52 protein-coding genes, 1 tRNA gene and 1 pseudogene (2 of these 54 cut by a window edge) are annotated in these 57,671 nt (G+C 41.2%); 25 read left to right on the forward strand and 29 right to left on the reverse strand.

Annotated features, from left to right (window positions below; genetic code table 11):
* A protein-coding gene (locus V7L12_RS03225) for a homoserine dehydrogenase (RefSeq protein ID WP_335082090.1) crosses the window boundary here: on the forward strand, nt 1-507 show its 3' end. Its footprint begins 780 nt before the window's first position; only the last 507 of its 1,287 coding nucleotides appear in the window; its start codon lies off the left edge, out of view; its stop codon occupies nt 505-507.
* Between the two features lie 437 nt (nt 508-944).
* Here the strand turns inward: V7L12_RS03225 and V7L12_RS03230 are convergent, their stop codons facing one another.
* From V7L12_RS03230 to V7L12_RS03260, 7 genes are all read right to left on the reverse strand, one after another.
* On the reverse strand, nt 945-2,366 hold the full coding sequence (locus tag V7L12_RS03230; protein ID WP_335082092.1) for a HEPN domain-containing protein: 1,422 nt from the start codon (nt 2,364-2,366) through the stop codon (nt 945-947).
* 373 nt (nt 2,367-2,739) lie between these two features.
* A tRNA-Lys gene (locus V7L12_RS03235) sits at nt 2,740-2,811 on the reverse strand.
* Between the two features lie 63 nt (nt 2,812-2,874).
* Nucleotides 2,875-5,124: a GAF domain-containing protein gene (locus V7L12_RS03240; RefSeq protein ID WP_335082094.1), complete on the reverse strand. Its 2,250-nt coding sequence runs from the start codon at nt 5,122-5,124 to the stop codon at nt 2,875-2,877.
* A 325-nt stretch (nt 5,125-5,449) separates the two neighbouring features.
* Nucleotides 5,450-6,013 carry a hypothetical protein gene (locus V7L12_RS03245; protein WP_335082096.1) on the reverse strand — a complete coding sequence of 188 codons (564 nt, stop codon included), beginning with the start codon at nt 6,011-6,013 and terminating at the stop codon, nt 5,450-5,452.
* Nucleotides 6,013-7,251: a glycoside hydrolase family 10 protein gene (locus V7L12_RS03250; RefSeq protein WP_335082098.1), complete on the reverse strand. Its 1,239-nt coding sequence runs from the start codon at nt 7,249-7,251 to the stop codon at nt 6,013-6,015. Before V7L12_RS03250 ends, V7L12_RS03245 begins: the two co-directional genes overlap by 1 nt.
* 234 nt (nt 7,252-7,485) lie before the next feature.
* A complete protein-coding gene (glcD, locus tag V7L12_RS03255; RefSeq protein ID WP_335082100.1) occupies nt 7,486-8,958 on the reverse strand; it encodes a glycolate oxidase subunit GlcD in 1,473 nt (490 codons plus the stop codon).
* A gap of 327 nt (nt 8,959-9,285) precedes the next feature.
* Nucleotides 9,286-11,049 (reverse strand): WG repeat-containing protein, encoded by a 1,764-nt coding sequence (locus V7L12_RS03260; protein WP_335082102.1) that lies wholly within the window; start codon nt 11,047-11,049, stop codon nt 9,286-9,288.
* 132 nt (nt 11,050-11,181) lie between these two features.
* Between V7L12_RS03260 and V7L12_RS03265 the strand changes: the two are divergent.
* Nucleotides 11,182-11,907 (forward strand): annotated as a pseudogene (locus tag V7L12_RS03265) (Uma2 family endonuclease).
* A 60-nt stretch (nt 11,908-11,967) separates the two neighbouring features.
* Here the strand turns inward: V7L12_RS03265 and miaA are convergent.
* Nucleotides 11,968-12,870 carry a tRNA (adenosine(37)-N6)-dimethylallyltransferase MiaA gene (gene miaA, locus V7L12_RS03270; protein WP_335082104.1) on the reverse strand — a complete coding sequence of 301 codons (903 nt, stop codon included), beginning with the start codon at nt 12,868-12,870 and terminating at the stop codon, nt 11,968-11,970.
* 274 nt (nt 12,871-13,144) lie between these two features.
* Between miaA and gyrB the strand changes: the two genes are divergently transcribed.
* Nucleotides 13,145-15,082, forward strand: coding sequence for a DNA topoisomerase (ATP-hydrolyzing) subunit B (gene gyrB / locus V7L12_RS03275; protein ID WP_335082106.1), 1,938 nt, complete (start codon nt 13,145-13,147; stop codon nt 15,080-15,082).
* Between the two features lie 297 nt (nt 15,083-15,379).
* On the forward strand, nt 15,380-16,009 hold the full coding sequence (locus tag V7L12_RS03280) for a fasciclin domain-containing protein (RefSeq protein ID WP_335082108.1): 630 nt from the start codon (nt 15,380-15,382) through the stop codon (nt 16,007-16,009).
* A 430-nt stretch (nt 16,010-16,439) separates the two neighbouring features.
* Here the strand turns inward: V7L12_RS03280 and V7L12_RS03285 are convergent, their stop codons facing one another.
* Nucleotides 16,440-16,634 carry a hypothetical protein gene (locus V7L12_RS03285; protein ID WP_335082110.1) on the reverse strand — a complete coding sequence of 65 codons (195 nt, stop codon included), beginning with the start codon at nt 16,632-16,634 and terminating at the stop codon, nt 16,440-16,442.
* A gap of 891 nt (nt 16,635-17,525) precedes the next feature.
* Between V7L12_RS03285 and rpoD the strand changes: the two genes are divergently transcribed.
* The gene (gene rpoD, locus V7L12_RS03290; RefSeq protein ID WP_104904896.1) at nt 17,526-18,695 is read left to right on the forward strand and encodes an RNA polymerase sigma factor RpoD; all 1,170 of its coding nucleotides are present in this window, start codon (nt 17,526-17,528) and stop codon (nt 18,693-18,695) included.
* A gap of 141 nt (nt 18,696-18,836) precedes the next feature.
* Here the strand turns inward: rpoD and V7L12_RS03295 are convergent, their stop codons facing one another.
* From V7L12_RS03295 to gyrA, 3 genes are all read right to left on the reverse strand, one after another.
* Nucleotides 18,837-19,022, reverse strand: a complete 186-nt coding sequence (locus V7L12_RS03295) for a chlorophyll a/b-binding protein (protein ID WP_109009401.1) — start codon at nt 19,020-19,022, stop codon at nt 18,837-18,839.
* Between the two features lie 307 nt (nt 19,023-19,329).
* Entirely contained in the window at nt 19,330-19,647 is a 318-nt protein-coding gene (locus V7L12_RS03300; RefSeq protein ID WP_335082112.1) for a GNAT family N-acetyltransferase, read from the reverse strand.
* A gap of 156 nt (nt 19,648-19,803) precedes the next feature.
* Nucleotides 19,804-22,311, reverse strand: a complete 2,508-nt coding sequence (gene gyrA, locus V7L12_RS03305; RefSeq protein WP_335082114.1) for a DNA gyrase subunit A — start codon at nt 22,309-22,311, stop codon at nt 19,804-19,806.
* 284 nt (nt 22,312-22,595) lie between these two features.
* On the opposite strand from gyrA, the gene V7L12_RS03310 reads away from it, so the two are divergent.
* Entirely contained in the window at nt 22,596-22,994 is a 399-nt protein-coding gene (locus tag V7L12_RS03310) for a response regulator (protein ID WP_069073372.1), read from the forward strand.
* A gap of 243 nt (nt 22,995-23,237) precedes the next feature.
* On the opposite strand, the gene V7L12_RS03315 is transcribed toward V7L12_RS03310, so the two are convergent.
* The gene (locus V7L12_RS03315; protein WP_335082116.1) at nt 23,238-24,131 is read right to left on the reverse strand and encodes a tetratricopeptide repeat protein; all 894 of its coding nucleotides are present in this window, start codon (nt 24,129-24,131) and stop codon (nt 23,238-23,240) included.
* A gap of 583 nt (nt 24,132-24,714) precedes the next feature.
* On the opposite strand from V7L12_RS03315, the gene V7L12_RS03320 reads away from it, so the two are divergent.
* Together V7L12_RS03320 and V7L12_RS03325 are read left to right on the forward strand one after the other, a co-directional pair.
* Entirely contained in the window at nt 24,715-25,266 is a 552-nt protein-coding gene (locus tag V7L12_RS03320) for a hypothetical protein (RefSeq protein WP_335082118.1), read from the forward strand.
* 100 nt (nt 25,267-25,366) lie between these two features.
* A complete protein-coding gene (locus V7L12_RS03325) occupies nt 25,367-26,950 on the forward strand; it encodes an efflux RND transporter periplasmic adaptor subunit (RefSeq protein WP_335082120.1) in 1,584 nt (527 codons plus the stop codon).
* A gap of 13 nt (nt 26,951-26,963) precedes the next feature.
* Here V7L12_RS03325 and V7L12_RS03330 read toward each other — a convergent pair whose 3' ends face one another.
* The gene (locus V7L12_RS03330) at nt 26,964-27,347 is read right to left on the reverse strand and encodes a hypothetical protein (RefSeq protein WP_335082122.1); all 384 of its coding nucleotides are present in this window, start codon (nt 27,345-27,347) and stop codon (nt 26,964-26,966) included.
* Between the two features lie 74 nt (nt 27,348-27,421).
* On the opposite strand from V7L12_RS03330, the gene V7L12_RS03335 reads away from it, so the two are divergent.
* The 3 genes from V7L12_RS03335 (at nt 27,422) to V7L12_RS03345 (ending at nt 30,940) form a co-directional block, all read left to right on the forward strand.
* The gene (locus tag V7L12_RS03335; RefSeq protein ID WP_442947864.1) at nt 27,422-28,702 is read left to right on the forward strand and encodes an ABC transporter permease; all 1,281 of its coding nucleotides are present in this window, start codon (nt 27,422-27,424) and stop codon (nt 28,700-28,702) included.
* 37 nt (nt 28,703-28,739) lie between these two features.
* Nucleotides 28,740-29,411: an ABC transporter ATP-binding protein gene (locus V7L12_RS03340; RefSeq protein WP_334822335.1), complete on the forward strand. Its 672-nt coding sequence runs from the start codon at nt 28,740-28,742 to the stop codon at nt 29,409-29,411.
* Between the two features lie 116 nt (nt 29,412-29,527).
* Nucleotides 29,528-30,940: a TolC family protein gene (locus tag V7L12_RS03345; RefSeq protein ID WP_335082124.1), complete on the forward strand. Its 1,413-nt coding sequence runs from the start codon at nt 29,528-29,530 to the stop codon at nt 30,938-30,940.
* 57 nt (nt 30,941-30,997) lie between these two features.
* Here V7L12_RS03345 and V7L12_RS03350 read toward each other — a convergent pair whose 3' ends face one another.
* Complete coding sequence (locus tag V7L12_RS03350; RefSeq protein WP_335082126.1) at nt 30,998-31,225, reverse strand: hypothetical protein; 228 nt, start codon at nt 31,223-31,225, stop codon at nt 30,998-31,000.
* Between the two features lie 435 nt (nt 31,226-31,660).
* Here V7L12_RS03350 and V7L12_RS03355 point away from each other — a divergent pair, with 435 nt between their 5' ends.
* The gene (locus V7L12_RS03355) at nt 31,661-31,846 is read left to right on the forward strand and encodes a hypothetical protein (protein ID WP_335082128.1); all 186 of its coding nucleotides are present in this window, start codon (nt 31,661-31,663) and stop codon (nt 31,844-31,846) included.
* Nucleotides 31,847-31,933: 87 nt separating this feature from the next.
* Nucleotides 31,934-33,520 (forward strand): GMC family oxidoreductase, encoded by a 1,587-nt coding sequence (locus tag V7L12_RS03360; protein WP_335082130.1) that lies wholly within the window; start codon nt 31,934-31,936, stop codon nt 33,518-33,520.
* Nucleotides 33,521-33,707: 187 nt separating this feature from the next.
* Here the strand turns inward: V7L12_RS03360 and V7L12_RS03365 are convergent, their stop codons facing one another.
* Nucleotides 33,708-35,972 carry a cation:proton antiporter domain-containing protein gene (locus V7L12_RS03365; protein WP_335082132.1) on the reverse strand — a complete coding sequence of 755 codons (2,265 nt, stop codon included), beginning with the start codon at nt 35,970-35,972 and terminating at the stop codon, nt 33,708-33,710.
* A 175-nt stretch (nt 35,973-36,147) separates the two neighbouring features.
* Nucleotides 36,148-36,966, reverse strand: a complete 819-nt coding sequence (locus tag V7L12_RS03370; RefSeq protein WP_335082134.1) for a class I SAM-dependent methyltransferase — start codon at nt 36,964-36,966, stop codon at nt 36,148-36,150.
* Nucleotides 36,967-36,972: 6 nt separating this feature from the next.
* On the opposite strand from V7L12_RS03370, the gene V7L12_RS03375 reads away from it, so the two are divergent.
* On the forward strand, nt 36,973-37,734 hold the full coding sequence (locus V7L12_RS03375; protein ID WP_335082136.1) for a class I SAM-dependent methyltransferase: 762 nt from the start codon (nt 36,973-36,975) through the stop codon (nt 37,732-37,734).
* A 525-nt stretch (nt 37,735-38,259) separates the two neighbouring features.
* Here the strand turns inward: V7L12_RS03375 and V7L12_RS03380 are convergent.
* Both V7L12_RS03380 and V7L12_RS03385 read right to left on the reverse strand, forming a co-directional pair.
* Nucleotides 38,260-38,556: a hypothetical protein gene (locus tag V7L12_RS03380; protein WP_334815497.1), complete on the reverse strand. Its 297-nt coding sequence runs from the start codon at nt 38,554-38,556 to the stop codon at nt 38,260-38,262.
* A gap of 28 nt (nt 38,557-38,584) precedes the next feature.
* Nucleotides 38,585-39,052: a VOC family protein gene (locus V7L12_RS03385; RefSeq protein ID WP_335082138.1), complete on the reverse strand. Its 468-nt coding sequence runs from the start codon at nt 39,050-39,052 to the stop codon at nt 38,585-38,587.
* A 77-nt stretch (nt 39,053-39,129) separates the two neighbouring features.
* Here V7L12_RS03385 and V7L12_RS03390 point away from each other — a divergent pair, with 77 nt between their 5' ends.
* Both V7L12_RS03390 and V7L12_RS03395 read left to right on the forward strand, forming a co-directional pair.
* Nucleotides 39,130-39,603: a DUF4385 domain-containing protein gene (locus V7L12_RS03390; RefSeq protein ID WP_334815493.1), complete on the forward strand. Its 474-nt coding sequence runs from the start codon at nt 39,130-39,132 to the stop codon at nt 39,601-39,603.
* 264 nt (nt 39,604-39,867) lie between these two features.
* Nucleotides 39,868-40,215, forward strand: coding sequence for a hypothetical protein (locus V7L12_RS03395; RefSeq protein WP_335082140.1), 348 nt, complete (start codon nt 39,868-39,870; stop codon nt 40,213-40,215).
* Between the two features lie 90 nt (nt 40,216-40,305).
* Here the strand turns inward: V7L12_RS03395 and V7L12_RS03400 are convergent, their stop codons facing one another.
* Nucleotides 40,306-40,503 carry a hypothetical protein gene (locus V7L12_RS03400; protein ID WP_335082142.1) on the reverse strand — a complete coding sequence of 66 codons (198 nt, stop codon included), beginning with the start codon at nt 40,501-40,503 and terminating at the stop codon, nt 40,306-40,308.
* A 161-nt stretch (nt 40,504-40,664) separates the two neighbouring features.
* On the opposite strand from V7L12_RS03400, the gene V7L12_RS03405 reads away from it, so the two are divergent.
* Nucleotides 40,665-40,847 carry a DUF433 domain-containing protein gene (locus V7L12_RS03405; RefSeq protein ID WP_335082301.1) on the forward strand — a complete coding sequence of 61 codons (183 nt, stop codon included), beginning with the start codon at nt 40,665-40,667 and terminating at the stop codon, nt 40,845-40,847.
* Between the two features lie 42 nt (nt 40,848-40,889).
* On the opposite strand, the gene V7L12_RS03410 is transcribed toward V7L12_RS03405, so the two are convergent.
* The 3 genes from V7L12_RS03410 to V7L12_RS03420 all read right to left on the reverse strand — a co-directional run bounded on the left by V7L12_RS03410 (nt 40,890) and on the right by V7L12_RS03420 (nt 42,661).
* Complete coding sequence (locus tag V7L12_RS03410; protein ID WP_335082144.1) at nt 40,890-41,909, reverse strand: aldo/keto reductase; 1,020 nt, start codon at nt 41,907-41,909, stop codon at nt 40,890-40,892.
* Nucleotides 41,910-42,045: 136 nt separating this feature from the next.
* Nucleotides 42,046-42,381 (reverse strand): cytochrome c6 PetJ, encoded by a 336-nt coding sequence (gene petJ / locus V7L12_RS03415; protein WP_335082146.1) that lies wholly within the window; start codon nt 42,379-42,381, stop codon nt 42,046-42,048.
* A gap of 55 nt (nt 42,382-42,436) precedes the next feature.
* On the reverse strand, nt 42,437-42,661 hold the full coding sequence (locus V7L12_RS03420) for a hypothetical protein (protein WP_334931092.1): 225 nt from the start codon (nt 42,659-42,661) through the stop codon (nt 42,437-42,439).
* A gap of 191 nt (nt 42,662-42,852) precedes the next feature.
* Between V7L12_RS03420 and V7L12_RS03425 the strand changes: the two genes are divergently transcribed.
* On the forward strand, nt 42,853-43,653 hold the full coding sequence (locus tag V7L12_RS03425) for a histidine kinase (RefSeq protein WP_335082148.1): 801 nt from the start codon (nt 42,853-42,855) through the stop codon (nt 43,651-43,653).
* Nucleotides 43,654-43,948: 295 nt separating this feature from the next.
* Here the strand turns inward: V7L12_RS03425 and V7L12_RS03430 are convergent, their stop codons facing one another.
* From V7L12_RS03430 to V7L12_RS03445, 4 genes are all read right to left on the reverse strand, one after another.
* Nucleotides 43,949-44,137 carry a YqaE/Pmp3 family membrane protein gene (locus tag V7L12_RS03430; protein WP_334815479.1) on the reverse strand — a complete coding sequence of 63 codons (189 nt, stop codon included), beginning with the start codon at nt 44,135-44,137 and terminating at the stop codon, nt 43,949-43,951.
* A gap of 125 nt (nt 44,138-44,262) precedes the next feature.
* Nucleotides 44,263-44,664: a phage holin family protein gene (locus V7L12_RS03435; RefSeq protein ID WP_334815477.1), complete on the reverse strand. Its 402-nt coding sequence runs from the start codon at nt 44,662-44,664 to the stop codon at nt 44,263-44,265.
* A gap of 345 nt (nt 44,665-45,009) precedes the next feature.
* On the reverse strand, nt 45,010-45,351 hold the full coding sequence (locus V7L12_RS03440; RefSeq protein WP_335082150.1) for a 2Fe-2S iron-sulfur cluster-binding protein: 342 nt from the start codon (nt 45,349-45,351) through the stop codon (nt 45,010-45,012).
* 13 nt (nt 45,352-45,364) lie between these two features.
* The gene (locus tag V7L12_RS03445) at nt 45,365-47,524 is read right to left on the reverse strand and encodes a Tex family protein (protein WP_335082152.1); all 2,160 of its coding nucleotides are present in this window, start codon (nt 47,522-47,524) and stop codon (nt 45,365-45,367) included.
* A 535-nt stretch (nt 47,525-48,059) separates the two neighbouring features.
* Here V7L12_RS03445 and V7L12_RS03450 point away from each other — a divergent pair.
* From V7L12_RS03450 to V7L12_RS03480, 7 genes are all read left to right on the forward strand, one after another.
* On the forward strand, nt 48,060-48,278 hold the full coding sequence (locus V7L12_RS03450; RefSeq protein ID WP_334815471.1) for a hypothetical protein: 219 nt from the start codon (nt 48,060-48,062) through the stop codon (nt 48,276-48,278).
* 1,835 nt (nt 48,279-50,113) lie between these two features.
* On the forward strand, nt 50,114-50,494 hold the full coding sequence (locus V7L12_RS03455; protein WP_335082154.1) for an EamA family transporter: 381 nt from the start codon (nt 50,114-50,116) through the stop codon (nt 50,492-50,494).
* Nucleotides 50,495-50,515: 21 nt separating this feature from the next.
* The gene (locus V7L12_RS03460) at nt 50,516-50,872 is read left to right on the forward strand and encodes an EamA family transporter (protein WP_335082156.1); all 357 of its coding nucleotides are present in this window, start codon (nt 50,516-50,518) and stop codon (nt 50,870-50,872) included.
* 90 nt (nt 50,873-50,962) lie between these two features.
* On the forward strand, nt 50,963-52,267 hold the full coding sequence (locus V7L12_RS03465) for an NAD(P)/FAD-dependent oxidoreductase (protein WP_335082158.1): 1,305 nt from the start codon (nt 50,963-50,965) through the stop codon (nt 52,265-52,267).
* Between the two features lie 45 nt (nt 52,268-52,312).
* A complete protein-coding gene (locus V7L12_RS03470) occupies nt 52,313-53,137 on the forward strand; it encodes a glycosyltransferase family 2 protein (RefSeq protein ID WP_335082160.1) in 825 nt (274 codons plus the stop codon).
* 311 nt (nt 53,138-53,448) lie between these two features.
* Nucleotides 53,449-54,921 (forward strand): TldD/PmbA family protein, encoded by a 1,473-nt coding sequence (locus V7L12_RS03475; protein ID WP_335082162.1) that lies wholly within the window; start codon nt 53,449-53,451, stop codon nt 54,919-54,921.
* Nucleotides 54,922-55,064: 143 nt separating this feature from the next.
* Nucleotides 55,065-56,405 (forward strand): TldD/PmbA family protein, encoded by a 1,341-nt coding sequence (locus tag V7L12_RS03480; RefSeq protein ID WP_335082164.1) that lies wholly within the window; start codon nt 55,065-55,067, stop codon nt 56,403-56,405.
* A 65-nt stretch (nt 56,406-56,470) separates the two neighbouring features.
* Here the strand turns inward: V7L12_RS03480 and V7L12_RS03485 are convergent, their stop codons facing one another.
* Both V7L12_RS03485 and V7L12_RS03490 read right to left on the reverse strand, forming a co-directional pair.
* Nucleotides 56,471-56,911: a pentapeptide repeat-containing protein gene (locus V7L12_RS03485; RefSeq protein WP_104907237.1), complete on the reverse strand. Its 441-nt coding sequence runs from the start codon at nt 56,909-56,911 to the stop codon at nt 56,471-56,473.
* Nucleotides 56,912-57,083: 172 nt separating this feature from the next.
* On the reverse strand, nt 57,084-57,671 hold the 3' portion of the coding sequence (locus V7L12_RS03490) for an aspartate carbamoyltransferase catalytic subunit (RefSeq protein WP_335082166.1). 471 nt of this gene lie beyond the right edge of the window; only the last 588 of its 1,059 coding nucleotides appear in the window; the start codon falls outside the window, past its right edge; its stop codon occupies nt 57,084-57,086.

Raw genomic sequence — 57,671 nt, forward strand, 5'->3', positions numbered from 1 at the left:
AGAGTTCATCCTACTTTAGTACCTCAAGCCCACCCTTTGGCTAGCATCAACGGCGTTTACAATGCGATTCTTATCGAAGGAGAACCTATCGGGCAAGTAATGTTTTTTGGCCCAGGTGCTGGTGCTGGTGCAACCGCCAGTGCTGTCACGTCAGATATTTTGAATTTAGTTGCTGTCCTCAAAACTAATACAGCAGTTACAAATCCATTATTAGCTTGTGGGCATCAGGAATACTGCCAAATTGCGCCGATGGCAGACTTGATAACTCGATTTTACGCCCGTTTCCTTACGAATGACCAACCTGGAGTTATCGGGAAATTGGGTACTTGCTTTGGTAACTATGGCGTTAGCTTAGAGTCAATTGTCCAAACAGGCTTTCAAGGGGAACTAGCAGAGATTGTGGTTGTTACCCATAATGTGCCAGAAGGCAACTTTCGGCAAGCTTTGGCAGAAATTCGGAATTTCTCTGCGATCGAAAGCATTCCCAGCTTACTGCGTGTACTTTGAGATTAGTTGGGAGTCAATACTGTTTGGGTAAGGTAAGAGACGCGATCAATCGCCGTCTCTACAATGATCAGTCTTTCGTCTTGACAGCGATTTTTCGCATCTTTGGCGATCGATAATTTTCATCAAAAAACCTTAACCGAACCGTATTGAGTCGGGAGTGAGGCTCGTCAAGTCGCTCTTGCTCCAATTTATAATTACTCCAAAGGATTGCAATCTCCATCTTATACAGACCAAGCTGTGAGTAAAACTAGGTTAACTATACAAGCTAAACTAAAAAATAAACTTACACCCCAGCGCGAGGCTATACCTAGTGTTAGGTGCGGCGGCGAGTTTGGCTATGTTATCGCCTGTGGCTAGGAATGGTGTAGAACTAGAATTTTATAAAAAGCTAGAAATTGATGCTAATAGTCTCGATTAGGAGAAGTAATTCTGAAAAGTTATTCATTACGTTTTTTTTCTATTAAATTTTTTAAATATTTATATTCATTTCCACGAGAAATTTTTTCCTGACAAAATTCTGCTGTACATCCTAGTTGAACTAATAGAAAAGTTTTTATAGTAAAATTAAGTACTTGATTGATTCTAAAAATATCATGTTTTCTCAACAAATCAGCTTCAGAAGGGTCATTATAATGTGTTAGATAGTTTCTAATTTTCTTAACATGTTTTACAAAATTATTGACATCAATAATTAGAGGGTCAACAGTTTTTTTTGTTAAACTAATTGTTTCATTTAGTCTATCTAAAAGTGTTGGCTCATGAGTAAATAATAATTTATCTATTAACCAGTCTTTATATTCTATAGGAGCGCTTTCAATTATTGCATTTAAACGTAATTTATGTGATTCTGTATAAAAGCTAGATTTATCAAGTATTCTCCTATGAAATGATTCCAATGCTTGGACAAGTGATAAAAATTCATTTTCTGCATACAAATTAGAGTTATAAATAGTACTAAAATATAAATTAATTATGTCATGACAATCATTATAAAAATTGAACCATTTTTGCATAATTAAACTGAAATCTTGTTCAATGTCTTCTAATCTTAACAAGAAATCGAATTCGTTTACACTTTTTTTCTCTATATAATTAGAAGTAGAAAAAATAATTTCTATCTTTGTAGGTGAATCATCCAATGAAACATACAATTTCTCTATAAAATTAGGTTGATTAGAAATTAAAGTTATAAAGTTTTTTAAAGGGCTGATATACTCGCTAAATATCTCATCTATTGTAGATAGCTGTTTTAATTTAACCTCAATTAATACAGATTTGTTGATATTAATTATGTGTTTTTTATTTTCACTATATATACATTGTTTAATGTATATATCTCCTTTGGTTATGGAGGCTTTTATATCATTTGAAATAGCAAAACGTTTAGTATATATAGTATAGTTAGGTTTTACCTTATCAGCTACATCTTCAACATTAAAATCATGTATTAGAGGTGATAAATCTTTTAAATAAGTAAAATCAAATTCAGCTTTTTTAAACCTTATTTCTTCTTCAATATTAAAATGGTGTCCAATAAGCGCTAATTTAACACCTAATACTTGAGTTGTAAAACCTGGAAAAGAGATTTGATAGTTTTTTTGATAGCAATCATATAAAGTTATTAATTTATTATTAACAATACCAAGAATTATTGGATATTTTTCTTCTTGGTAAAATGATGCAACATTAAAATTGTTAAAACTACCTATAAGCTCAAGAGAAAATCCGGTTTTATTAGAAAATTTTAAGTTGCCTACAACTTGGTCTTCAGGATTAGAAGGTAGCCACCAAAAACCTGAATACTCAAAACTGTTCATTTTTAGATATATATGCAATGGTGTTGTAAATTTAACTTGCATGGCAGTGTACGTCAATACCATGCAAAAATAAATCTTTCAGAGATAATTTGTAAACTTAAGTAAAGTACTTGTCTTGTAATGGTTTCAGGAATTTGAGTCAATAAAGCACTTATTTGCTGAAACTCAGACCTAGTAACGAGTTGAATATCCTTAAGATTTTCTTTACGAATCTATATTAAAAATCTATTTTCTAGCAAGTTCTTAGGAATTATTAGAGACAGATTTTATAAATAACTTATAATCAAAAAATTATATTACTAAGTCTAACCTATAATTTTTCTGTATTCCAGCTATGTGTTACAATTCTGTCTCGTAGGATAAATTAGGTTTATCCCTTGAGAGAAAACTGAGAGAAAATTTGGATAGCTGGAAGTGGGTGACGAGGGATTTGAACCCGCAACCAATAGATTAAGAGTCTACTGCTCTACCGTTGAGCTAGTCACCCACACGAATAACAATCATAGCATAACTTCCGACAATTTAGTTAGTGCCGCACCCAAAAAACTAATTAAAAGGAGAATTTGACGGTGAAGGTGGTTTGACCTGCTGCACTCTCTACATAAATTGAGCCGCCTAAATGTCTGACCATTTTCTGCACTAATGCCAATTCCAGGCCTGTGCCGCTATGTTTCCAAGGATCGTGTTTGGAAAGGTGATAAAAAGGTTCAAAAATCCGTGAGAGTTCATTGCTGGTAAGCTCTATTCCCGAATTGGTAATATTAAGCTCGACTGTATCCCCTATCAACTGAGCAGAGACTGTGATCGATTCCCCGGCTGGGGTGTATTTGCAGGCATGGTTGAGCAGTTCGGTGACAATCCGCTCCAAATCAGTGATATCTGTCTCTAAAGGCGGTAGCGCACGATCTACAGTCAGGTTTAACTGCTGTCGCTGGCAGTTGGTGAGGTCTCGAAAAGACTCGATAATGGGGTGAAGCCAGCTTTGAAAGTCAATGGCAATCAAGGTTGGGGGATCGGGTTCGGCTTCGAGATATGTGAGTGTGAGTAAGTCGTTAATTAACTTGCTTTCTCGCCCACACTCGTTATGCAGAATCTGCAAGAGTTGCGGCACTATTTCTATCTCTGATATTTCTGCTGGTGTGAGCACACTTTCGAGAGTTTGGACTGCAAGGCTAATGCTTGTTATTGGTGTCCGTAGTTCTTGGGATAGAGTTCTGAGAAATTGGTTTTTGAGCTGATTGCATTTTTCTAATTCTTTTACCTGTGCCTGGTTTTGTTTGTAAAGCTGGGCTTGACGAATGGCGATCGCACATTCATTTGCTACCTGCTGCATTAGCTCAATTTCAAATTCGTCAAAAGCCTCTTGTGATGGCCTTGTCAACCAAATATTTCCCAAAATCCCTTGAGGATCAAAAATGGGACAAGCCATCTGGGACATAACTAGCAACTTTGGTTCCCATCCCGGTACAATTTCCAAAAATTGCAATGGTTGTTTTTGCAACAGCGGCTGATAAACTTCCAGATGGTCTGCAATCTGTTTAGTTAATCCTTGACACTGCGGTAAGTTAATGCCGTATTCGTAAGTAATAGTAACTAGAGTTTGGCAGGTACTGTAGAGTTCAATTTGGCAACGCTCAAGGTTTAGTAACTTTGCTAATTCCTGGGTAAGTGTCTGCAACACCTGAGTTTGATCCAGACTATCGCGGATTTGTTCTGTCATACGTCGCACCAAGGCTTCAAAGTTTCGCACCTGCTGCAACTGACTGATGTGCTTATGCTTCTGTAACTCCATCTTGGCTTTGAGATCCTGGAGTTGCTGATAAAGTTCTGCCTGTTGGACTGCAATGCCGATTTGAGTTGCCAACTGCTTGAGTAAGTCAGTTTCCGTTTGCTGCCATTGACGCGATTCACAGCAATGCTGGGCAATCAATAGCCCCCACATATCTTGCTCTTGGAAAATCGGCACAACGAGATTGGCTCTTATCTGCAAAGATGTAAGGAAATCTATATGGCAAGGATGCAAGCCGGCTGCATAAATATCTTCGACAACTTGAATGCAATCTCGTCCGTAGTGTTGTGGATGTTTGCCAGTGAAGCAGGGATCGGTGATGTTTTTTCCCAATAGGGGATCGCTGGCAGCTACAGTTGATTCCGCAATGATTACTCCACTACCATCAGCCTCGAAACGATAAATTAACACGCGATCGCAATTCAAAAACTGCCGCAGTTCAATTGTTGTCTGATGCAGAATTGTCTCTAATTCTACAGATTGGTGAATCCGTCCAGCGATCGCTTCTAGCAGTTGCTCTCGTTCCACCTGGAGTCCAACTGCTTGTTCTGCTTGCTTAACAGGGGTAATATTACTACTAGTACCAATCAGTCGATAAACCCTGGAGTTAGCATCCTTTAATGGGGTGAGAGTCGTACTCCACCAAGTGGGAACTCCCTGGAATTGCAAACATTGTTCGTAAGAAATAGTTGTGCCGAATTGCACGCAGTCAGCATAATGTTGACGTACCTTTGCAGCATCAATAGCAGAGAGAATATCCTCTGGTTTTTTGCCCCGGAGATCGTCTGAGCGAATCCCTATCCACCGCTCATGAGTAGGATTAAGGGCCACATATCGAAAATCTCCATCCTCCAAAACATCTACTACAAATATTGATGCCTGCACAGAATCGTACATACTTAGTAGAAACTGCTCGCTACTACTTTTTTCATCTACTTCTGTGCCAAAAAGAATTTGAGGTGGTGATAATTTTGTCAACTCCGTAGTTGATTCCACTGGATTTATATTCATGCGAGAGTCCCACTCTTGTATTACTGACTCTTCTAGGCGCTCTCTTGTCGTTACGCTTGTAGTAGATGCACTTTAGCGCCTATAGCAAAGTATTGTCAGTCGTTGCTCATCGAAATTTTGATCTTTCTCTACTTCTTGTCAGAAATCTAGGAAAGCTAATAAAAGTCAGCTTAACAAAATCCTGCTTTTTGAAGGCGAAAATACATTTGCAGGTGAGGGCAAACTTACTGCAATTTATTTTTAACAGTTTTTTAAGATATTTGCATATATCCAAGTGCAAACCTAAGTATATATCAATTAAATTTATAATTCTTAATAAGGGTAGTTACAATCGCAATTTGTGAGCATTGATTCCTGTGAGGATACCAACCAGCAGCCAAGTGATGCCTAATCCGATGACTTCGCCTAAAAATAACTGGCTTAAGTAGCGACAGATTGTTCCCACAGCAGAACCTACGGGGACAGCAACAGCCCAACTTGCCGCACAGACAAATATCCATCGCCACGCTACAGGCTGGGGAATTGCTAACGATTGTGCCAATCCAATCCCCAAGCCGCCAAGGGCACCATAAACCGTCCCTGACAAAATTCTCAGGGGAAGAATCTGAGTGCTAGGTACTATCCAACCCACTGCACCAATACCGATCGCGGTGATGATACTCCAACCTAAAAGACTTGACAAAATCCACTTGATACAAAATATAGGTTTTTTGAGAAGACAACCTTGAGGAAGTGCGATCGCAAATCCGCCAATAGCAGCCTCTACCACCCCAACATCTGGCTTTTCACCGACTTCAATTAAGAGTAAACTCAATAAAAATCCGCCAAAAGTAGCTAAAGTCCACAGCAATGTAAAGCCAAATCTAGTATTTTTAGGCGCGAATGGCATCAAAGTTTCTTTGTTTGTAATAATCTGACAGTTTTTGCATTAAACATCTCAAAAAAACCTTTGCGTCGCTGTTGGGGTGATTCTGGTACGATGTAACCCCACAGACTCTCCCAGTAGAAAAAGGAGATACCATCAAAATTGCGATCGCGCACTACCTGAACCTGTTCTCTAACTTGTGCCATTTTCACCGGATTTCTGAAGGTTCCTGTTGATATCCCAATACCTACAGGAATTATACTTTGAGCCAATTTTATAGATGGAAGTTCTAGTTGAGCGATAAAAGACTTTTTGTCATTTCGATATACCTGCAAAATTAACTCATTAACTAAACCTTTTTTTACCCAATTTTCCCAATCTTGCAAATAGTATTTGTAGGCAAAAGCTTGATTGTTAGGAGATAAAGATATTCTAACTTTGGGTTTAACCGCCTTGACAGCTTGGTAGATTTCTGCCATAAAATCAGTAATTTTATCTGCCCGCCACCGCATCCATTCTGAGTTGAAAGGATCAGTTGGGGGACTTTTGCCTTGATGCTCTTGCTGGTAGAGTTCTATAGTGAAGCGATCGTACCCGAACTGTACAGGCATCCCAAAATGGTCGTCAAGCTGAATACCATCTACATCGTAATTCCTCACTACTTCCAAAATTAGCTCTTGAATAAACTCTTGCACTTGCGGATGTAAAGGATTCAACCAGGCCAGCTTAGTTACTAAAATATTGTCGATTTCTTCTGGGGGGGCATCTTGAGTAGACTTTATACCTTCTTGCCCAATTGTCAACCAGTCAGGATAACGCCTTGCTAATTGTGAATAATGCGGTGTCATAAATCCGTATTCAAACCAGGGAATGACTCTCAAATCTTTATTTTTACCAAGTGTTACTATCTTTGTTAAAACATCCTGTCCACCATGCATGAAGTTAAGCAAAGGTTGAGTTTCTGAGCCTGTAGTTCTTTTGGCTACTGCACTTTTATAAAAAGTATGTCCTCGGTTCCAAACTACAGGATAAATTGTATTAAAGTTGAGAGCCGATAATTGATTTATAGCACGGTTAATACCCCAAGGGAGAAATAGTACACCACTACCAACATTAGTTAGCCAAACGCCGCGAATTTCTGTAGTTAAAGGACTTGTTTTTTGGGAATAAACTGGCAGTGAAGAGGGTAAAAAAACTGTTAAAGCGACTACTAATCCCAAACACAGCAAGCAAGAAACACAACGTCGAGCAAACCGATTCATTTGTAAGCGTTACCTAGTGTGATCGGAATATATATAACTACAAAATAAAGTTGTAATCCTCCGGATGATGTAAAGAAATGATGATTAAGAACTCAGAATTCAGAATTCAGTAGTCAGAATATTTGAAATAATACGGAGCCAGTTTTGGTAATGAATATACTTAACGACACCAAAACCTAATAAATTAGGAATCCAAACTCTAATTCTTACTCCTGACTCCTGAATTCTTTCTTATTAAAATCTTTCCACACCTTCAAATTGCTTGATAGCCGATGCATTTGCTGCTTCTCCACAAGTTCGTGGTGTGGGGAATATCTTGTCAGGATTTGCTAAACCTTTAGGATTAAAAACTTGCCGCACCCATTGCATAGTCTCTAAATCAACTTGGCTAAACATCTGTGGCATATAGCACTTTTTCTCTGCACCGATGCCATGTTCACCAGAAATACTACCACCAACTTGGACACAAAGTTTGAGAATTTTCCCACCCATTTCTTCTACTTGCTCTAATGCTCCATGCACAGAATTATCATAAAGAATTAGCGGATGAAGATTGCCATCGCCAGCATGAAATACATTAGCAACCCGATAACCGTATTGTTTACTTAATGCCTCAATCTCATGTAAAACATAAGGCAACTGAGTCCGGGGAATTACACCATCTTGTACATAATAATCTGGGCTTAAATGTCCAGCCGCAGCAAAAGCGGCTTTGCGTCCTTTCCATAATTTCAATCTGGTTTCTGGATCAGTAGCAGAAGTGACATTTCGCGCCCCATTTTTTTTACAAATTTCGGTAACTCGCTGCTTATTCCCTGCAACTTCCACTTCTAAACCGTCAATTTCTATTAGTAAAATAGCAGTAGCATCGCGGGGATAACAATTAGTTGCTACAACATCTTCAACTGCATTAACGCTGAAGTTATCCATCATTTCCATACCACCAGGAATAATTCCGGCGCTGATGATGTCAGAAACAGTTGCTCCAGCAGCTTCAATGCTAGTAAAATCTGCCAACAGCACACAAATTGATTCTGCACTTTTGAGAATTCGCAAAGTAATTTCTGTGGCAATTCCTAAAGTGCCTTCAGAACCAACAAATACACCTGTTAAATCATAACCAGGCATTTCTGGGATTTGTCCCCCTAAATCGATAATTTCACCTTCCGGCGTAACAATTTTTAATCCTAAAACGTGGTTAGTGGTGACACCGTATTTGAGACAATGTACGCCACCAGAGTTTTCCGCAATATTGCCGCCAATAGAGCAGATAATTTGACTAGAAGGGTCAGGAGCGTAGTAAAATCCAGCACCACTGACTGCTTGTGTTACCCAACTATTAATCACCCCTGGTTGTACAACTGTCCGTTGATTTTCCAAATCAATGCTGAGGATTTGCCGCATTAAGGAAGTAACAATTAAAACAGAATCTTCTACTGGTAAAGCGCCACCAGATAAACCAGTGCCAGAACCGCGTGCGATGAAGGGGATAGAGTATTGGTTGCATATTTTCACAATTTGGGCAACTTGTTCTGTAGTTCTGGGTAACACCACCACAGCCGGACGTTGGCGATAGCCAGTTAAACCATCGCATTCATAGGTAATGAGTTCTTCTCGGCGTTGCACCACACCATTTTTGCCAAGGACAGCCTCGAATGCTTTGAGAATGGGTTTCCAGTTGCGTTGTTTTTTATCTTGGGTAAGCATAGTTTCTTAAAGTTCAAGGTAGATGTTGCAGGCTGGTTAGTATAGCTGTAATTACTATTGTTGCAAGAATAGCAGTCAAAAGTGCGTAAGTGCGATCGCATGATTTGAGTACGGAAGGTGCGATGTCTCTTAACAAAGATATTTTTTCTAAGTTTAAATACTCGTTCTATCCCTAGCTTTCTTCCATCTTAATGTGCGCTCTGCACAAAAGCTGCTGGTGAAAAGCTGCTCCCTGAATATGGGAGTAAGAACACAGATTCTATGGACTGAGATAGCGATATTACTTATCTTCAGCCTACACCTAAGTAGCACTTATAGTTTCATAGATTAGTAAATCAATTTTCCTATTTTGTCAATGTAGTGGTCTTGCTTACCAACCTTGACTTCTGCCAGCCCCTCTGAAAATTCATCAGCACTATCAAACTGAGGTTGGATGACCAACTGCCCAATCTTGTCAATGTAACCCCACTTGTGCCCAATATTCACTGCTGCTAGCCCTTCGGAAAATTTTAAAGCCACATCAAACATCGGTTCAATGGCTACTCCCCCACTCTTGTCAATATAGGCAAACTTGTAGTCAAATTTATAGCCCATATTTACTGCTGCAAGACCTTCGGAGAAAATTCCTTGTAATGCTAGTAGATGCTCTTCAAACTGAGGTGGAATAACTAGTTGTCCAACTTTATTGATATAGCCCCACTTGTCATTGATTTTGACCATTGCCAACCCTTCGTGAAAATCCCAAGACTCATCAAATTGGGGTTCAATGACTAATTGACCGCTTTTGTCGATATAGCCCCATTTCTCATTGATTTTGACATTTGCTATTCCTTCAGAAAAACTTCCAGTTTCATCAAATTGGGGTTGAATCACTAATTCACCACTTTTGTCAATATAGCCCCACTTGTCATTAATTTTGACATCTGCTAATCCTTCAGAGAATCCTAAAGTTTCATCAAAGTTGGGTGAGATAACTAGTTGCCCACTTTTGTCTATATAGCCACATTTTCCAGCTATCCAGACTTCTGCCAGTCCTTCATAAAAGTGCCCAGCAAATTTAAATTGCGGTGAGATAACTAGCTCCCCGTTCTTGTTGACATAACCATAGCTAAACTCGCTGCCAATCTTTACTAACGCTAACCCTGGATAAAATTGCCAAGCTTTATCAAATTGGGGTTGAATGACTACCTTTCCTGTCTTATTAATATAGCCATACTTTTCGCCAATCTTAATTGGTTTTGGTAAGGTATCAGGAGATAGTGCAAGCTTTAAACCAGAGTGGTTTAAAGCTTGTATTGCCTCAGTGGCATCTTTATAACGTTGGTGGAAATCACGTCGCACCATTTTTGTCAAAAAGTCCGCTAGCCCATCACTAACTTGAGTACAGTCGCGCCATATTAATTCCAGAGTCTTAGATTTTGGTAGTTGTTGTGGGGGTAATCCAGTTAAAGCTTGGATTGCTGTAACTCCCAAAGCATAGATATCACTACATAGTTGAGGATGCCCTTCCCATTGCTCATTTGGCATATAACCACGAGTACCAATGGCCATCGTGGTGCTAATATCTCCTTGACTATTAATTCCTGAAGTACTGATTTCTTTAATTGCCCCAAAGTCAATCAGGACAAGTTTATTATCTGAATACCGCCGCATCAAATTCAATGGCTTGATATCTCGATGAATCACATTCTGTTCGTGGACAAAAGCTAGCACCTCTAAAATGTCTTGTAAAAGCTGAATCACATCAGCTTCACTCCACGGTTTTCCTGAAGTGATTTCATTACTGAGATCATGCCCATCAATGTATTCTTGGATTAGATAAAATTCTTTATATTCATCTAAAAAGTCATAGAGTTGGGGAATTTGGAGGTGTTCCTTACCTAATGTGAATAGAATTGCTGCTTCTTTCTTAAACCTTTCTACAGTATCTATATCTGGAGTTTGGGGTTTGGTCAACCGCTTGATAACGCACTTATACTTAGGAGTAACAGGTAAATCCTGCGGGTATTCAGCTAGATAGGTTTCCCCAAACCCACCCGCTCCTAGTTTTTGGATAATTTTGTAACGCTGTCGCAGTATGTATCCAATCATTATGCTAATGCTACAGACCTTTATCTGTAGATTTTGACACAACCTATCCGTTATTATAGGTAAACGACTACTTACCTTCCTACCCTGAATCAACTAGCCTAGAAATAAAGCTCTCAAATAATCGATAAAATCATGGTTCAGGAAGTTTTAATCAATGATGATGATTACTATGTGCCAGATGCTAACCAGCTAGTCACTGAAGATGACATTTTAGATAATTTTGCTACTTCCAAACAGAAACGCCTTTTAATTGGCTCCCTTTACAGTACTCTACAGCAGCAGACTTTTTTAGCAGCAGCTAATGTCGGTATTTACCATACGGACGGTCAACCTGCAATTGTACCCGACGTTTTTCTCAGCTTGGATGTGCAAGTACCTCAAAATTGGTGGGAAAAACAAAATCGTTGTTATATGGTTTAGCGTTTTGGCAAACCACCGGAAGTTGTCCTTGAAATTGTCTCTAATAAAGAAGGTGATGAACTGGGCAGAAAACTGAAAATTTATGAACAAATGCGGGCCAGTTACTACATCGTATATGACCAAAATCAGCAATTAGGAGAAAAAGTCCTGCGCGTTTATGAGCTTAGAGGAAGGCGCTACTTTTAAACTTCAGAAAATTGGTTAGAACAAGTTGGTTTAGGCGTAACTTTGTGGGAAGGTAAATTTGAAGGCAGACAAGATAATTGGTTACGCTGGTGCTATCAAGATGGTAATGTTTTATCGACTGGAGATGAACGCGCCGAACAGGAACGAGAACGTGCCGAACAGGAACGAGAACGTGCCGAACAAGCAGAACAACGCACCCAATTGCTAGCAGATAGGCTACGGGCTATGGGCGTAGATCCCGATACTCTATAGGACACTTGCTGTAAAGACGTAAAGTTTTTTTGTGTCTTTGCATGAGCAAAAAAATTCTCACTAATTGGTGCGACTTATAAATTCATTTATACGATGCCAAACCTTCTCTAATAAATCAGGATCATTCGCATCAAACCATTCAATTTGTGGATATGCACGAAACCAAGTACGTTGTCGCTTGGCAAATTGCCGCGTATGCAAAACTGTTAATTCTTTCGCTTCATCCAAGGAAATATCCCTAGCCAAATATTGCTTGATTTCTTGATAGCCCAAAGTATTCAATAAAGACAAATCAGCGCCATATTTTTGACAAAGATTCTCCACCTCAGCAACCAAACCATTTGCTATCATTTGTTCAGTACGCTGTTGAATCCGATCATCCAATTTTTCAACATCGCAATCTAAACCAATTTGCAGAATCGGATAATTTGGTGGATTCTCCCCTTGCTGTTCTGAAATTGGATATCCAGTTACGTAAAATACCTCTAATGCTCGTAAAGTCCGCACTAAATCATTGCCATGAATCTTTTGTGCAGCAACAGGATCAACTTGTTGTAAAATTGCGTAGAGTTGATTTTGACCAAGAGATTCAAGCTGCGATCGCAATTCCTTGTGTGGTGAAACTCTCGGAATTTTCATCCCTCTAACAATAGAACGGATGTATAAACCAGTGCCACCAACTAGAAACAGTGGTGTAACACCAACAGAAGTAATTAAAGCTTGTGTTTGTTCCTGGTAGTCTGCTACTGTCATCGTGTCTGTTGGATCGCAGATATCTATTAGATAGTGCGGCACAAATTTTTGTTCAGCCACAGTTGGTTTCGCCGTCCCAATATCAAACTCACGGTAAACTTGACGAGAATCAGCACTGAGAATTACAGAACCCAACCGCATTGCCAAAGCCAAAGCCAAACCCGATTTACCAGTTGCCGTCGCCCCACAAATCACAATTAATTTAGTCATTAGTCATTAGTCATTAATCATTTGTTATGGGGTATTGGGAAAGAGGAGGCAGAAGGCAGAAGTTTTTGGATTTTGAATTTTGAATTGATTTCTCCCCCTGCTTCCCCTGCCCCTCTGCTCCCCTGCCACTCTTGCACGGTACTGCAACCCCAGTATAAACTTCTCTTGAAAATGCCCTACAGACGCCAGCAAGGCTTTTGTGTTACAATTTTGGAGTGTTTTTACTTTTATTTGCCTTTAGGCGATTTTAACCCCACGCATCAGGAGAGTTTACATGACGAGCAGTTACAGTGCCGATCAGATTCAAGTTCTGGAAGGTCTGGAAGCCGTCCGCAAAAGACCAGGAATGTACATCGGTACCACTGGGCCGCGAGGACTCCACCATTTAGTTTACGAGGTGGTGGACAATTCAATCGATGAGGCTTTGGCGGGTCATTGCACTCATATAGAAGTGGATATCAACGCTGATGGTTCCGTGACTGTAACAGATGATGGTCGCGGTATTCCCGTCGATACTCACTCGCGCACCGGGAAATCGGCTTTGGAAACCGTAATGACGGTACTGCACGCCGGTGGTAAGTTTGGCGGCGGTGGCTACAAAGTTTCTGGAGGATTGCACGGGGTTGGTATTTCTGTTGTTAATGCCCTATCTGAAGTTGTAGAAGTTACGGTTTGGCGAGATAAAAAGGTTCATCTTCAGCGCTATGAACGCGGTGTCCCAGTTAGCGATCTGCAAGTCAAACCTTACAAAGAAGCTAGAACTGGAACTTCTGTTACTTTTAAGCCAGATACCCAAATATTCACTACTAGCATTGAGTTTGATTATATTACTTTATCAGGTCGCCTACGGGAATTGGCGTATCTGAATGCAGGTGTCAAAATTACCTTTACCGACCATCGTTTAGAACTACTAAAAAGCGATACGCCCAAGGTAGAAACCTACGAGTACAAGGGTGGGATCAAAGAGTATATTGCGTACATGAACCGTGAGAAGCAACCGCTGCATGAAGAAATTATCTATGTTCAGGGAGAACGGAACAATGTACAAGTAGAAGTTTCATTGCAATGGTGTACTGATGCTTACACGGATAATGTACTAGGTTTTGCTAACAATATTCGCACGGTAGATGGTGGTACCCACTTAGAAGGGTTAAAAGCAGTTCTAACGCGGACATTAAATGCGATCGCTCGCAAGCGCAATAAAATTAAAGAAAATGAACCTAACCTCAGTGGCGAACACGTCCGCGAAGGTTTAACTGCGGTAATCTCCGTTAAAGTTCCAGATCCAGAATTTGAAGGACAAACCAAAACCAAACTTGGTAACACCGAAGTTCGCGGAATTGTCGATTCTTTGGTGGGAGAAGTCCTCACTGAGTATCTAGAATTTCATCCTGCTATAGCAGACTCAATTTTAGATAAAGCTATCCAAGCTTTCAAAGCCGCAGAAGCAGCCCGTCATGCACGGGAATTAGTTCGCCGCAAATCCGTACTAGAATCTTCGCCATTACCTGGTAAATTGGCGGATTGTAGTTCTCGCGATCCCAGCGAATCTGAGATATTCATCGTGGAAGGGGACTCAGCAGGTGGGAGTGCAAAACAAGGACGCGATCGCCGTACTCAAGCAATCTTGCCTCTACGTGGTAAAATTCTTAACATTGAAAAAACCGACGACGCTAAAATCTATAAAAATAACGAAGTTCAATCGTTAATTACAGCACTTGGTTTAGGTGTTAAAGGTGATGAATTTGATTCCACCCAACTGCGTTATCACCGCATAGTCATTATGACGGATGCTGACGTAGATGGAGCGCACATTCGGACTTTGTTGTTAACATTCTTCTATCGATATCAGCGAGCGCTGATCGAACAGGGCTTTATTTATATTGCTTGTCCCCCACTATTTAAAGTCGAACGGGGACGTAATCATGAATATTGCTATAGCGATCGCGAAAAAAATCAAGCGATCGCCAAATTTCCGGCTAATGCCAACTACACCATCCAACGCTTCAAAGGTTTGGGTGAAATGATGCCACAACAACTCTGGGACACCACAATGAACCCAGAAACCCGTAAAATGAAGCAAGTCGAAATTGAGGATGCCGCAGAAGCCGATCGCATCTTCACAATTTTAATGGGCGATCGCGTCGCACCCAGACGAGAATTCATTGAAACCTATGGCTCTAAACTCAACTTCACCGATCTAGATATCTAAATACCAGCAGTCCTAAATCATTCCTAAAAAACAAGATCCCTGATTTCTCAAACAAATCGGGGATCTTTAGCTTTCAAGTATTGCTTGACATTACTGCAACAGATTTTGGTAAAGACTTTATATCCAAAACCTTATAAAAACTACCTCTTTTGATTGATGACAAATTATGTATTTTACAAAGAAAATTTGGACTAATATTTTTTTACTACAAACTATGTCGTTAGATGAGTGACTATATCCATAAATTCATAAACTATTGTTAATAATTCCCTATTTAATTGGATTCTACACAAAGCTATGAAAACGAGCAAAGGCATAGTAGGAAAAGCATTGTTCAATATTATTGGCATAGGTAGTTTAGTTGCTCTGTCTGCCTGCGCTCAACCTGTTGCAGAAACTCCTACAGCAACTGTCCCTCCAACAACTGTCCCGCCCGTCACGCCAACTCCTACTGCCACTATTGCCACCCAAAATTTAGCAGAATTGGCAAAGTCAGCAGCTAGTCAAGGACAGTTTAAAACTCTCATCCAAGCAGTGCAAGCTGCCGGATTAAGTGAACAATTGGCTACACCAGGTCCTTATACAGTATTTGCACCTACTGACGCCGCTTTCTCTGCTCTACCAAAAGCTACTCTAGACCAACTCTTACAACCAGCAAACAAACAACAACTAGTCAAGCTTCTGTCCTACCACGTCATACCTGGAGGAATTACCTCCCAGCAATTGACATCTGGAGAAGTTAAAACAGTTGAGGGTAGTCCCGTTAAAATCACAGTTGATCGTGCCAGTAACTCAATCACAGTCAACAACGCTAAGGTGACTCAGCCAGATATCCCAGCTAGCAACGGCATCGTTCATGTAGTTGACCAGGTACTTGTGCCACCTAATTTCCCTGCAAGTCTAAACACCACCCCAACACCACGCTAGTTCTGCAAAGTTCATAGTCTCCAGTTTTCCACTTTGAAAGCCACTGTGATTTTTGAACTAGTAGCTAACAATCAATTAAAAATTTAAGTTGACTTGTCACACAAGTGATTAGTCAATACTACGAAAAATACAAATATTTCAATTTTCTCGCTTAGATAACCATATAATTTACTGATTGTCAATATTGTCCAAACAATCAATGCTCGATTGTTAGCAAAACTACCAACTTGATTGGAAAGTTAGTCCAGATAATACTCTTTGCTCTGACTCGCTGATTAATTTGAACCACCAGCGAGAAACACATTTGTTATGATTTAAGAAAATAACTGAATATCATCTATCCAACAGCAATTAATAAGTATTTTGAGGATTTATCATCATAAGATGACAGAAACTTACCGAAATAAAAGTATTGAAATTTACAATTGCTTTACGCAAAAAAGCTTTGTAACCAAATCATCAGGTAATCTGCTGGGTTCTCAGTGTTCGAGGTAATAGCTGTTGGAAGTACACACCATAAGTCTGAAAACTTGTTAATATCTTCATGTAGTGCCGTGGCGATCGCTATTGTATCGTATGTACTTTTGCCTAAGAATAAGACGATATTGGCAAGTTCGCAGGACAAATTGTTTTTGAATTGATTAAAATATCCTTGTATACAATAAAAAAAGTTTGTCAAGTTTCATAGGGCTGAAATCGCCACAGTGCGCTAACGTGTGAATAAGACCGAATTAGTAAATCTAAATTGATCTGCGATCGGGTTGATTCTGCCACTGCCTCAACTCCTCAGTTAAGGTAGTTAGTACGCAGAAGGTCAACTGCTTTCAGGCAAGCACACCACCGTTGTTGTATTTACCCAAGGACAATACCCGTTTTAGTCTAAGGGATGCTTAATTTATGAAGGAAATGTAAAAATGGGTAGGTTAAGACGAATAGTCTGAGTTAACATAAAAGGCACTCTTTCTCAGTAATTAATGTTGTGTAAAATACATGAAATTCGGCAGGAGCAAGCGTACTTACTTCGTAATGTAATAAGAGCGTCACTGCAATTCCGAAAAGTGGAGAAAAAATTTCCGGGTATAAATCCCGTTTTCAATGTCTTTTTGGTGAAAGTAGCTAAAAGTTGCTTAATGAATTCATGATTAATACACAAAAAGAGTGCAATTTCTGTGAAACAGGCTACAATCGAAAGAGTCTTTATACGAAAATCTGCCAACAGTCTGAACTCATTTGTATAGAGGGGCAATTTTTTTGATAAAGGCAAGTATTTTTTTTGACCAGTTAGTTGAAAGCAATATGTGATAGCAACACATATAACATTTACTAAAGTGAGCAAGTCACCTTTAGTATTTGCTTAAACTAAAGTAAAAACCCTCCTACCGGAGGTGTAAAACGTCCGAAAATATCTCTGGCAAATCTGCCAAAAAGCTTATTTTCGGTTGGCAATTGGCTCGTTTAAAAGAGCCGTAAACACATCTTGAGTAATTGATTCTGCAAGGAGCATGAGGAACGCGGCATGAACCAGGCTAACAACGTACTCGAAAGCATATATCAGCCTGACCTAGAAATAATGAATCAGCCTGAGCTCGAGTTAGAAGAACTCTTAATAGACGATGAAGAGGACTTGCTGATCGTAGATGAAGGTGACGAGGAATTTTTAGAGCCTCAGTCTGATGAGGACGACGCAAAGTCTGGAAAAGCCGCTAAATCGCGTCGTCGGACACAAAGCAAGAAAAAGCATTACACCGAAGATTCAATTCGGCTTTACTTGCAAGAAATTGGTAGAATTCGTCTGTTGCGGGCAGACGAAGAAATTGAATTGGCGCGGAAAATAGCCGATTTGCTGGAATTAGAGAGAGTACGCGAAAGACTCTGTGAGCAATTAGATCGCGATCCTCGAGATAGTGAATGGGCAGAAGCAGTACAACTGCCACTACCAGCCTTTCGTTATCGCCTCCATGTTGGTCGTCGGGCGAAAGACAAGATGGTGCAATCTAACCTCCGTCTTGTAGTTTCAATTGCTAAGAAGTACATGAATCGTGGTTTGTCGTTCCAGGACTTAATTCAGGAAGGCAGTCTCGGTTTGATTCGTGCCGCTGAAAAGTTTGACCACGAAAAAGGTTATAAGTTCTCCACCTATGCTACATGGTGGATTCGTCAAGCAATTACCCGCGCGATCGCAGATCAATCCCGCACAATTCGTCTTCCAGTTCACCTTTACGAAACCATCTCTCGGATTAAGAAAACTACCAAGTTACTATCCCAAGAAATGGGTCGCAAACCCACCGAAGAAGAAATCGCTACTCGCATGGAAATGACCATTGAGAAGTTGCGGTTCATTGCTAAATCGGCTCAGTTACCAATTTCACTAGAAACGCCTATTGGTAAAGAAGAAGATTCTCGATTGGGCGATTTTATAGAATCCGATGGTGAGACGCCAGAAGACCAAGTTTCCAAAAATCTTCTGCGCGAAGACCTTGAAAAGGTCCTCGACAGTCTCAGCCCACGCGAACGCGATGTTCTCAGACTGCGTTACGGCTTGGATGATGGTCGGATGAAAACCCTTGAGGAAATCGGACAGATTTTCAACGTCACCCGCGAACGGATTCGTCAAATTGAGGCGAAAGCACTCCGCAAGTTACGCCATCCAAATCGTAACAGTGTTCTCAAAGAGTATATTCGGTAGTAATTAGTCAATAGTCATTAGTCATTAGTCAATAAACAAAGCACAACTGACAAATGACAAATGACAGACGAAAAATAAAAACCTGGTAGTGAATTAGCACTCCAGGTTTTTTTATTTATAGGTCATCTTAAATATTAAAACTTATAGAATGCCCCAAAAATGTAGAAAGCCTTGACCAGAAAAAAGCTCAACCAAAACGGCTGCTAAAAAGCCAATCATTGCCAAGCGACCGTTCCAAATTTCTGCTTGTGGGGTAAAGCCCCAACGCCAAGCGTTGCGATCTTCAATTACGGGAGTAGTGACTTTTGTTGTGGTTGCATTTGTCATGGTTAGGACTCCAAACTTAATTTTTAAGGTTTATTGCCTTCTGTAAACTAATATAACAAATATTTTCATAAAGGCAACATTTTTTATACTTTTGTTTTCAGAGCTTGACATAAATACAAATCGCTATTATATAGACTAAAATATCAGCCTTCAGTGAGATTTTCTCAGGTAGAAGAAATGTTGTCCAGACTTTTAGCTTGATAAATAATCTCATACTATTGAGATTATTTATCAACTAATTTAGTTAAATCGCTTGATTTTAAATATATCTCGCATTTTAAAATAAAAAGTTTATTTATAATTTAAGTCAGTACCAAAGAATTTTCATTTCTTTTGAAGTCCAGACAAAACCAAGCTGATCGTAGATGCGTTTACCATCCTCAGTGGCGTGAAGCCAGAGGCGTTTTGCCTCAGTTGCCCTGACAAAGCTGATAATTTCCTTTAATAATGCTGTAGCAATTCCCTGTCCTCGCCACATCGGAATTGTATAAACGTTCATAACGTAGGCTTCTAAGCCTGAGAGATTGCCGTTGTAAGGGGGTCGTTGAAAAAATACCAAGCCGCTAGTGGCAACAATTTGACTATCCACTTCAGCTACCCAAGCTAAAAACTCACCCGGCGGCATTTATTTCGCCAAGATATTTTCGAGTCGCTTCTGCTAGGTTTGCAGTGTCGAGTCACCTTTAATCTCGCCAGCCTCCCGCAGGAGTTCGAGACGCAGTTGGATTAGGGCCTCTAAGTCCAGCAAGTTGGCTTGTCGCAAGTTGAACATTACCCTAATTTATGATCGCACTTCCGCCACGGTGATGATTTTTTCATCGCGGTTGAGTTGGAGGATGCTTTCACCTTTGACATCCCTACCTAAAATCGGCACTGTTTCCACAGGTATTCGCACTACCCGCTCCTTATTCGTCACTAAAGCTACTTCGCCAGATGCGATCGCCATGACCATACCAGCTAAGTTATCAGTTTTGCTAGCAAATTTCAGCGCTTGCGTGCCTAAATCACCGCGATTAGCCGCTCTTAACTGACTCGCAGCCATCCGCTTGGCATATCCTTCTTGAGTAACAAGCAGCAGTTGGTCATCTTTACCGACAGTGACACAACCAACCATTTGCTGATTTTTCAATAGTCGAAATGCTTGTAAACCCATCGCTGTGCGTCCCATGATCGGTAATTGTTCATCATTAACTGCAAAGCGCAACAGTCGCCCACCAGAACTAGCTAAAATCAGATGCTCCCCTGGTCTGGTGAACTGGGTAAATGACAATTCATCATCATCTTTTAGTTTCAAAATCGTGATGCCGCGCCGAGTCAGGTTAGTGAATTCTCCCAGAGACAGACGCTTAATTCTTCCCTGTTTTGTTAGAAGAATCATCTGCCTAGTTTCGAGATTTTCCGGCAGCAAAAAGCGGCTGACCACAGCTTCTTGAGCGCCTTGAGCAGTACTACTGAGCATAGTGATCAAAGGTTTTCCCCGTGGAGAACGCCCAGTAGTTGGGGGAATTTCTCCCACATTCACCGGATAGACTTTGCCGCCATCAGTTAGTATTAGCAAGTCTTTCCCTGTGTCGGTCAACACAGTTTGGATAATGAAGTCATTATCGTGTAGACCATTTTCAGCTTTTGACTTTCTCCCAGATGGCTGGGTGCGGCGGACATAACCCCGTTGGGTAAATTCTAAAATCGCTTCTTCTACTGGTTCGGAAGATTTAAGTTCCTCTTCCTCTGCCCCTCTGCTCCTCTGTCCCTCAGCCCTAGACTTTTGCTCCTCTGCCCTAGACTTCTGCTCCTCTCCGATTTTCGTTCGCCGGGGATCGTTGTACTTGCGCTTGAGCGATCGCAAATCTTTTTTCAGCGCCTTCAATAATTCGCGGCGATCGGTGAGTAATTGCTCCAATAAGCTAATTTGTCCACTTATCTGCTGAAATTCCTGCTGCAAATTTTGCTGTTCTAAACTAGTGAGGCGGCGCAACGGCATAGCTAGAATTGCATCTCCTTGTACCTCACTCAAATCCAGTTGGCTACAAAGATTAATTTTTGCCGTACTCCCATCGGGAGCTTGGCGCAAAATTTCAATTACCCGATCCAAATTAGATAGCGCTTTCAGCAAACCTTCTACCAAATGCACGCGACTTTGGGCCTTATCCAACTCGTAATTGTAGCGACGGTTCAGCGTCTCTTCTCGGAATCTCAAAAACTCCTGCAACAATTGACGCAAACTTAACTGGCGGGGTTGTCCATCCACTATTGCGAGGAGAATCGCCCCAAAAGTCATTTGTAAAGCAGTTTGGTGATATAAATTCTGGAGAACTTCTTGGGGATTAGTATCGCGTTTGAGTTCAATTACCACCCGCATCCCTTCGCGATCGCTCTCATCCCGAAGATCGGAAATTCCTTGCAAGCGTCCTTGATTTACTAAGTCCGCTACCTTCTCAATCCAGGCAGCTTTATTCACTTGATAAGGCAATTCTGTAATGATAATTGCCGTCCGGCGCTTGCTTCCCCTAGCGGCTGGAATTTCCTCCAGAGTTGCGACTCCCCGCAGCAGAATTCCACCTTTACCTGTGGTATATGCTTCCCGAATTCCCGCTTCACCAACTATTTCCCCACCAGTGGGAAAATCTGGTCCTGGAATTAGCTCAAATAATTTTTCATCTGGCAAATCTGGGTTGTCGATTAAAGCAATTAACCCATCGACTACTTCCCCCAAATTGTGGGGTGGTACATTTGTCGCCATTCCTACGGCGATACCAGAACAGCCATTAAGTAGCAGAAACGGCAACTGAGCAGGTAACACTGTTGGTTCTTGCTGGGAATTATCGAAATTTCCGACAAATTCCACAGTTTCTTCACCAATTTCTGTCAGCATTCCCTCATGGCTGATGGGTGCGAGGCGCGTTTCTGTGTAACGCATCGCTGCTGGCGGGTCATTATCGACGCTGCCAAAGTTACCATGTCCTGCCAGCAAGGGATAGCGGCTAGAAAAATCTTGCACCAGTCTGACTAAAGCATCATAAACTGATTGGTCGCCGTGAGGATGGTATTTACCCAACACATCACCCACTACACGGGCACATTTTCGATAAGGTCTATCTGGTACTAAACCGAGTTCGTGCATTGCATACAAAATGCGCCGATGCACTGGTTTTAAGCCATCACGCACGTCTGGTAGCGCTCGCCCGACAATCACGCTCATGGCATATTCTAGATAAGACCGTTGCATCTCGGTGTGCAGGGCTGTTGGAATTACCTGTCCCGTTGAGAGAAGGTTTAACTGTTTTGCCATGAGTTTTTTCCCTGAAGTTTAACTACACAAAAGCCAATGCAACTCAACACTGTGGCAACCACAGCATAACGGATGAAATGAGATTCATAACAAAATTTTGATAGTCACAGAAGAAAAAGCAGTAGTATCATCCTTGATGACGAGGATACACATTGACTATTAAAAAGGATGCACACGAGTATAATCTACATAAACTTAGTAGCCATGATATTTACCATCATTGCATTTCTTAATTTTGAATTCTGGAATTCTTGAATCTCCTCACCTCTATAACTAAAATTCTCATGAAAACTGTTTTAATTGTCGAAGACGATCTAATTAATGCTCGTGTTTTTTCCAAAATTTTGTCCAAGCGTGGTGGCTTGGGTGTGAAACACACTGAAAATGTCGAAGAAGTCATCAAAATTGCCCAATCAGGAGAAGCCGACCTGATTTTGATGGATGTTTCTCTCTCCAGAAGTGTTTACCAAGGCAAGTCTGTTGATGGAATCAAGATTACACAAATGTTAAAATCCGATCCAAAAACAGCAAACTTACCTGTGATTCTGGTGACAGCACATGCTATGGAAGGCGATCGCGAGAATTTTCTCAAGCAAAGCGGTGCTGATGGCTACATTTCTAAGCCAGTTGTTGACCATCAACAGTTCGTTGACCAAATCATCGCACTTCTACCCACAGACTAACACTGGAAATTAACGACTTATTTCAGGAATACTTGCCCGCCAATGTTTTTGGGCAACTAATTCCTGTATTTATCTAGTATAGATGTACTACGAAAAGGTACTGCTAGGCAAGTGGTAAGAAGGAGTGCTGAGTCAGGAGTTATGAGTTCAAATATTTAACTGTTAACTCCAAACTTCTAACTCCAAACTCTTTACTCAGCACGGGCTAAACCTTAGCTATCCGCTAACAGCACTCAGCACTACCTATTGAGTAGGCTGTTTTCTAAGTGTAGGCGCTGATGATGAGTTTTCTCGTTGCTGTATAGCTGCTTGAATACGTGGTAATTCTAGGAATTTTTTCGTATCAGACAGTAGACGATCGCCCCAGAGATTTTCTTTGAGGAAATTCAAGTTAGCATAGCGCGAATCAATACGGAGTGCAGCTTCTCCCAAAGTTAGTCCTTGTTGGCGATCGCCTTTAGTATACAGTGCCACGGCTAAGGCCAATAAAGGTTCTGCCGCTTGTTTCTCAAGGGTTACAGCAGATTGCCATCGCTTAATCGCTTCCGGGATATTACCCTGTTCGTAGTTGATTAAGCCAATATTGTTGAGCGCCGGCCAGAATTTTTTATCTTGAGAGATAGCTTTATCGTACTGTGCGATCGCATCTGGCAATTTACCCAACAAATAATAAGCATTACCCAAATCAAATAATCCCTCTGGATCGTTGGGTTTTAATTTTAAACCATCTTGATAATTGACAACAGCAGCCTGGTAATTTTTCTGTTGAAAATTCGCTGAACCCAAAGCAAACAAAATATCACCATTTTTGGGGTTGAGAGATTGTGCTTTTTTCAGACTAGCGATCGCCCCATCAAACTCTTTCGTTTGCAGTTGCAATCCACCTAATAGCAACCACACTTTATCATTCCCAGGAGCCAGTTGACTAGCCAGCCGCGCTCGTGGCAAAGCTAATTCAACCTGTTGAAACTGAGCTAGTTGAGCCGCCTCTTGTGCCAAGCTCAACCCCTGCTTTTCTAACTTTGTCGCATCTAGTTGCAGTGTATGAGGTATTAATGCCTGCGCGTTAGCGGCTTTTGGCATACTCCATAAACTACAGACCATTAAAAGAGAAATCAAACGAACATGTTTAGGCACACTACCGCCTTTAAGCCACTAATCAAAGAATCTTTCAGCTAGCTTAAACGATCTGCGCTCTTGACGGTAGCAAAATCTTACCAATCTTGGGGAAAGGGATGTGGAGAAATGAGAGAGTTGAAAAGCAGGGGAGCATACTTCGACTCCCTTCCCTACGGGACGCTACACGAACGACTACCAAGAGGGCAAGTCGCTCAGTAACCGGGGGAGCAGGGGAGAAATTGCAGTAAGTTTTTCCCCTCTGCCTCTTTGCACCTCTGCCTCTTCCAATGCCCAATACTTCGACTCCCTTCCCTACGGGACGCTACACGAACGACTACCAAGAGGGCAAGTCGCTCAGTACAAGTGCCCAATGCCCCATACCCATTAAACAATTGATGACTTTGGTCATACATCAGTCTGGAATTACTAGTGACTTTGGTCATACATCAGTCTAGATGTTTTGAACGATAATTATTATGTATGAATTTATACGATGAGGTAGATATTAAACACTTTGATATCAAAAAAAAGCAACTGTCTAAGATTGCTTCATCCAAACCTCAGCAGAATAGAACTTTAATGTAAGTAAGGAGTCAATTCCATGTTGAAACCAAACCGTATATCGATTGTATTAGCTGCTGCTGCCCTGATCGTTGTTCCCACTCTCTTGACTGCCCCTGCAAATGCCCAGACGAAAGTCTACGTTGTTGGCGATCGCGATCAAAATTGGGATCGTGACGGCAGATCCAATTCTAGAGAAGTCAGAAACTCTAGAGACAGGGATAATTGGAACCGCGACGGCAGATCCAATTCTAGAGAAGTCAGAAACTCTAGAGACAGGGATAATTGGAATCGCGACGGCAGATCCAATTCTAGAGAAGTCAGAAACTCTAGAGACAGGGATAATTGGAATCGTGACAACCAATTTAATGGCAGAGTAGTCAGACTTGGTAATGGTGATATCAGATATCCCAATGGGCAAATTATTCCTGCTAGATCCGTAATCAGACTGCGCGATCAAGGTTACTTCAGACTTCCTAACGGGGATATTCTTCTTCCCAATCAGGAAATTGTTCCTGCTGGGAGATTAGTGAGAGTGCGTGATGATTACTTCAGACTTCCTAGTGGATTAGTACTGCAAATAAACCTTTAAAACACTAAAAACTCAAAATCATTGTCAGTATTAGGCTACCAGGCTATAGTTTTAGCCGTGAATAACAGCTCGGTAGCCGTTCTTTATAGACAAAATGGATATGAAAATTGATACACAAAATACCGTAGATTCATCAGTTTTAGTTCCAGAGGTAAAGAAAAAAAAAGGCAGACGTAATTGGCTCTCTTGGCTAATTGCTCTTTGCCTTTTGGGTGGAATTAGCTATGCAGTTTATTACCAAGTAACGGTTGCTCCCCGTCAACAAGCCAGCCGCCGGGTACTGACAAGACCTGTAGAAAGGCAGAGTTTAACAATCACAGTTTCAGCGAACGGAACGGTGAAACCTGAGCGGTCAATCAACCTTAGCCCAAAAAATTCCGGCATCTTGAAAAGCCTGCTGGCGAAAGAAGGAGATATCGTCAAACAAGGACAGATTGTCGCTTACATGGATGATTCCAACCTCCGGGGGCAACTTACCTCCGCTCAAGGACAAGTGGCACAAGCCGAGGCGAATTTGCAAAAAGCGATCGCAGGTAATCGTCCTCAAGATATTGCCCAATCACAGGGAGCATTAGACGAAGCCGAGGCGAATTTGCAAAAAGCGATCGCAGGTAATCGCTCTCAAGATATTGCCCAAGCACAGGCACGCTTGCAAAGCGCTCAAGCTGCCCTTCGCCAAGCAGAAGATGATTTTGCTCGTAATCAGCAACTTTACAATGCAGGTGGTATTTCCCTTCAGACTCTCAACCAAAACCGTTCCAATCGCGACAGCGCCCAAGCTAATGTAAATGAAGCACAGCAAGCACTGGGGTTGCAAAAAGCCGGGTCACGTCCAGAAGACATCGAGCAAGTACGAGCTGTGGTGAAGCAAAGACAGCAAGCTTTGGCACTCCTGAAAGCCGGAACGCGCCAAGAAGATATTAATGCCGCTCGTGCCCAGGTAACATCGGCTCGTGGTTCGCTGCAAAACATTCAAGCCGAAATCAACGACACGATCATTCGCGCACCCTTTGATGGTGTGGTGACAAAGAAATTTGCCGATCCAGGCGCTTTCGTGACACCCACAACTGCCAGTAGTGAAGTAGCTTCTTCTTCTTCTTCTTCAATCTTGTCTTTAGCTTCCACAAATGAAGTTGTCGCCAATTTAGCGGAAACAAATATTTCCAAAATCAGCCTTGGTCAAAAAGTCTCGATTAAAGCAGATGCCTATCCAGGAAAAACCTTTGAAGGTAAAGTCAGCCAAATTGCTGCCCAAGCAATAGTAGAGCAAAACGTCACCAGTTTTGAAGTGAGAGTATCGCTTTTAGACCCTCAAAGACTACTGCGGTCTGGGATGAATGCGGAAGTAGATTTTCAAGTCGGTCAAGTTCAAAATGTTTTAGTAGTGCCAACAGCCTCGGTGGTACGCCAAGAAAATGCTACAGGCGTGTTTGTGCCAGGAAAAAATAACAGACCTGTGTTCACTCGCATTGAGACTGGCGTCACCGCGAATAACTTTACTGAAGTTAAGTCTGGATTGACAGGAGAGGAAAGGGTGTTGCTCAGTTTCCCACCAGGATCGCGTCCGCAATCAACACCAAGAGGAGGAGTTTTCCCTGGTCTAGGTGGTGGTGGAGGCGGAGGAAGAGGAGCCGGTGGCGGCGGAGGTCGTTCAGGCGGTGGTTCTGCTGGTGGTTCCCCTTAAAGTGAGTTTTAAATCAATACGGTTTAGTTAAAAAGAGGCAAGGGAGCAAGGGGATGGAACAGAAAGGGGAGCAAAAAGGTTCAACTGCCGAGTAAAAAGGCTCAACTGTCGAGTCAAAAGGTTCAACTGCCGAGTCAAAAGGCTCAACTGTCGAGTCAAAAGGCTCAACTGTCGAGTCAAAAGGCTCAACTGCTGAGTCAAAAGGCTCAACTGCCGAGTAAAAAGGCTCAACTGCCGAGTAAAAAGGCTCAACTGCTGAGTCAAAAGGCTCAACTGTCGAGTCAAAAGGCTCAACTGTCGAGTCAAAAGGTTCAACTGTCGAGTCAAAAGGTTCAACTGCCGAGTCAAAAGGCTCAACTGCCGAGTCAAAAGGCTCAATTTTTTTAACGAACCGCAAAGGACGCAAAGGACGCAAAGGAAGAGAAGGAAGAAATGCTTAACTGAATTGTATTGAGTTTCAAATAAAACTTTATGTTTAAGATATTTAAGGGCTTTTACAAAGTTAAGAATACCCGCACAGTACCATTGCTGGAAATCTTGACAATGGCGGCAGAGACTCTGTGGAGTAACAAATTACGCACAGGTCTAACTATGTTGGGCGTGATTATTGGGATTTCTTCAGTTATTGCCATTACTTCTGTCGGTCAGGGAGTACAAAAAGGAGTTGAGCAACAGATCCAAGCATTGGGTACAGATGTGATCCAAATCTTAGCCGGTGCGGCAAGAAGCGGGAATGTCCGTCAAGGAGTAGGTTCTAGCAGTACCTTGACTTGGGAAGATGCGAAAGCGATCGCTACACAAGCGCCATCAGCACAGATGGTTTCTGCTTATCTCCAACGGACTGCTCAAGTTGTCTATGCAGGACAGAACACCTCAACAACCATTTATGGCACAGATTTGAACTACCCAGAAGTCAGAAATACTCACCCCCAACAAGGGAGATATTTTACTCAGGAAGAACTAGATATTGCCGCACAGCTTGCCATTCTTGGCCCGACAGTTCAAAAAACACTCTTTGCACAGGGTGTAAATCCGATCGGTGAGAGAATTCGGATTCAGGGAGAGGCTTATGAAGTGATTGGGGTGATGGAACCTAAAGGTTCTCAGGGGCCGATGGATCGAGATGACCAGATTTTTATTCCTCTAACTAGTATGTCGAAGAGACTAGTTGGGAATAATGCCCTGGTGGGCGTTTCTGTAAGTGGAATTTTAGTCAAAGGCGCTAATCAGGAGCAGTTAGAAGCCGCTCAGTTTCAAGTCACCAATCTTTTACGGCTGCGTCATAACATTTATCCCCCACAAGCTGATGATTTTCGGCTGACTAATCAAGCTGATATTGTTAGTACCTTTACTAGTATTGTGGGTTTATTTACAGTCATGGTGGTAGCGATCGCTGGAATTTCTCTGGTTGTTGGTGGTATTGGTATTGCTAACATTATGCTAGTTTCTGTGGTCGAGCGGACGCGAGAAATCGGGATTCGCAAAGCTGTAGGAGCAACTAATTCTGCAATACTTAATCAATTTTTAGCGGAAGCGATCGTGATTTCCATTGTCGGCGGAGGTATTGGCATGGCAACTGGCATTTTATTAGCCTTTGTAGCTGCAAACGTTTTCAAGTTTCCGTTTGTAATTTCTTTATTGTCGATCGTTGCTGGCTTTGTACTCTCGTTAACTGTTGGCTTAATCGCTGGGGTGATTCCAGCACGGAACGCATCTAAATTAGATCCAATCAATGCTTTAAGAAGTGACTAGATAATTCGTAATTCGTAATTCGTAATTCGTAACTTTTATGCCAACCATGATTTGGATGGAATCTATTACTAAGACCTACCACTTGGGAGAAGTTAGTGTTCCCATACTCAAGGGAATTCAACTCTCGATTGAGGAAGGGGAATACGTCTCGATTATGGGTGCGTCAGGTTCGGGTAAATCCACGCTGATGAATATTTTGGGATGTCTGGATCGTCCCACAACTGGAGACTATATTTTTGAAGGCAGAAACCTGACGACTTTTGATGATGATGAATTAGCCTATATCCGCAACCAAAGGATAGGTTTTGTTTTCCAACAATTTAACCTATTGGCACGGGCGACAGCGTTGGAAAACGTGATGTTGCCAATGGTTTACGCCAATTTACCCAAGCCAAAACGCCGGGAAAGGGCATTAGAAGCCTTAGAAAAGGTAGGACTAGGGGGACGCATCGCTAACCGTCCTAGTCAACTCTCTGGCGGACAACAGCAACGAGTAGCGATCGCTCGTGCTTTGGTCAACCGACCTGCATTAGTTTTGGCTGATGAGCCAACAGGAGCTTTAGATACTGAAACTTCCCACGAGGTGATGAGTTTGCTGACTGAACTTAATGACCAAGGGATCACGATTGTGATTGTCACTCATGAACCAGATATCGCTGCTCAAACCCAAAGGATTATCCGAGTTCAGGATGGTTTGATTGTCGGCTAATTTGTTAAGATCAACCTTTTGAGGAGGAATTTAAGATTTAAATCTCTATAGGTCAATCAGAATGAAAACTTTTGATTATATCCTCAAATAACCTAATTAATTACTATATCTGGATTATGAATTTCAGCTTATTCTTCGTGCATTTTACCTGGTTTACTGTCGCAATCGCGATTCTTTTTCCAAATGCAGCAAGTGCAGCAACTCCGCTGAAAGCACAGAATTCTTCAAGCTCTGTACAAGTTCTTGATCGCCTCAACCCCAATCCCAATCCTCTCCAATTTCCGACTAAACCGGAGGAAGTAAAGATTCAGGGAACTGTGCCAATCAGTTTGGCACAAGCTTTGGAACTCGCAAAACGCAACAATCGAGACTTACAGGTAGCTATATTACAGCTAGAACGCAGTCGCTCGGCGCTCCGTGAGTCTCAAGCTGCCTTGTTTCCTACTCTTGGGATTAACAGTAGCGTGACTAATAATGGTAATGGTTTTAATAACAATTCATCTCAATCCAGCACCTCTTTTAATGGTTCAGCCCAACTGAATTATAATCTCTATAATTCTGGGAACCGACAAGCGAGTATCCGAGCCGCAGAAGAACAGCTACGGGTAGATCAATTAAATGTTGAAAGTCAGTTTTTGACAATTAGCTTGAATGCCACAACTCAATACTACAATTTGCAACAAGCAGATCAACAAGTAAGAATTAATCAGTCTGCTGTGACAAATGCCCAGGCTAGTTTGCGGGATACTCAAGCCAGAGAACAGGCTGGAGTAGGTACGCGGTTCGATGTGCTGCAAGCTCAGGTGAATTTAGCAAACGCCCAACAACAACTGACTAATGCAATCTCACAGCAGCAAATTGCCCGTCGTCAGCTTGCCACGTTGTTAAGTTTGTCGCAGTCAGTTGAGATCAGTGCCTCTGATCCTGTACAATTAGCGGGTCTTTGGCCGCAGACGGTAGAACAAAGTATTGTCCAAGCGTTTCAAAATCGTCCAGAGTTGCAACAGTATTTGGGACAACGTAATATTTACGAGCAACAGCGACGACAGGCACTTTCACAGCTAGGGCCGCAAGTTAGTTTGGTCGGCAACTACAATCTGCTAGATCGGTATAACGATGGCGTTAGCATTACTGATGGCTATTCTGCAGGAATTCAAGGAAATCTAACATTGTTTGAAGGGGGAGCAGCAAAAGCGCGTGCAGATCAGTCGAGAGCTAATATTGGAATCGCAGAGAGTCAATTTGCTACCCAACGCGACCAAATTCGCTTTGATGTAGAACAGTACTATGCTCAATTGCAATCCAATTTAAATAATGTGCAGACTTCTAGTGTGGCTTTAAATCAAGCCAGGGAAGCTCTGAATTTAGCAAGATTGAGGTTCCAAGCTGGTGTGGGCACTCAAACAGAGGTGATTGATGCTGAAAATGACCTGACAAGAGCAGAAGGTAATCGAGTCGCAGCTATTTTGGATTACAATCGCGCTCTAGCTAATTTACAAAGATCGGTAACATCTAGGGCTTCGCGCTAAGGTCAAATCATTAAAGAAAAGTTTGCTTAGTACAGCATTTCATGAATTGGTAGCGAATTAAAGAAAGGCAATACCCCGCAATGCCAATGTATTGGGATGCATTGTTAACGCATCGGCTTGCATTGTTAACGCATTGGGTTGCATTGTTAACGCATCGGCTTGCATTGTTAACGCATTGGGTTGCATTGTTAACGCATTGGCTTGCATTGTTAACGCATTGGGTTGCATTGTTAACGCATTGGGTTGCATTGTTAACGCATTGGCTTGCATTGTTCGCAAAGACAATCTAGCGACCCTGCCGGGGAGGGAACAAGGCGATGCAAGTGAGGTTGGGCAAAACAACGTGCGATTGCCTTTGGCACAACCATACAGCCAATTACTAATGACTATCTTCAGTACAAAAATACATTTATTACTTAAAAAGATTAAATATAAACACATAAAAGATTACTGCTGACAGCCAGCAGTTAGCGATCGCAATCGGGGCAGTGCCAAAGGCAATCGTAACAAAGCCTTTGAAAATAGCTTTTGGAAAAACAATTGATATCAAGTTTGGCTAATTAGTTTTAATTCCCAAATTTATGCAGAAAGCCCAAAAGCCCTCTCCTCTGATTCTTTGCTCCTCTGCACCCCTGCTGCCTGATAAGTCTTTAACTGGACATGATATGAGAAGCTGACACAAGCAACTCTAACAAAGATAAAAACGCTACGTGACAAGATTTGGACAAGCTTCGAGGTAAGCAAGAGGCAGTAACAGCTTTAGTAGAGGCAGAAAAAGGGTCAAGGGCTAATTTAGATCAGGTAGTTGGTTACTTACAAGAGATAATGAAATCTGACCCAAATTTTGCACAATCAGAAGAAAAATTAGCGTCAGAGATTCAGGATGAATCTCTGTGTTGGTCGTAATGCAACAGTCAGATTCTTAAACTTCAAGCTTTAACCAATCTTTAAGTTGCAGCTCTTGAAGTAGTTGAATTTACAAGCGAGGATGTGATGACTCAATATGACTATATTGTGATTGGTGCAGGTTCGGCAGGCTGCGTTGTCGCCAACCGGATGACACAAGAGAGTGAAACAACTGTGTTATTACTCGAAGCTGGCAATCCAGATACTAAACCTGAGATTCAAATCCCGTTGTCATCCCCCAACCTACCTCGCTCGGAACTGGACTGGAAATATTTTTCTGAACCAGAACCGTACCTGAATAACCGCAAAATCTTTTGTCCCCGTGGCAAAGTCTTGGGTGGCAGCAGTTCGATTAATTCCATGATTTATATCCGGGGCAATGATCACGATTATGACCACTGGCAGTCATTGGGGAATCCTGGTTGGAGTTACCAAGATGTATTGCCCTATTTCAAGAAATCTGAGAACCAGCAACGCGGTGCCGACGCATACCACGGGGTTGATGGTGAGTTGAGCGTCACCGATATTCAACCCCCTACTGTGGCATCGCAACGATTTGTAGAAGCAGCCGTGGCAATCGGATATAAGCACAATCCTGACTTCAATGGAATACAGCAATCAGGTGCGGGAATTTATCAGTTGACGGTCAAGGATGGTAAACGTCACAGTGCTGCTGCTGCATTCTTGGTGCCAATTCTCCAGCGTCCCAATTTAACAATAACAACAGGAGCGTTAGTGACTCGGTTATTGTTTGAGGGAACCCGCACCATTGGGGTGGAATATATGCACGAGGGAACGCTGCACCAAGCCAGGGTTAACAAAGAAGTGATTTTAAGTGCTGGTGCATTCGATTCGCCCAAGCTGCTGATGCTTTCCGGCATTGGTGATGCAGAACACCTGCAAGCAATGGGGATTCCTGTCGTCGTTGATTTGCCAGGTGTCGGTCAAAACCTCCAAGACCACTCTCTCGTTCCTGTGGCACACCAGATAATTACCAGTCCTGTGGCACACGAGGTAATTGCTGGGTTAGACCCGGCAATTAGCAGTAATGGTAACGCTGAAGCCGGATTGTTTTTGCATACCGAAGGTAATCTGGATGCCACGCCAGATTTACAGTTTTTCTTCGGTCCCATTCTGTGGATATCTCCTGGCAAAACCCTCTCTGGTTTGGGATTCACTGTTACAGTCAGTTTGACTCATCCTCAAAACATTGGGAGTGTCAGTTTGCCCTCGGCTGACCCCAAAGACCCACCGATTATTCGGATGAACTTTCTGCAAAGTCAATCCGATGTGCAAAAGCTAGTTGAAGGGATTAAAATAATGCGTAAATTATTTCATACAAGTGCCTTTGATCAGTTTCGAGGTGAGGAAATCAGTCCCGGTGCTGAGGTGATTAGCGATGAAGCACTCGAAGCTTACATCCGGGAATTTTGCGTTACGGGCTATCATCCTGTCGGCACCTGCAAAATGGGAACTGACCCAATGGCGGTTGTCGATCCCGAACTCCGGGTACGCGGTGTTACGGGGTTGCGGGTTGTTGATGCATCGATCATGCCAACTCTAGTCGGGGGAAATACGAACGCGCCCACCATTATGATCGGCGAGAAAGGAGCCGATTTAATTAAAGCCGCAGGTAGCGTTTCATCGCAAGTAGCTTCAGCAATGGCAAACTAACTCGCTGGCGCGATCACCTAAAGATAACGATGATTCACAAAACAGAGATTCAGGAAACGCTCAACCGGGATTCCAGGGATCTAGCTTTTGAAAAGACTCAAGGAGGCCTCAAAGCAAAGCTTTACCTCGTCTTCGAGCATTACGCACAAACGATAAAGTTGCCTAAATGCATCTAAGCTTAGAACAACTATGGCACAGTAATTACTGCTACTGGGCAATGGGCTTTACTTAGAATTGCATCGACTCTATGACCGAAGAAAACGCGACCTGTAACCATTCGGATATTACTCCCTAGAATAATTAGGTCAACTTCCTGGGTTTGGGCAAACTTGAGGATTTCCTTTTCTGGGCTGGTTCCTTGAAGAATATAGGTTTTGACATCAGCACCCAGATTGCGGCCAATGGCTGCTTGCTGTTCGAGCATATCGTGAGCAATTTCCTTGACTGGAGCTAGCGATCGCTGTTCGTAAAGAATATACTCAACCTGTGGCAAATTAATCACATTAACAATCATCACTAATGCCCCGGTTTGAGCGGCGATCGTACTTGCCATCTCTACGGCATTTTTACCATATTCTGTCCCCACCGTTGGCACCAAAATCTTTTTCAGCTGTTGTTGAGCGATTTTGCATATCTCGCCTTTGGTTTGGAGTAGATGCGACTTTACCACCATCGTTGCACAAGGGGCTTCTTGGACAACCCGATCAACAAGCAAATTGAACAATGCTTTCTGGGGGCTTATCTGTTCAGAAGCTCCCAGTACAATCAAGTCATAGTTTTTGTTCGCTTCATTCAGAATTACCTCCGCTTTATTACGCCCAGACTCCGTTTTTGTTTGCAGGGTGGTATCAGCAGGTAGCTGCATTTCCTCAGTCACAGCAGTCAGAGCTTGCTCGGCGGCGGTATCTTTAACCTGGGTTGCCGCCATCCGGCGTCCTCTGCTTTGAGGTTGCTTATCACTCAGGGCATATAGAGATGTAACTTCTATCGAATTTTGGTGAGCCATGTAACCGACTAGTTGCGCTGCGAGTTGGATGTTGGGGCCACCACTAGTAGGTATTAAAACACGCTGGATCTGCTTGATAAAGCTGCGGCTATCCTGTTCTTCTTGTTCCAAACGTCGAGCTTCCTCTTCACCCATAACCACTTTTGATAAAGTCCAGCGCAGCAGGGGTGGAGCCATTAAAGAAGTGACGATCGCCACCATGACAATAATCGAGTACATCTGGGGATTCAGCACTCCCAAAGATAAACCAATCGTGGCAACGACAATTTCCATCGCCCCGCGAGCATTCATCCCGGAACCCATCGCCAAACCTTCCCAATGACTCAATCCGCCCGCACGAGAACCAAGGTAAGCACCTGTAAATTTGCCAACACAAGCGACAACGAGAACAATCAAGCCAAATATCAACGTTTGAGGGACTAACAGAGCTAGTAAATTCACTTTCAAGCCCGCTGAAGCAAAGAAAATTGGCGCTAGAAAGGCTGCTGTGAAGACTTCTAACATGTGTCCAGCTTCATTGCTAAAGCGGCGGGATTGACCTGCTAGAATCCCCATTACAAAAGCACCTAATGCCGCTTCTAGACCTAATCCGTGGGTAAGTGCTGCTGCTGAGAGCGCAAGAATCAGCACAACCGACATACTAGCGGCGATTCCACCAACATAGTCATCAACCCAGCGCAAAATCTGGTCTACAATGGTACGCCCAATTGTGAAGGCGATCGCTAGAAACAATACCGCTGCACTCACAGAATGGAAAATTGTCCCAAAGTCAAATTTACCGCTACTAGCTAAACCTGAAACCACAGAAAGTAAAATCCAGCCGATGGTGTCGTCAGTCATGCCGGCAGCTAGGGTAATTTGACCAATGTCACGGCGAATCAGGTTTAAGTCCATCAACACCTTAGCAATCACTGGGACTGCGGAAATACTCATTGCTGTGGCGATGAACAGACTGAATACCAATCGCTTTTCTGGGTCGGCTAAAAAACTATCTGGCAATAGCCAGCCCAATCCAAATCCGGTGATAAACGGGATAATAATTCCACCCAGTGAAATCAAAAGAGCCGTTTTACCCTTACGAAGAATCAGCTTGAGATCCGTCTCCAACCCAGTCACAATCAGCAAAAATAACACGCCTAACCAAGAAATCACCGAAAGTAAATTAGACTGTTCTTGACTTTTGGGAAAGATGTGTGCTTGTAAGTCGGGAAGCAGCAAACCAAATAGAGAAGGGCCAAGCAGCACACCCGCCAGTAATTCCCCAACAACAGGCGGTAGATTAATCCGGCGCATCAATTCACCTAATCCCCGCGCTACCAGAAGCAATAGTGACAGTTGCACCAGTACCAACAGCAGTTCATGATGACCGAGAGGTTTAATTAAACCGTCACCTGCTACTTTCTGTGCAGCAAGTACAGGCACTAATATCAGGGACAGGTTTTGCATAATGTCCAAAGGTTGGATTACAAATTTTTAAAGGGGCTGCTTCAAGTAAATCTGAAAATGTTTAGTTCTACATCGGTCTAGGAGGTTAAAGTGTCATTGTCTATTATTAATGGCAAGATTATCATGGGCGATCGCCCTAAGTTGTCAGGTAAGAAACAAAGCTTTGCTCATTCAGTTATTTTTGAGCGCGAACAAAGAACTTTGTAGTGTCTATCCAAAGACCTTGATCGGTTGCTAATTTCTCAATTTCTGCTTTGTACTCAACTTGCAACTGATTTAATTGTGCTTGTGATAATTTTGACAACAGGGGATTACCTTTAAAATTTATATTAATTGCTATCTCAGATAATCTGTTATCCCTAAGAGGTTGATAACGTCCTGATGGTTCAATCTTAATTTCGATATCTCTAAAACCTGCCTGATTGAGCAAATTGCGGCATTTTTCTGGAGTCCCAAGTGGCTCAAGGATATGTGGTAGCGATACGCCCAAAACTTTAGCGCAGATCCTCTGCTGAAGAGATGCCATATAAGCAGTTTCGGGAGGACAGGTAAATGCCACATACCCTCCTGTTTTTAAGAAGCGATACCACTTTTGCAAAGTAGCAAGAATATCAGGAAAAAGTACAATTGCGTCACAGCAAAAGACAACATCAAAACTACTATCACTAAAGTTGAAGTATTCTGCATCTGCCTCAATCAACTCGATATTTTGTAATCTTGCTGCTGCAATCTTAAGTCTTGCTTGATGCAACATTCCAGGGGTCATGTCAATCCCAATCACATAGCCATCTGAACCAACTTTTTTAGCTGCGGGTATCGCAACTAAACCTGTTCCAGTTGCCACATCAAGGATTTTCTGTCCCGAATGTAGGGGAACAAATTCAAGTAAAAGCTTGGCTTCTAGAGGATGGCGAGTATCTTTTTCATGGTCATAAGTCGTTCTACTACCATAAAATTCTTTTAGTTGCTGCTTATAAATATCCAGATCGGTCATAACCAAATGTCAAATTTTCTCCACTTTATAGTAACTCTTGTTGTGATATTGAGTTGTTCGCTGCTGAACCTAACCGTGACAGCACAAGCCGCGTCTTCATCCACCACTGTTTACGAACAACGGATAATCCACAGTCCAGATGGTATCGGCAAATACTACATGGGGCGCGAAATCGCCCAAGTTATGGGATACACTGGCGCTGGCTGGCTAGAACGTCCAAATCGAGAGAGAGAAGAACAGCCAAGTAAGGTAGTCAGCCTCCTCAACCTAAAACCTAACGATGTGGTGGCAGATATTGGCGCTGGTACAGGTTACTTAAGCTTTCGCATCGCGCCGTTATTAACAGCAGGTAAGGTGTTAGCTGTAGATGTTCAACCAGAAATGTTAGAAATCATTGAGTTGTTCAAAAAAGAGAAAAATATCACCAATGTTGAGCCGATTTTAGCCACTTTTACTGACCCCAACTTATCATCTGAAAGTATCGATTTGGCATTGATGGTAGATGCTTATCATGAACTTGAGTATCCCCAAGAAGTAATGCAAGGAATTGTGAAAGCACTTAAACCAGGTGGGAAGGTGGTGCTGGTTGAGTACCGGGGTGAAAATCCCTTTATTCTGATTAAACGTCTGCACAAAATGACTCAAAAGCAAGTCCGTAAAGAAATGCAAGCTGTTGGTTTAGTTTGGCGGGAAACTAAAAACTTGTTACCTCAACAGCATTTAATGGTATTTGAGAAACCAGATTCTAGCGATTTCTTGACAAGATGAGGCTTGGGCAGTGTATCAGAATAAAAAAGGGCAAACGCATCTAAATTACTCTTGTTCACAACCAAGGTTAAGAAGCAACGAAAAAATGTATCGATGAATGTAAACTATCTAAAGCTTAATTCAACCAAAATAATTCTTGAAAAAGTTGCAGTCAATAATGGATTACTGACATGGTATAACATCGTTAAGTCCGTTGACCAATTAAATGATGTTGAACTCAATCCCCCTTCATTTTATGTACTTAAGGAGCTTGTTAATGTTAGGTTTCTTCGACTAGAGCCGCCAGAAGGAGGAAACTCAGCTAAATATTGGCTAACAGAGACTGGTAGACTCTTTTTAAGTCAAAGTTTAAATGATTGAGCCGAGACAAAGCCAGATTAAAAGTAGCGATTTTATTTGATAACTCCTGGTAAAAACTAACAATGCACCACAGAATTTTGCAGTTAATTTGTTATGTCTAAAAAAGGCTGTTAAATTAGGGATGAAAAATAAGCATATTGAATGCTCCCCAGCGTTTTTTTGGCATCAGTCTATTTTTTGGGGAATGAGACTGGCGCTTTTGGTTACACTATCCCAAACAATCCAGTTAAGAGAATTATCTAAATCATCGGGGCTGTTTGAAACTTTAAAATATAGCTTTTCTTCACGTTTTCTTTCAATGGCAAAGTCGGCATTTTGAGCATAAGCGACTATAAAACCTTTATCTCGCAAACAATACATCGCCCAGGCTTTCAATGATTGCTTGTATGGTTCGTGTGGAATTGGCGGTTTTGTGATTGTGTCTTCAATTACTTTAAATATTTGCGTGAGTTTAGCGGTCATAGTAGATACTTTTGTTATTACCCCTAAGTTAACTAGCTTCTGGATCGCAACGAATTTCAATCATAAAGCCATCTGGATCGTAAAAATACACTCCTCTACCAGTAGGGCGAGTGACTGGGCCATGTGCGATCGCTATTTTATTTTCTCTGATCACTGTCACCGCGCGCTCGAATAACTGCGGATCGATGTCAAAGGCTAGATGGTAGGCTCTGGTGAAGGTCTTTTCGGGGTCTGGATTTGGTGGTATTAAGTCGGGTTCCCCAAATAAATCCAGTATCGTCCCATCCGGGGTGATGAAGTTGGCTACTTTCCCAGATGCGACAAGTTCCACCAGAGTTGCAGGTACTTCGTCGCCTGTCAGTTCGTGCAAACCCAGGATTGTGCCATAAAAGTAGCGGGAAGCTTGCATATCTTTAACGTTGAGGGCAATGTGATGCACTTTACGCAGATTGCCCGGAGCAAGGACACTGTTCACGGATTGGGTGCTAGATAGCATAATAAAACAAAATTTCCATACAGAGATAGAAGCTCGACTTCTTTCTTAAAGTTTATTATTCATAATAAACACTTAGCATGGCTTTTGATTATTCTTTAGACTTTAAAAATATCGATTTTCGCCAACACCCTGAACTCTATCGTGTTGGCAAGGGTGAGCAGGGTGTACTTTTGGTAGAACCATACAAATCAGAAATTCTTCCCTACTGGCGGTTTAAAACTCCTGAGATTGCTAGAGAGTCGAGTGAAAAAATATACGAGCTTTTTCTTGATTATTTAGAGAAAGATGATTTTGTTGGAGCGGATATGGCACGAAAGTTTATCCAAATGGGCTATACTCGCTCCCGCCGTTATGCTAATCATAAAAGCGGCAGGAAGTATAAACAAAATTCGGAAACTTCAGATTCCAAAAAAGAGATTCTTCCTTATGAAGTAGACCCAGTTAAAGCCGAATCAGCAGCAATATTTAAAGCCAAGTGGGTAGAAGCAAAGACAAATGAGAAATATCAAGAGCTTTTAGTCAAACATAAGCAGATGTACGAGGTAGATTAATAACCTTTGTAGGTGGGTTAGGAAGGTAAAGCACCTTCCAAGTTGTTTTTACTGCGTTATGTTGTCCCTAAGCACTCTACCAAACAGCCGATCTGACAATTCAGATCAAGTAGAAAAGTCCACGAAAAACCTAACCCCCTAACCCCCTTCCCGACGCGGGAAGGGGGGAAATTTCAAAGTCTCTCTCCTTGTAGGAGAGAGATTTAGAGAGAGGTTTTCCAGATACTGGGAAAAGTCAGAACAGCCGACGAGTCTTTGATACTCGTGAATGAGTCTTTAATACTCGCTAATGAGTCTTTGATACTCGTGAACGAGTCTTTGATACTCGGTAATGAGTCTTTGATACTCGTGAACGAGTCTTTGATACTCGCCGACGAGTCTTTGATACTCGTGAACGAATCTTTGATACTCGCCGACGAGTCTTTAATACTCGTGAATGAGTCTTTAATACTCGCCGACGAGTCTTTAATACTCGTGAATGAGTCTTTAATACTCGCCGACGAGTCTTTGATACTCGTGAATGAGTCTTTAATACTCGCCGACGAGTCTTTGATACTCGCTGACGAGTTTAGAGGACTGATTGTAGAAACTTTTTACATTGTCGCCAATTAATTTAAGAGTAATGCGATCGCATCTGGCGGTGTGATATTTTACGAAAACGCTTGTTCAGCTAGAATTTTATCGTGATTTACTGACGTATCTTTAAATCCACTTCCCTTGGGTGCAGGAGTTAGGCGTAAACCTTGCTTTTGTGGAGGTAAAATAACCACATTGGCTGAGGAATTCTTCGAGGGCATTTTCTACAATAGCGCTAGCAGGTAAGGAAACTTCTTGATCACCGATGTAAGCACTGAGAGCATTAGCGATCGCATTTGGCAGTGTGATATTGAAGGATTGCATAAAGCTGATTATATTGTTGCCAATTAATTTAAGATTAACGCGATCGCATTTCCCCACTCACCAAGCCGACAAAAATCATACTGTGCAACAATAGCTGTAGCTTAGTCGGAGTATAAACTCTGGACTGGCAACAGTACATTCATTCAGACCTTAAAATTCTACTGGGTTGTTTATCTGTAGAGTTCTTATTGGGTTTGTTTGCTGCGGGATGGACAGAACAACAAGTGCTAGAAAACTATCCGACTCTTACCTCAGAAGCACTAAGGGCAGTATTTGCTTTTACGGCAGAGTGTATGCGTGAAGAATCTTTGTACACTCTACCGCTTTTGTCTGAGGCGGGATGATGCAGTTTCTAGCAAATGAAAATTATCACCTTTTTCCCGAAATTATCGCCGATATTCGTCGCCGCAATCGCCGATGAGTTGGTACAAATCGCGCGATTGGCGAGATACTGCATTGATGCGATCGCGATCGTCTTCATCTAAACTAAAACTAAATACTTTGGCGTTATCTTCTATATGTTCAGATACTCCAAGTCTGGCACCAACTATCACACCACCCACAGTTGGCCGATCTAAAATGTAACGCACTGCCACGTTAGAAATGCTTACGCCATGCTTATTAGCAATTTCCTTCAGGATAGCCAGCAACTCTTGAAATAATTGCCAACCACCCCAAGCATCGATCATATTTTTATATTTTTTCAAACTAGCAGTGGAGAGATCAAATCCTCGCGGTTCTGGTTTCCCCAAATAGTTTTCTGATAACAAACCGCCGCACAGCGTACCGTAAGTGAAAAGCTTTATGTCATGCTGTTGACAAAACTCCACCATATTAACTTCAGGACGGCGGTCAATAAGGGAAAATTGCACTTGGTTAGAAACAATTTTGATGCCTGCTTCAGTAATAATCTTCAAGTTTTCCGTGTCAAAATTAGTTAAACCTAGATGCTTAATTTTACCCTCAGTCTGAAGTTCTGCCATATATTTGAGAGCATCCAGGTAATTTTTATCCTGATATTCCCACCAGTGGAATTGCATCAAATCTAACGATTGTACATTCATCCTTCTCAAGGAAATATCAATATTTTCCTCGACGAGTTTTTTAGTCATTTTGCCTGGACGAGGTACCCATTTTGTAAAAGCTTGCACCTGAGATAAAGCATCTTTCCCACGAGTATCAATTAGTTCACAGCGAAACTCACCAATAAAATCTTCTGCGGGGCCATAATGATCTGCTAAATCCCAAGTGGTAAAGCCTGCATCTACATATTTGAACATAGTCTCAATAGCGACTTGGGGATTGATCTGTCCATGTCCGCCAGAGACTTGCCACATCCCATTTAATATGCGGCAGATGTTCAAATCGGGAGTAAATTGGAGACGACTAGCTGCGGGTAAGTTCATTTTCCATTTATGAGTGAAAAGTTAGGAATGGGAAGACTTAAGAATTACTAATAGATAAATCATAACTGATAATTCCTAATTCCTAACTTCTAACGTACAGACGCGATTAATCGCGTCTCTCCCAACTCCTAACTTTTTAATGCCAGCCGTTTTCAGCTTGTTCGAGAACGTAAGCAGCAACGTCTTGAATTTGCTGTTCACTGAGACGCTTTTTGTAAGCTGACATATTATTTTTACCATTGGTAACTATAGATGTAACTGCCTCTATTGAATCCATGCCATACTTTTTCAGGGCTGGCTTTTTGAGATTTTTACCTCGCCTGATGATGTTGCTACCATTGATATGACAACCAGCACAATGAACGCTAAATATTTGTTCACCGTTAACTGTATCTGCTGCACTAACAGGGAAAGTAAAAGTACTGATTAATAACACAAATGTTACTAATACTAGTTTAAGTAGTTTTTTCAATTAACTTCTCCAGAAGTGGACATACTAATTGCAGGCATAAGTCTCAGAACCAATACTAGAGGGATTCAAAGTCAGTTGTAAATCCAGCAAAATTTGCACAATCTTCTTGAAAAGCTTCTGCATCACTAACATCCTCAATTTTATAAGACATGATGCGGGTACCATCTGGCATTTTTTTGGAACCAATTAATTCACCTTGATATTTCTCTGCGATCGCTTTAAAATCAACACCATAGAGTTTCCAGGCATCACCCGAACAAGTAATATTTACTCGCCACATATTTCACTCCCAATTACTACCACTAAATATTCATCATCTCACAAATAGGCAACATCTTACACATCACCTCTTTGGGGCTATAATTTTATATCTAAAGGAAGTGCCTAGCTAAATCAGGCTACGCCATAATATGCATGTAGGAACATTTCTAGAAAATTTTATCCCAATTAGTTAAATTCTACGAGTTGAAAATGCCTAACAATATCAAACAACAAATTCAAGCCGACCTGCAACAAGCAAAAGAAACTGGGCAATTAAGAACTGAGCGGGTTCGAGAAATAGTAAAATCCGCAGTTTCTCAAGTAGCTTCTGAATTTAAACAAGGTTCTAGTGAAGTTCGTAGCATTGTGAAAGATGCAGTATCTGCTGTAGTTGAAAACTTCCAAGAAAAAGGTAGCGAACTCAAAGATGAAGTGGCAGCTTCCATTGAAGGAGCGCTGGAAGGAATTAATAGTCAAAGACACGAAAGTATTGCTAAAACTCAGACAGATATCAAGCGGCTACAGGCTCAACTAGATGGTGAAGAAGAACAACTCCAGCAAGAGGTTGATGTAATTTTGGCAGAGATTGAAGAGACAGCTAAGGAAAAACCTGCGAGTACCAAAACTGCAATTGATTCTGCTGTCAATGCTATTAAAGATAGTGAAGAAGTAGGATTGTTAAAGAAGCGTTACGCGCAACTGCAAGCACAGCTAGCCATTGTCCGAGCTAATATGGCTGCACGCTACGGCGGACGTAATATGGAAGTTAAAGATTATCTAGACGAGGCTAAACACTGGTATGATAAAGCTCGTCCCCAAGCAGAATCTATGGCTGTACAGGTAGAACAGAAGCGATCGCAACTAGAAGAGCAATTAGGTGAAGCTGGTACATCTTTAGCAAGAAAAGAGCGCCAAATCAAACAAACGTTGAGGCAGTTACTCTTAACGGCGGCTGACTTGTTCAAAGATAAGCAACCTGCTGATAAAGAGCGGGAGACTATTCATAAATAGACTGTTTTAACGTTTAATTGACTTATAAAAGTAGGGTGGGAAATTCTCACCCTATTTTGTTGAAATAGCAGTTTTCATTAGACTTTTAGTAAGAATCAAAAGCCCTCACCCTAAATCCCTCTCCCCAGATGGGGAGAGGGACTTTGAAAACTTTGAAATTAGCTCCCCTTCTCCCAATTTGGGGAGAAGAGATTGGGGGATGAGGGCTGTAGCATTACATTCTAATTATGAAAAATAGTAAATAGGTAATTGTTGCATAATAATCACCTATTTACAAAATCCGTTTTGCGTATTATTAAATACGTCCTTCTCTATTAAGTTGTTCGTCATGCTTGGCTATAACCCAAATTGCATGAATACTACCGGGAAGCCAACCTAAAACTGTGAGCAAAATATTAATAAACAGAGTGGGGCCAACTCCAACTGTCAAAAAAACGCCTAAAGGAGGAACTAACAAACCTAGAAGAAAACGAACTAATTTCATGATGTTACAATTTTGTGATTTTGTTTAATTACATTCATTTGAAGATGCCGAATGAGGAAATCCATCTTCGGAGATTTTATGTAGGTGAGAAACGTTATTTAACTGGCGTTTCTACTCCTTCTAACTTATCTAGAAGAAGGTAATTCAGCTTTATTATTTACATCACCACTGCTAGTTAAAAGGTTTCTTTCAACAAAGTAGTTGTTAATAAAGGTGTTAGCAAAGGTTAAAATTACTGGACCAAGCAGGAAACCAATAATTCCGCGAACTGCGAACCCAGGAACTAGCACTGCTGCTAACCAAAAACACAAACCGTTGACAACGAGCGAAAATGCTCCAAATGAGAGAAAGTTAAGTGGTAGGGAAAGAGCAGACAGAACTGGTTTAACTGAACCGTTAATTAGACCAATTATTAAAGCGGCAATCAAAGCTGCGGGGAAATTAGCAATATTAACGCCTGGAACAACTATATCAACAATCAACAGACTCAAAGCTGTAGCTAGCGCGGTTAAAAATGGAGTCAACATTGTTTATTACCTAATAACTAGAGATTTTTTTTGCGACTTCTTATATCATCTTTAACTATCTGCTAGGATTTCACCTCCCTTGCAAGATAGAATTTCTTTCTACCATTAGGTCTATCGTTGAGAAAAATATAGCAGTTATAAATACTTTTTATGGGTGCATAGCCGTATACCTATACATTAGACATAGGAGTAAAGACATAGCACTGCTACGTCTCTACAAGGGTTGTGGATAACGCATATTAATTTCTGGAGATTTCTAAGGTATTGCAATGTTTTTAAGGGCACGTTAAACAAATTTAACGCACCCTATAAATTTAAGATTAATTTAATGTCCCAAGGCAAAAATCACTCAGATTGTCCCGACTCAGGCTTATAGTAAAGGGCTGATTTATATAAGACTTGTTCTTGATGGGTTTCTAAAGTGCAATCAGACAAAGGATAAGTTACACAAGTAACAACATAACCAGCCTGTATTTCATTTGGACGCAGAAATTTTTGCTCGCTTTGATCGACTTCACCACTAATAAGTTTAGCAATACACGCAGAACATTCGCCTTGTTTACACCCAGATGGTAGGCGGATACCAGCTTCCTCCGCCATATCCAGAATATATTGCTCGTCTGGTACTGGAATGGTGCGATCTAATCCAAGTGTAGGATTGATAAATCGAACTTGATAAACTACCATCTGCTGTTTCTAATTATTGTTTAACTGCTTTCATCGATAAACTAATCCGCTTGAGTTTCTCGTTGATTTCTAACACCTGCACTTTGACTACTTGTCCAACTTTGACTACTTTGTTGGGATCGTCTACAAATCTATCAGCAAGTTGGGATATATGCACCAAGCCATCTTGATGTACGCCGATATCGACAAAAGCACCGAAGTTGGCGACGTTAGTCACAATTCCCTCTAGTTCCATTCCCACATTTAAGTCCCTGATTTCTTTAATTCCTTCTCTGAAGGTGGCATACTTAAACTCAGCACGAGGATCTCTACCTGGTTTTTCGAGTTCGCTGAGAATGTCGCGCAGTGTGGGTTCGCCGACGCTATCGGTAACGTATTTCTTCAGGTTGGTCTTTTTGAGTTTTTCGGCAATTTGTGTTACCTGATTTAATGGCACATTTAGATCGGATGCGATCGCTTCTACTACAGAATAACTCTCTGGATGCACTGCTGTATTATCCAAAGGGTTATCACCGCCGCGAATCCGCAGAAAACCCGCTGCTTGTTCAAAAGCTTTTGGCCCCAACTTCGGAATTTTCAACAGTTGTCGGCGATTTTTAAAGGCTCCATGCTGGTTGCGATGGGCGACAATATTATTGGCTACTGTTGCCGTAATCCCAGAGACGGATGTCAAAAGTTCTTTGGAAGCGGTGTTTAAGTCTACGCCGACGTAGTTGACGCAGCTTTCTACAGTGTCATCCAATTTCTTTTTCAACAACTTCTGATCGACATCGTGCTGATATTGTCCCACACCAATCGATTTGGGATCGATTTTCACCAGTTCCGCCAAAGGGTCTTGCAAACGGCGACCGATGCTAATGGCACCACGCACGGTAATATCTAAATCGGGAAACTCTTCTAGCGCCACATTACTTGCGGAATATATAGATGCGCCAGATTCATTCACCATCACCTTAACTGGTTTGCGTTCTATATTTTGCAATACTTGCGTGACAAATTCCTCTGTCTCGCGGGAGGCTGTACCGTTACCAATGGCGATTAACTCAATCTTGTACTTTTCAATTAGATTTTTGACAGTTTGTGCTGCTTTGAGTCGTTGTTCAGCCGCTTGGTGGGGAAATACCGCTTGGTATTCCAAAAATTGTCCAGTTTGGTCGAGGACAGCAACCTTACACCCAGTTCTAAATCCAGGGTCTATCGCTAGGGTTGGTTTCATTCCTGCAGGTGCAGACAGCAGCAACTCCCGCAGATTAGTTTCAAATGTCTTAATTGATTCTATATCTGCATAAACTTTATTCTCAGAAATGACCTCACCCATTAGAGAGACTTTCATTAAACGGTTGAATGCATCCTTCAGCATCGCCTGATAAAAATCCCGAATTGTCCGTACTTTGGTTTTGATTTCTTTCGACTCAAGATAGTAAAGTACCGTATCCTCATCAAAAGCAATTTCAAAGCTTAATACTTTCTCAGTTTCACCCCGACACAACGCCAACATATTGTGTGGTGCAATATTTTTTACCCTAATTTGATAGTTACGGTACATCTCAAATTTGGTTGTACCTTCAGGATAATCATCTTTGATGCGGGAGACGAATACCCCTTCTTCTAAAAGATAGTCGCGGATATATGCGCGTAACTCCGCTTTTTCAGCTACTTCTTCCGCCAAAATATCAGCAGCACCTTTGAGCGCCTCTTCTGCTGTTTTTACTCCCTGCGTTTCCGAAATATACTTAGCCGCTGCTTCCTCCAAGGATGCAATTGCAGCATTTTTGACATTTAACGACTTGATGAACTCTGCTAGTGGTTCTAGTCCTTTTTCTCTGGCGATGGTGGCGCGGGTGCGGCGCTTTGGTCGATAAGGTAAATATAAATCCTCAAGTTCAGTTTTTTGTAAGCAGGATGAGATTTTGGCTTTAAGTTCATCTGTAAGTTTACCTTGTTGAGCGATCGCACTTAAAATCACCGATTTTCGTTCTTCCAGTTCTGTTAAATAAGTATATCGATCAGCCAGTTCACGTAGTTGCACTTCATTCATCTCATCAGTGCGCTCTTTGCGGTAACGTGCAATAAAGGGAATTGTTGCACCCTCCGCCAAAAGTTCCAGCGCGTTTTGCACCTGATGGGATTTGAGGTTTATTTCAGTTGCCAGTAATTGAGGAATGTTCAGCATTAGGTGTCTAAAATGAAAATGCTACTTCTAAAGGTAATATGCTAGATCCTTATCCTGGCGCAAGGCCAAAGTTTTAAGCTAATTTACCAGATGATTGATCGCAAGAGTGCAATTGGCGAAATAGACAAAACACACCTACGCAAGTTTTATAACCCTTTCAATCCGCGTAGATGAATGAGAATTTGTCTATCACAGCGCAGCTTGGCTGAGTCGGGAGAACGGCAAAAGTAACATCATCCACAGAAATTGTCTGTTCCTAAACACTAGGCAAAATCGCGTAGCGTTTCGTACCTAATTTGAAAGCCTGCTACGCACACCATCCACCACAAAAAAAGAGTTGTCAAGCTTTTAGGCGCTTCATCTGTCGCAATAATTATTCCAATTGGCTTAATATATAACGTTGCATAATCTTGACTTTCTATAATATTTATTTCGCTCGACTGTTGTAGCCAAAACCTTGTTGGGTGTAAGATCAACCCACTTCCAAAAAATTCGTTTTAAAAACACTACAACCTTTAGTTCAGAGGTTAGTAAAATGGCTTTGTTTTTCTTGATACCACTATGTACTGCTTTAGCTACTGGCTATTTCTTCAAAAAGAGTAGTGATGAAATTGCATATCTTGCAGGTGTATTTGCAGCTATTAGCTTGATTTTAAGTTTAGTATTAGCACCTTGGCAGATTCAGTTTGGATTATTAATCATTGTCTTCGTCATTACCAACAGACTTTTACAGGATAATGAGTCCAAACAATAGGAAAACAACCTGGAGCAACCTCTATCCAGCCAAGGAAACTTAGCGTTGTTTTTCTTGATACCACTATGTACTGTTTTAGCTACTGCCTGCTTGTTTAAAAAGAGTACTAATGAAATTGCATATTTTGCAGCTATTAGCTTGATTTTAAGTCTAGTATTAGCACCTTGGCAGATTCAGTTTGGATGGTTAATCATTATTACCAACAGACTTTTGTGAGGATAATGAGTCCAAACAATAGAAAAACCTCTACCCAGCCAAGGAAAATTGGCGGACTACTAACTCTGTCTGAGATAGGTGGATTTAGATGAAGATTTTTGTGGATAGATAAAAAACAATTCAAACTCTCGATTTTTATCCAAAAATTCCGGCTGTAATTTAGTGTAATGTTGTGTGATATTATCAGCGCAAGTAGTGTTGTTCAAGTTTCAATTTTCATTGGGTCAACTCTTAGCTTTGCATTTATCGAGTCTAATACTAACTCTTTACTTTTACAAGTTTAATAACCAGAAATTACTTCATAAATGTACAAATTTCCCAGACAAAAATTCATAATATGAGGAAGATTTTTATTTTATGAAGTTTTTGTTTAAGTGTATTTGTCAGTAGATAAATTTTTGATAAAGTATGGCGATAAATTTGCAACATACCTTTCTCGTGGTATTCTAGTAAGTAGTTACATGTAACAATAAATTTTGAGAAAAAAGCCTATTTAAAATTACGAGGAAAAATCAAGCAAACCTAAAACTAAATGGTGTAGAAGTATCTCAAATTCAATGCAAGCAACGTCAACTTTAAGTTGATTAGCCAATGCTAGTTTGAATTAGTTGTTTTGTTAAAAGGCTCCATTTGGACATTCAGTAAAATTCCCCATAAACCTGTAAAGCGTATTACTGTAGATTGATTTATCTCCTATCTATGATTTACGCAGCCAATCAGACTTGTATTACTTATTGTGTTCCCCTGCCCAAAAAGAGCACGTATACATACTCAATTTGAGTAAAAACCTTTACTTTTATAAATCGGCTTAATTGCCAGCTGAGATTACAGATATGTCTCTGAGCTGGGAGAAATTTTATGATATGTCAGTACATTGATCAACTTTCCTGGAGCAAATAGAGAATATTTATCAATCCAGCTAGGTTTGATAGCTTGAGAAGATCAATAGTATCTTCAAAAGATTTCTACAGCAGGATACAACTGATGAAAGTTAATGAATCGGTTAATCAAAAATTCTAGCAATCCATTTTGATTTAGGTGCATCTGTTGAATATGTGGGTGGAATCAGAGTTCAGCATCAGCGATGTCTATGATGGGCTACACCTACGCACACTGCAAACTTTGTGTATGTAGAGAGAATTTGTGACAAAGTTCTCAACCTTCCCTATGTCTGCATCTACTACTAGATTATCGCGATCGCGCTAAAAATAGTGTTGGAGCAAACCTGGGTAGCACAGAAAATATCTGTAATTCACAGTTGGGGAAACTGTAAATTGATTGTGCCAATTGTCAAGCAATAAACTGGTTTGCTTGGGAGTATAATCCAGTAAAAAATTAAGCGTGCTTTACTCCGAATCATATCGAACGCTGCCATGATAGAGCAACCATCGTGGAATATTACATAGTATTTAGTTTTTAACTCTAGGGTATGAGCTTCAACGATCAATTTTGATATCAGTCACTTCAACATAGTCTTCCTAATTTTGTTATCTATTTACTGAAGTGGAGATCGAATTGTAGAGAAGTTTTTGCCAAGATATGAAACGTTCAAAACAACTGGCTTTTTACTAATCGGTTCATACCTACTATCTTGATTAAGGCAAAGTACGATGAAATCTATGTCCCAAAGTTCAAACTTTAAAATAATCCCTTATATTATTTTATTTGTAAGTATTTTATTTAGTATCTGTGGACAATTGCTGATGAAAAATGCCATGATTCATACACATGAGGGAGTATTTACTGGGGAGTTTTTTCAGAAATTATCATTAGCTATTACTGTCTACTGTTTAGGAATAGTAAATTGGATATTGGCTCTGCGATCTGTAAAATTGAGTATTGCTTATCCCCTGACTAGTTTAAACTATGTTGGGATACTTTTCGGTTCATACTATTTTTTTAATGAAGTGATTACATTAACTCGAATAGTAGGAGTAATCACTATCTTTTTGGGTGTTCTTTTAGTAGTTAATCCCCTAAAAAAGTTCAAATTTAGATAATTAATTACTTAAAAATTAAAAATGAGTATTTTTACTTGGCTAAATTTAATGCTTGTCGTTTTGTTTGGAACAACAGCTCAACTTTCACTCAAGTATGGACTTTACATTTCTAACTCTAATAAAGGAGAAAGCGGATCTATCAAAAATCTCTTATTATCTCGTTATTTTTTGATTTGGTTTATCTGCTATACATTTATGACTATATTGTGGCTTTATGTATTGCAGACAATTCCTTTAAGTCAAGCGTTTCCAGTTTTAGGATTAATGTATGCATTTGTACCAATTGCTTCTCACTATCTTTTAAAAGAAGAGGTTATGTTTAGCCAGTGGTTAGGAATTTCCGTTATTATAACTGGCGTAATTTTAGTTGTACATTAATAGCTTAATAGGCAAATAATCAGATTATTAATATTAACAGTTTCTGAACATCATCCTCTAAAACATTTTCACAAAATCTAAATTTAATTTATGAACATAGGCATCGTTGGCGGAGGCATAACTGGGCTAGTATTAGCTCAACGTCTTTCACACCAAGGACATAAAGTCACTGTCTTTGATAGTAACAAGCAGCTTGGTGGACTTACTACCTATCATGATTACGGATTATTTACCTGGGATCGCTTTTATCACGTTATCCTACCTTCTGATACTCACTTAATAAATTTTATCAGAGATATTGGTCTTGGAGATAAACTGCGTTGGCATCAAAGTTTAACAGGCTTTTATGACAATAAAAAGTTTTATTCTATTAGTAACACTATAGAATTCCTGCGTTTTCCTTTATTTGGACTTATCGGTAAAATCAGATTAGCTTTTACTCTCTTATATGGTTCACGCCTTAACAACTGGCGGCGCTTAGAGAAGATTTTAGTTGAAGATTGGCTATTGAAACTCGGTGGGAAAAACACATACGAAAAGCTCTGGAAACCTTTGCTTTTATCTAAATTAGGAGAAAACTATAAGCGAATATCAGCAGTTTTTATCTGGGCTTATATCAAACGACTATTTTCAGCGCGCGATTCTTCATTAAATAAAGAACAACTTGGTTATGTCTCTGGTGGTTATAAAACTGTTTTTGACCATATAGAAAAATTAATTTACGTGGCTGGAGGTCATATCCACAAAGGTGTTGCAGTTGAATATATCGCACCTCATCTAGGGGGTGGAATGTGGGTAGAATATCAGGGTAAAAAAGAGCATTTTGATAAAGTCATCTTTACTGGCCCAGTTAATATCTTGCAACAGGTTGCTGCCAAGGAACTAGTGAAAGTTTCAAGCACTGGTGAAACAGTAGAATACCTGGGTGTAATTTGCATGGTACTGATTACTCGTAAACCTCTAGTTCCTTATTACGTAGTAAATATTGCCGATAAAAATATTCCTTTTACCGGAGTTATTGGTATGAGTAATTTAGTTTCTTTACAAGAGACAGCAGGGTATCACATTACATTCCTACCAAAATATATACTTTCCACTGACCCGTTGTTAAAACAACCAGATGACGAATTACGCCCAATATTTTTTCAAGGTATACGTTTAATGTTCCCCGAACTCAAAGCAGATGACATTGTGGCAGCACATATTAATCGAGCGATTAAAGTACAGCCACTACAAGTTTTAAATTATTCCAGCCTTGTTCCAAAAGTGAGTACTGAAAACGATGATTTTTTCGTTGTCAATACCTCACAGTTGGTCAATGATAGCGTCAACAACAACGCAGTAGTTCGACAAGTCGATGAATTTATCAAAAAATCAGCATTATTGAATTCTTGAAATTTGAGTAATCACATTTTATTTTAAAAATCACACGAGGTCTTTATGAGTCTTTTTGTACTTTTACCCGCATATAACGAGCAAGAATCAATTCGACCCTTGTTCAAAAAGTTTCAAACATTGCAGCAAATCTTTAATATAGAGATAGAACTGATTCTTGTCGATGATGGCAGTAGTGATAAAACTGCTCAGACTGCTTTAGAAGAATCTCAATCACTGGGTATATTACTGAAATTAGTCCAACATCCCAAAAATGCTGGTTTAGGTCAAGCAATTAAAACAGGTTTTACGACTTTCTTAGAAATTTCCAAAGAAGGTGATTTTTTAGCGGCGATGGATTGCGACAATACTCAACCACCAGAACTGTTAATAAAAATGTATGACACTATGATAGCTGGTAGCTATGATATTGCGATCGCGTCTAGATATCGAAAAGGTTCTAAAGTCATAGGCTTATCAAAATTTAGAGAGCTGATGAGTTACGGAGCCAGCTGGCTTTTCAGGATTGTAGCCCGTGTACCAGGCGTAAAAGACTACACTTGTGGTTACAGACTGTATAACCGTACTTTCCTCAGTAAACTGGATATGTATTATGGGGACAATCTATTCACTGAAAGTGGATTTGCTTGTATGATAGATTTACTGCTGAAAGCCAAAGCCCTCAAACCAAAAATCGTAGAAATTCCAATGGTTTTGAGATACGATCAAAAGCCGAGTGCTAGCAAAATGAAAATTCTTAAAACTATTACTCGAACACTGAAGCTCTTGTTTAAGAATCTAGCATCAACAGAGCCAAATTCCAATTTAGGTCAGACTTTAAAACAGCAAGAGACAGTCAGAATTCCACTTAAAATGGCAAATCGTAAATAAACCTGAGAAGAAAAGTCTGGATTCTTTGGTTGAGAAGAGTGCCAGGTAAATACATAAGCACAAGTGTATTTTATTTTACATCTTCACTCTCAGCGGAGCTTTCCTTGCTCCGCTTTTGTATTCTGACTTCTGAATTCTTCGTCAAATAGCTCCAAATTTCTAGTCTGTGGGCGGATTTGCCAAGGCGTTGTTAAAGGGGAGGGAAATCCACACGTTTTTCTAGCAACTGTGGCTTTTGCTCATTTGTTAGACTGAACAAACCAGGATTTTTCAGTCAAATCTCTGAACTACGCCAGCAGACGAGGCTACCCATGCTTACAAGTACGCTACTTCTCTCGAATCAACTTCCCACTCTCCAATATTCCTCCACACCAGAGCGTTTCGATGAAACCTGGGAAGCCCCCCTGGCTACCCTTCTGGGACTAGGACGCGCCGCTGGTGCTGACTTCATCGAATTATTTTTAGAGCGTCGCAACTATATTAGTTCTCTTGCAGAAGACGACGCTATCACAAGTATTTCACCCAGTCTGTCTACAGGCGCGGGAGTCAGGGTATTTCGCGGCAAAGCTGACTGCTACGTTAGCACCAATGACCTTTCGTTTTCTGGTTTGAAAGCAGCCTTAGAAAAAGGTCTTTCTATCTTGGGATTACAACTACCCACAGCTAAGGCTTTCATCCCAGAAATCAACCTGGAATTACTCAGAGATTACGCCACCAAAAGAGGTAAAGATGCATGGCTACCGATGTGTAGCTCCATCCGAGAAATGGGAGAAATCCTCCTAGATGGTACTGCCCACCTGAAGCAAAAAGCTAGCCACGTCCAATCGCGCCGTGCTACCTATTTCCGGGATTGGCAAGAAGTTTTAATCGCCGCTAGTGACGGGACTTTTGCGCGTGATATTCGCCTTACCCAGTCAGTAGGATTTAACCTGTTGTGTGCTGATGGTGCTAATCGTACCTCAATTGGCGATCGCGCGGGTAATACTAGCGATGCCAACTTCTTGAGAACTTGGGATTCTCAACAAGCCGCCGAGAAAATAGCAGAATCGGCTGGAAAAATGCTCTACGCAGATTACGTGGAGTCGGGTACTTATCCCATCATTATGGCCAATCACTTTGGCGGCGTAATCTTTCACGAAGCTTGCGGACATCTGCTAGAAACCACTCAAATTGAACGCAATACCACTCCCTTTGCTGACAAAAAAGGCGAAAAAATTGCCCACGAAAGTTTGACAGCCTGGGATGAAGGGCGTTCTGAAAATGCCTTCGGGACTATTGACATGGATGACGAAGGTATGCCTGCTCAAAGAACCCTCTTAATTGAAAAAGGCGTTCTGAAAAACTTCTTAGCAGATAGAACAGGTTCTGCACGCACCGGACACCCCAGAACTGGAAGTGGACGCCGCCAAAATTATACCTATGCCGCTGCTAGCCGGATGCGTAATACTTATATTGATTCTGGCGAATATAGCAATGATGAATTATTTGCCTCCGTTGATAAAGGTATTTACTGTAAAAAGATGGGTGGTGGTAGCGTTGGTGCTACAGGTCAATTTAACTTTAGTGTTGATGAAGCTTATTTGATTGAAAATGGCAAAATCACCAAACCACTAAAGGGAGCAATTCTCATCGGTGAAGCCAAGGAAATTATGAACAAAATTTCTATGTGTTCCCAAGATTTGGAAATTGCACCAGGTTTTTGTGGCTCAGTCAGTGGCAGTATTTACACCACAGTCGGACAACCCCACATCAAGGTTGATTCTATTACCGTAGGTGGAAGATAATCTCATCAACTTCCAGGTTCTACCTGGAAACTTCTTCTTTATGGCTCTGCTACTTAATTTTATCTAGTAAGCAGAAGCCCTACATTAATTACACTCCCAGGCTGAAGCAGGGAGCAAGAAAATCCAAAATCTAAAAATTGACTATGCCGAATATAAATGAGATTGCAAATTCTGCCAAGGACAATGCTAATAAGCTTGGCATTAAGAAATTCGACATTTATGGCTCAACAGTAGATGACACTAGCGTGCAAGTAGACCAAGGTGAGCCAAAACAAGTCAAAGCTTCAAACCGCTCTGGTGTTACTGTTCGTGTCTGGAATGGAGATAATACAATGGGTGTCACCAGCACCACAGATGTAGACCCCAAGGGACTGGAATTAGCATTGAAAACTGCCTACGAAGCCAGTTTCTTTGGTGTTAAAGAAAATGTTCCTGATTTTAGTCCAGAGGCTACTACTCCGATTTCAAGTAAACCTCAGGCTAAAACATCCCAAGCACCTGTTGCTGAACTTATAGAAAAATTGTTGGTAGCTGAAAAAGAATTACTAGCGGCCCATCCAGCAATTAAAGGTGTACCTTATAATGGTTTGTCACAAAGAGATATTGACAGATTTTATCTCAATAGCGACGGCGCAGTGAGAACTGAATCTCACTCTTTGTCATCAGTTTATCTGTACAGCAAAACTGAGGAAGATGGCAAAAAGCCGCGCAGTGCGGGCGCTTTTAGAATCAACCAAAATTTAGATAATCTAGATATTAATGGTTGCATCAAAGAAACCGCCGATAAAACTATCAGTCACTTGAATTATGAAAAAATCAAAACTGGTAAATATCGAGTTGTTTTCTCTGCGGAAGCTTTCTTAAGTCTGTTGGGCGCTTTTTCTAACTTGTTCAATGCCCAAAGTATTTTAGACAATCAAAGTCTATCTACTCCTGATGATTTAGGTAAGCAAATTGCTTCTCCTCTGATTTCAGTTTTTGATGATGCACTGCACCCAGCTAACGTTGGTGCGGAAAGCTTTGATGGCGAAGGAACCCCCACTCGTCAGATTTCACTAATTGAAAATGGTGTTTTAACAAGCTTTCTCCACAGTGCAGGCACTGCTAAAAGGTTAAATGCCCAGCCAACTGGTAATGCTAGTATTGGCGCAAAAGTCAGCGTCAGTCCCAATTTTTATCACGTATTTTCAACAGCAACTCCTGAGCAAGAGTTTAGCTTAGACACTGCTGAAAATGTGATTTTTATCGATGATTTACAAGCTCTCCATGCTGGAGTCAAATCCTTGCAAGGTTCCTTTTCTTTGCCGTTTGATGGTTGGCTAGTTAATAAGGGAGTGAGGACGAGTATTGAGTCAGCAACTGTTGCTGGTGATTTCTTGGAACTTTTGAAGTCAATTATTTATGTAGAAAAAGAGCCAGAGTTAACGCCAGGTGGAGTTTGCCCGAAAATCTGGGTTAATGAACTATCGATTACCGGCGAATAAAACTTAGTCAGTGCAGAGTTAAGAGTTTAACTCTTAACTCATCACTTGGAAATCATGACTCACCATTAGTATTCACCGCCAATGCTAATGGCAGTATTAAATACATCAGCACCGCTTAAATCAACACCAGCTAAAACAGCGCCATCTACGTCACTATTATATAAACGGGAATTACTCAAATTCACGTTGGTAAGATTGGCATTATTTAACATCGTATCGCTAACAAATGCTTGTGTGAGATTAGCAGACTTTAAATTAGCTCCAGTTAAATCGGCACCTTCTAAATTAGCACCTTCAAGATTAGCTCCTTTTAAATTTGCATTTCTCAAGTCAACACCGATTAGATGAGCGCCTTTGAGGTTAGCTCCTGCTAGATTGCATCCCGAACATTCTCTAGTTTCTAACAAGCGGCGGACAGGGGCGGAATTTTCTGCTTTGACGGGAATGGGAGCAGCTAAGGATAGCGTGCTGAGTAAGGCTGCTGCCGTCAAAAAAATTCGTTTCATAATTCACCTCGGACACTTCTAGAAGTCATTAAATTCTGAACTTCTACGATACCAGTATGCCAAGATTACAGAATTCTGTCCTCATTCGATCGGAAGAATATATAAGTTCGATGAGACTAGGTATTCTTCCCTTAGGTAGTCCGATGGGAGGAAATTTCCAACTGAAATTATATTAAGCCTTGCCGCTACCTAATAGATACAACAGTGCCATCCGAACAGCGACACCGCTGGTAACTTGTGATTGAATGAGACTAAATTCTGGGTCATCCATCAATTCAGAACTAATTTCAACACCACGGTTGACTGGGCCTGGATGCAAAACTTTGACATTAGGTTTACAAAGTTGCAGTTTTGTGCGTGTAATGCCAAACAGTTGATGATATTCTCGCAAACTTGGCAGCAAATGAGCCGTCATCCGTTCTTTTTGCAGGCGCAAAGTCATGACAAAATCGGCATTCTGCAAAGCTGGTTCTAGCTGCCAATGTAAAAAAAGTTGGGGATTGGGAGAATAACTCCTGACTTCTGACTCACTTCGACTACGCTCAGTGACCTCCTGATTTCTATCTTCTACTTCCTCCGAGATAAACTCAGCAAAGAATTTAGGTAAAAGGGTTGGTGGTGCTGCCAGATGCACTTCGGCACCACTGGCAATTAAACTCCAAATATTCGATCGCGCCACACGAGAATGGAGAATATCCCCAACAATGGCAATCTTTTTCCCCTTTAAAAGTTCCAGTCGCGGGTGATCTGGGTCAATTAA

Source organism: Nostoc sp., assembly GCF_036918245.1.
Classification (GTDB): Bacteria; Cyanobacteriota; Cyanobacteriia; order Cyanobacteriales; family Nostocaceae; genus Nostoc.

Coding starts and splice junctions, on each gene's coding strand:
- V7L12_RS03425 (WP_335082148.1), top strand. CDS start 42,853: ATGCCTAACAATATCAAACAACAAATTCAAGCCGACCTGCAACAAGCA.
- V7L12_RS03385 (WP_335082138.1), bottom strand. CDS start 39,052: ATGCTATCTAGCACCCAATCCGTGAACAGTGTCCTTGCTCCGGGCAAT.
- V7L12_RS03480 (WP_335082164.1), top strand. CDS start 55,065: ATGCCGAATATAAATGAGATTGCAAATTCTGCCAAGGACAATGCTAAT.
- V7L12_RS03260 (WP_335082102.1), bottom strand. CDS start 11,049: ATGATTGGATACATACTGCGACAGCGTTACAAAATTATCCAAAAACTA.
- V7L12_RS03335 (WP_442947864.1), top strand. CDS start 27,422: ATGTTTAAGATATTTAAGGGCTTTTACAAAGTTAAGAATACCCGCACA.
- V7L12_RS03470 (WP_335082160.1), top strand. CDS start 52,313: ATGAGTCTTTTTGTACTTTTACCCGCATATAACGAGCAAGAATCAATT.
- V7L12_RS03370 (WP_335082134.1), bottom strand. CDS start 36,966: ATGACCGATCTGGATATTTATAAGCAGCAACTAAAAGAATTTTATGGT.
- V7L12_RS03420 (WP_334931092.1), bottom strand. CDS start 42,661: ATGTGGCGAGTAAATATTACTTGTTCGGGTGATGCCTGGAAACTCTAT.
- V7L12_RS03390 (WP_334815493.1), top strand. CDS start 39,130: ATGGCTTTTGATTATTCTTTAGACTTTAAAAATATCGATTTTCGCCAA.
- V7L12_RS03230 (WP_335082092.1), bottom strand. CDS start 2,366: ATGCAAGTTAAATTTACAACACCATTGCATATATATCTAAAAATGAAC.
- gyrA (WP_335082114.1), bottom strand. CDS start 22,311: ATGGCAAAACAGTTAAACCTTCTCTCAACGGGACAGGTAATTCCAACA.
- V7L12_RS03450 (WP_334815471.1), top strand. CDS start 48,060: ATGGCTTTGTTTTTCTTGATACCACTATGTACTGCTTTAGCTACTGGC.
- miaA (WP_335082104.1), bottom strand. CDS start 12,870: ATGACTAAATTAATTGTGATTTGTGGGGCGACGGCAACTGGTAAATCG.
- gyrB (WP_335082106.1), top strand. CDS start 13,145: ATGACGAGCAGTTACAGTGCCGATCAGATTCAAGTTCTGGAAGGTCTG.
- rpoD (WP_104904896.1), top strand. CDS start 17,526: ATGAACCAGGCTAACAACGTACTCGAAAGCATATATCAGCCTGACCTA.
- V7L12_RS03440 (WP_335082150.1), bottom strand. CDS start 45,351: ATGGTAGTTTATCAAGTTCGATTTATCAATCCTACACTTGGATTAGAT.
- V7L12_RS03465 (WP_335082158.1), top strand. CDS start 50,963: ATGAACATAGGCATCGTTGGCGGAGGCATAACTGGGCTAGTATTAGCT.
- V7L12_RS03310 (WP_069073372.1), top strand. CDS start 22,596: ATGAAAACTGTTTTAATTGTCGAAGACGATCTAATTAATGCTCGTGTT.
- V7L12_RS03435 (WP_334815477.1), bottom strand. CDS start 44,664: ATGTTGACTCCATTTTTAACCGCGCTAGCTACAGCTTTGAGTCTGTTG.
- V7L12_RS03460 (WP_335082156.1), top strand. CDS start 50,516: ATGAGTATTTTTACTTGGCTAAATTTAATGCTTGTCGTTTTGTTTGGA.
- V7L12_RS03340 (WP_334822335.1), top strand. CDS start 28,740: ATGCCAACCATGATTTGGATGGAATCTATTACTAAGACCTACCACTTG.
- V7L12_RS03365 (WP_335082132.1), bottom strand. CDS start 35,972: ATGCAAAACCTGTCCCTGATATTAGTGCCTGTACTTGCTGCACAGAAA.
- V7L12_RS03400 (WP_335082142.1), bottom strand. CDS start 40,503: ATGCAATCCTTCAATATCACACTGCCAAATGCGATCGCTAATGCTCTC.
- V7L12_RS03245 (WP_335082096.1), bottom strand. CDS start 6,013: ATGCCATTCGCGCCTAAAAATACTAGATTTGGCTTTACATTGCTGTGG.
- V7L12_RS03445 (WP_335082152.1), bottom strand. CDS start 47,524: ATGCTGAACATTCCTCAATTACTGGCAACTGAAATAAACCTCAAATCC.
- V7L12_RS03455 (WP_335082154.1), top strand. CDS start 50,114: ATGTCCCAAAGTTCAAACTTTAAAATAATCCCTTATATTATTTTATTT.
- V7L12_RS03295 (WP_109009401.1), bottom strand. CDS start 19,022: ATGACAAATGCAACCACAACAAAAGTCACTACTCCCGTAATTGAAGAT.
- V7L12_RS03240 (WP_335082094.1), bottom strand. CDS start 5,124: ATGAATATAAATCCAGTGGAATCAACTACGGAGTTGACAAAATTATCA.
- V7L12_RS03280 (WP_335082108.1), top strand. CDS start 15,380: ATGAAAACGAGCAAAGGCATAGTAGGAAAAGCATTGTTCAATATTATT.
- V7L12_RS03300 (WP_335082112.1), bottom strand. CDS start 19,647: ATGCCGCCGGGTGAGTTTTTAGCTTGGGTAGCTGAAGTGGATAGTCAA.
- V7L12_RS03430 (WP_334815479.1), bottom strand. CDS start 44,137: ATGAAATTAGTTCGTTTTCTTCTAGGTTTGTTAGTTCCTCCTTTAGGC.
- V7L12_RS03250 (WP_335082098.1), bottom strand. CDS start 7,251: ATGAATCGGTTTGCTCGACGTTGTGTTTCTTGCTTGCTGTGTTTGGGA.
- V7L12_RS03360 (WP_335082130.1), top strand. CDS start 31,934: ATGACTCAATATGACTATATTGTGATTGGTGCAGGTTCGGCAGGCTGC.
- glcD (WP_335082100.1), bottom strand. CDS start 8,958: ATGCTTACCCAAGATAAAAAACAACGCAACTGGAAACCCATTCTCAAA.
- V7L12_RS03325 (WP_335082120.1), top strand. CDS start 25,367: ATGAAAATTGATACACAAAATACCGTAGATTCATCAGTTTTAGTTCCA.
- V7L12_RS03345 (WP_335082124.1), top strand. CDS start 29,528: ATGAATTTCAGCTTATTCTTCGTGCATTTTACCTGGTTTACTGTCGCA.
- V7L12_RS03475 (WP_335082162.1), top strand. CDS start 53,449: ATGCTTACAAGTACGCTACTTCTCTCGAATCAACTTCCCACTCTCCAA.
- V7L12_RS03380 (WP_334815497.1), bottom strand. CDS start 38,556: ATGACCGCTAAACTCACGCAAATATTTAAAGTAATTGAAGACACAATC.
- V7L12_RS03375 (WP_335082136.1), top strand. CDS start 36,973: ATGTCAAATTTTCTCCACTTTATAGTAACTCTTGTTGTGATATTGAGT.
- V7L12_RS03320 (WP_335082118.1), top strand. CDS start 24,715: ATGTTGAAACCAAACCGTATATCGATTGTATTAGCTGCTGCTGCCCTG.
- V7L12_RS03485 (WP_104907237.1), bottom strand. CDS start 56,911: ATGAAACGAATTTTTTTGACGGCAGCAGCCTTACTCAGCACGCTATCC.
- V7L12_RS03410 (WP_335082144.1), bottom strand. CDS start 41,909: ATGAACTTACCCGCAGCTAGTCGTCTCCAATTTACTCCCGATTTGAAC.